Raw genomic sequence first — 46,245 nt, 5'->3', positions numbered from 1 at the left:
GCCCGCGAAGATCACGCCCGCGGCGCGGTAGTCCCGCATGACGCGCAGCCTGCCGAGCTCCGTGTCGGTGCGCCGGTCGACGTTGGAGAGCATGGTGACGTAACCGGCCTTGGTCGCCACGTCGTCCACGCCGCGGGCGATGACCGAGAAGTACGGGTTGACGATGTCGCTCACCAGGACGCCGACGAGACGGCTGTGGGGCGAGACCATCGCGCGCGCCAGGGCGCTCGGCGAGTACTCCAGCCGCTCCGCCGCCGCGAGGACCTTGGCACGCGTCGCGGCCGCCACGGGGTGGGCCGATCCGCTGAGCACGCGCGAAGCGGTGGCCACGGCCACGCCCGCCTCCCGCGCGACGTCCACCAGTGAACTCACGGCCCACCCCCATGGGAAAGGTTTTCCTCAACGTCGCACAGAGCGCCGTGGATTCACAAGGGAAGGACGTAACTTCCTTGCGATTCCAACAACTTGAGGCTTGACCGTTCCGCAGCAGAGGTGGCTAGCCTCCAAGAGAGGAAGACGTTTTCCCATCCGCTGCCCCAGGGGGAGGCCATGCACACCCGGACACGATTACTCACCGCGCTCGCGGCCGTGACCGTCCTGACCACGACCGCCTGTGGCGGCCCCGGCACCCACACCCGCGCCGACGGAACGCTCTCGTTCACCGTCGCGGTCGTCGAACCGGACCTGACGACCGTGCCGATCCTCGCCGCCCTGGACGCCGTCCGCGAGCGGGGCCACGAAGTCGACGTCATCGAGCTGGCCGAACCCGAACTGGCCGTCGAGGGGCTCGCCAAGGGCCAGTACGCGATCTCCGCCGAGGCCACGGGCCCGGCGCTCAGCGCCATCGAGCAGGGCGCTCCCATCAGGATCATCGCCGATGCCGTCGGCAACCAGTGGGCCCTCTACGGCAGGCCGGGCATCTCGTCCTGCGACGACCTCGGCGGGCGCCCGTTCGGGATCTTCAGCGAGGGCGCGGTGGCGACGGCCATCGCCAAGGACTGGGTGGCCACCGAGTGCGGCGGCGAGCGCCCCCGGTATCTGACGATCGGCGGCTCGGACGTACGCGCACAGGCCCTCGCCTCGGGCGAGATCGACGCGACGCCGCTGGAGATCTCCGACGCGGTGTCCCTGGAGTCGTCCGGCGCCGCCGGATTCACCAAGGTCGTCGACTTCGCCGAGAGCCTGCCGGACCTGCATCCCCAGACCGTGTACGCAAATTCCGGCTTCCTTAGTGAACACCGCGACGTGGCGCAGGAGTTCGTCACCGCTCTGGTGCGGGAGCACGCGCGGATCACCGCGGATCCGCGCCACCTCGTGGACCTGGCGCGGACCCATCTGCCGGCGGAGGAGCGGGCGGACGTGGCCCGGGTCGCCCGGCGCTACAGCGACGCGAAGCTCTTCGACGCGGCGGCCCTGACCTCGCGCAACGTCCAGGGCACCATCGACTTCTTCGCCCGTGCCGGAGTGATCGGACGGGGGATGACCGCGAAGGACGCGGCGGACCTCGGCCTCGTCGAGGAGGCGTCGTCATGATGCCCCACCGGCGGTTCCTGCGCGCGGACCTGCCCTATCAGCTTCTGACGTTCGCGCTCTTCGCCACGGTCTGGGAACTGTACGCCCGCGAGCGCGGCGGCCTGCTCCTGCCGACGTGCACGCAGACGGCGCGCGCCACCGTCGCCCTCCTCGGCGAGGCGGAGCTGTGGCGGGCCCTGTACGTCAGCAACCAGGCTCTGCTGCTCGGCTTCGCCCTCGCCCTGGCCCTCGGTGTCCCCGCTGGCATCACCCTCGGCAGGTTCCGGCGGCTGGAGCGGTACGCGGACGTCTACGTCACCATCCTCCTCGTCACGCCGATGGCGGCGATCATTCCGCTCCTGGTGATGTCGATGGGTGTGGGGACCGCCTCGCGCGTCGCCCTCGTCACGCTCTTCTCGGTCGTGATGGTGCTGGTGAACAGCCGCGCGGGCGTACGGCAGGTGGATCCGTCGCTGATCGAGATGGCCCGCTCCTTCGGCGCCGGCGAGCGGCAGATCTGGGCGCGGATCCTGCTGCCCGGCGCGCTGCCCGCGGTCATGACGGGCGTCCGGCTCGGCCTCGGGCGTGCGGTCACCGGCATGGTCGTCGTCGAACTCCTCATGGTGTCCGACGGGCTCGGCGGGCTGCTCCTCAAGTACCGGGGCCTGCTCAAGGCCCCCCTTCTCTACGGCACCATCGTGATCATCCTGGTGGAGGCGCTGCTGCTGATCTCCGTCGCACGGTGGGGCGAGCACAAGCTGACCCGATGGGCACGGACGCATGCGGCAGGGGGCACCCGGTGATCAGGATCCAAGGACTGGCCAAGGGGTTCGTCGGAAGGGACGGCGGCACCGTCGAGGCGCTGCGGGGCGTGGACCTCGACGTGGGCGCCCACGAGTTCCTGACCGTGCTCGGGCCCAGCGGCTGCGGCAAGACCACGCTGCTCAAGGCCGTCGCCGGGCTCGTGCCGTGGGACGACGGCGACATCCTCGTCGACGGCGTTCCGGTGCGGGGTCCCGGCCCCGACCGCAGCGTGGTCTTCCAGAACTTCGCGCTGCTGCCGTGGGCGACCGTCCTCGACAATGTGGCCTTCGGACTGCGGATGCGCGGCGTCGGCCGGGAAGAGCGCGAGGAACGCGCCCGCGCGCTGATCGCCGCCGTGGGCCTCGCCGGATTCGAGACCAAGCTGCCCGGCGAGCTGTCCGGCGGCATGCAGCAGCGGGTCGGCATCGCCCGCGCGCTCGCCGTCCGGCCCCAAGTGCTGCTCATGGACGAGCCGTTCGGTGCGGTCGACGAGCAGACCCGCCGTCTTCTCCAGGAGGAGCTGCTCGCGATCTGGGAGGAGCACCGGCCGACCGTCGTCTTCGTCACCCACAGCATGGAGGAGGCCGTGCTCCTGGGCGACCGCGTGGTCCTGATGAGCGCCCGCCCCGGACGGATCGCCGACATCGTGCCGGTGGACCTGCCCCGGCCGCGCCCCACCGACGTCGGCGCACTCGGCCGGTCGGGCCGGTACACCGAGATCACGGCGTACCTGTGGGACCGGCTGCGCGCCATGCACGCGGAGCACCGCCCGTCGCCCTCCCGGCGGGCCGGGGCGGCGTCATGACGCTCCCCGCCGCACCGCTCGCGCTGGTCCTCGGCGCCGGAGCGTGGGAGCTGACCGGGCGTCTGGCGGACGCGTCGTTCTTCCCGCCGCTCAGCACGGTGATGGCCCGGCTCGGCGAGCTGACGGCCGACGGGGAGCTGCTCGGCAGCCTGGGCGACAGCCTGGTCAACCTGGCCCTCGGGTTCGCCCTCTCCCTGATCGGCGGGCTGCTCACGGGCGTGGCCATGGGCCGCTTCCGCAAGGTCGAGGCCGCCCTCGACGTGTACGTCAACGCCTTGCTCACCGCCCCGACGCTGGTCTTCGCACCGGTGTTCTTCTCGCTGCTCGGCGCGGGACGGGCCTCGGTCATAGCGGTGGTCGTCACGTACGCGATGTTCGTGATCATCGTGAACACGGCCGCGGCCATCAGAGCCGTGCCCGCGCACCTGGTCGAGATGGCGCGCTCCTACGGAGCGGACGAGTGGCAGGTCCTGGTGCGCGTCATGCTCCCGGCGGCCGCTCCCCTGATCATGGCAGGCCTGCGGCTCGGCGTCGGGCGCGCGGTCACCGGAATGGTCAACGGCGAGATGTTCATCGCCGTCGTGGGCCTCGGCCATGTCGTCACCGAGGCGGGCGGGCGCTTCGACAGTGCGAGCGTGCTCGCCGTGCTCGTGGTGGTGATCGCCGTCGCGCTCGGGGCGATCGCGCTCGTCCAGGCCGTCGACCGCAGACTCAACCGCTGGGTGCCCGACACATCGAGGGGAGCACGATGAAGCTCGACGCCTACAGCCACATCCTGCCCGCGCCCTACTTCGCCCGCATGCACGAACTCGCCGTCGACCGGCAGGTGTTCAAGCGGTGGCTGGAGCTTCCCGCGCTGCACGACGTCGACGCCCGGCTGCGCATGATGGACGAGTTCGGCGACGGCTACCAACAGGTGCTCACGCTGTCCTCGCCGCCCGTCGAACTCCTCGCGGGCCCCGCCGAGTCGGCGGGGTTGGCGCGGCTCGCCAACACGTCGATGCGCGAGCTGTGCGACCGCAGGCCCGATCGCTTCCCGGTGTTCGTCGCCGCACTCCCGATGAACGACCCGGACGCGACCATGTCCGAACTCGTCCACGCCATCGACGACTTGGGGGCGCGGGGCGTGCAGGTGTTCACCAACGTCGGCGGACGGCCGCTGGACGATCCGGAGTTCGCACCGGTCTTCGACGAAATGGCCCGCCGCGACCTGCCCGTCTGGATGCATCCGGCCCGCGGCGCCGCCTTCGCCGACTACGCCACCGAGGACACCTCCGCGTACGAGATCTGGTGGGCACTCGGCTGGCCGTACGAGACGAGCGTGGCCATGGCCCGTCTCGTCTTCTCCGGCCTCCTGGAACGGCACCCGGACATCAAGATCATCACCCACCACCTGGGCGCGATGATCCCCTACCTGGAAGGCAGGATCGGCCTCGGCTGGAGCGACCAGCTCGGCAGCCGCACGGCGGGCGAGGAGTACGAACGCCTGCGCCGCGCACGGCTGCCGAAGCGCCCGCTGGAGTACTTCCGCCGCTTCTACGCCGACACCGCCCTGTCGGGCTCCGCCATCGGCACCCGCTGCGGCCTGGACTTCTTCGGCACCGACCACGTCCTGTTCGGCACCGACTGCCCCTTCGACCCCGAGGGCGGACCCTTGTACATCCGCGAGACGATCCGCGTCATCGACGCCCTGGACGTCACCGAAACCGAGCGGGAGCAGATCTACCACCGCACCGTCCGGCGGCTGATGCGGCTGGACTGAACGGGCACGGGAGTGCCCCCGCCGGTCACCGCCGACGGGGGCACTCCCGTGCCGCCACTGGTACGTCGCGCGGGGCAACGGCCACCCCGTATCCGACGACGGCGATCACCCCGGCCACGGCGGCGGTCGCGCCCACCACCCGCAGTCAGGACGCGCCCGCCGCGCGGGTGGACTTGGGGCGCTACTCCGGCCTCTCCCCTCGGCCATGCCGCGCTCGACGCGGGCCGACATCCGCTCCCGGTCGGACCGATGGGCCCGCGTCGCGCAGCTTCGCGCGCAGGGCGTGTCATCGCGCCCGTCGTGACCGTCGCGCCCGTTGTGACCGTCGTCCCTGGCGTGCCGCAGGACCACGCAGGCCCGCTTGCGGAAGGGCAGCGCGCGCAGCACTTCCCGCACGTCGACGACTGCCGGTACGTCGGGGTCCGCGACGCCCTCGTCGCGACCCGACCAGGAGAGCGTGATGCGGCGTCGCTCGCGCACGACGCTGCGACTGCGACTGCGACTGCGACTGCGCGCCATGTTCGCAACGACGCCCCTGGCATACGCGACCGGATGGTCGGCGGCCCGCACCCGATCCCTGCGGTGCCAGAGCGTGCGGAGCGCGTCGGCCGCCAGGCCGTCCGCGCCGTCGGAGTCACCGGTCAACAGGTCTGCGAGGCAGCACAGTTCGGCGTAGCGCCGCTCGAAGAAGGCGTGGCACTCGGCCGCCGCGTCCGTCGCTCCAGCGAACCCCTCCGGCATCGAGGACATCGGTCCGCGTCACCTCCCCGCGGCAACCTTCGCCGCACCGGCGGCAACCGCGTACTCGGTCACGTGGGGCCCTCGGCGGGCGGCGGGCACATCAGCGGAAGGCGCGGAAGAGACAACCTTCGAAGCGCTTCGATGCTCCGCGTTTGATGGCGTTCACATCCGCCAACCGCGCGAGGACGGATGCCCCATCCACATCCTCCACCAGAGCAGACATGCGCAGCCTGATGAGGAGTTGACGCAATGTGGAGCCAGGGGCGACACCGCAGGCACTTGACGATGTACCGTCATGTGCAGGCGTCAACCTCTGCCAATTCCCTTTTACTCAGCGGTAGTTGGGCCACCAGAGGAATGCACTTGACCCTCGGCCGGAGATCGGCCGCACCCCCTCTCGATGCCAAACGGAATCGAGTCCCCGCATACCCCCACACCCGAAAGGACAACGATGCTGCACTTCAGACGGCTGGCCATAGCCATCGCGACCACGGCGGCCGCCCTGACCATGGCACCGGCGGCGAACGCCGTGTCCACCCCGGACACGGTCGCGGCCGAGAGCGCATCCGCCGTGGTGACACTCCGGTACGACGACAGCCAGGCCAGGGGCTGGGAGACGGCGATCGCCGCCGGAGTCGCCTCGTGGAACACCAACGTGGACAACGTCAAGCTGGCCAAGGCCCAGCCCGGCACCCGGGCCGAGATCCAGATCGTGGCCACCACCGGCTGGCCGCAGGCCACCATCGGCCCGGTCCGGCCGGGTGGCCGCGGCCGCGTCGAACTCGGCAGCCAGGCGGTCGACCAGGGGTACGACAAGACCCGCATCGCCGCCCATGAGATCGGCCACAACCTGGGCCTGCCCGACACCAAGCCCGGCCCGTGCTCCCAGCTGATGTCGGGCTCCACCGGCGGCATCAGCTGCAAGAACGCGGTGCCCGACGCGGCCGAACAGGCCCGCGTCGAGCGCTTCTACGCGAACGGCGCCGCGTCACGCACTCCGGCCGACGGCCACCTGGTGGTGGACGCGTCCTAGCCACACGGAAGACCTCTGCACACGGGTGCCCGGCCGCGACATCCGCGACCGGGCACCTCTGCGTGGCCGGACGCCAGGCAACGTTCATCTCTCCAAAGGCCTTGACAGCCTTATTGGTCTGGACCAACTATGCGCACAGCAGCGGTGGCCACCGTCGTTCACTTCCGCTCTTCACCTCTTCCTGGAGGCACCCCGTGGACCGTGTACGTCAGGGCAGACCCGGCTTCCGCCGGAGATTCGGCGCGGTGATCGCCGTCGGTGCGGCAAGCGCACTCGCCGTCACCGCGCTCGCCGCGCCCGCGCAGTCGGCGGACGCCGGAGCGACGAACGTCCAGGCGGACGTCAACGTCGCCAAGAACGCCGGGTTCGAATCGGACCTGAGCAACTGGACCTGTGCCGCGGGCAGCGGCGCCGCCGTCACGTCCCCCGTGCACGGCGGCACGAAGGCGCTGAAGGCCACCCCGTCGGGCCAGGGCACCGCCGAGTGCTCCCAGGTCGTCAAGGTGAAGCCCAACTCGACGTACAAGCTGAGCAGTTGGGTGCAGGGCAGCTACGCCTACCTCGGCGCCCGCGGCACCGGCACCACCGACGTGTCGACCTGGACGCCGGGCAACTCGGCCTGGCAGCAGCTCTCCACCAGCTTCACGACCGGCGCGAACACCACGTCGGTCACCGTGTACACCCACGGCTGGTACGGACAGAGCGCGTACTACGTGGACGACGTGAACGTCTTCGGGCCCGACGGGGGCGGCGGCACCGACCCGGTGGAGATCCCGGCCGTACCGTCCGGCCTCGCGGCGGGCACGACGACCTCCACCTCGGTGGACCTGTCCTGGACACCGGTGTCCACGGCCACCGCCTACACCGTCTACCGCGACGGCACGAAGGTCGCCTCGACCAGCGGCGCCTCCACGACCGTCACCGGCCTCACTCCGGAGACCACGTACAGCTTCCAGGTGAGCGCCTCGAACGCGGCCGGCGAGTCCGCGAAGTCGACGGCGGTGTCCGCGCGGACCGGCAAGGGCGGTGGCGGGGACGGCGGCACCGTGCCCAAGCACGCGCTGACCGGCTACTGGCAGAACTTCAACAACGGCGCGACCGTGCAGAAGCTGCGGGACGTGTCGTCGCAGTACGACATCATCGCCGTCTCCTTCGCCGACGCCACCACCACGCCGGGCCAGATCACCTTCAATCTGGACCCTGCCGTCGGCTACTCCTCCACCGCCGACTTCAAGGCGGACATCGCCGCGAAGCACGCCGCGGGCAAGTCCGTGATCCTCTCGGTCGGCGGCGAGAAGGGCACCATCTCGGTCAACAGTGACGCCTCCGCGACGGCGTTCGCGAACAGCGCCTACGCGCTGATGCAGGAGTACGGCTTCGACGGCGTCGACATCGACCTGGAGAACGGCCTCAACCCCACCTACATGACGAAGGCGCTGCGCCAGCTCGCCGCGAAGGCGGGCTCGAAGCTGGTGCTCACGATGGCGCCGCAGACCATCGACATGCAGTCCACGTCCGGCGGCTACTTCCAGACGGCGCTGAACGTCAAGGACATCCTCACGGTCGTCAACATGCAGTACTACAACAGCGGTTCGATGCTCGGCTGCGACGGAAAGGTCTACAGCCAGGGCAGCGTGGACTTCCTGACCGCGCTCGCCTGCATCCAGCTGGAGGGCGGCCTCGACCCGTCGCAGGTCGGCATCGGCGTCCCGGCGTCCACACGCGGCGCGGGCAGCGGTTACGTGGCCCCGTCGGTCGTGAACAACGCCCTGGACTGCCTGACCCGCGGTACCGGCTGCGGCTCCTTCAAGCCGTCGAAGACGTACCCGGGACTGCGCGGCGCCATGACGTGGTCGACGAACTGGGACGCGACGGCGGGCCACGCGTGGTCGAACGCGGTCGGCCCCAAGGTGCACAGCCTTCCCTAGCGGACGGCTGCGACCGGTGGTCCGGCGGTCACCGTGTCGGGGGCGAGTGCGGGGCAGGCCCCGTGCTCGCCCTCACCGTCAGTTCGGGGGCGATGAGTTCGACCCCGTCCGTGCCGCGCGCCGCCAGCCTGGCGACGATCCGCTCCACCGCCCGGCGCCCCATCTCCCGCGCAGGAACCGAGACCGACGTCAGCCGCACGGACGCCCCGACCGCGACCTGGTCGGGGCAGATCGCCAGCACCGAGACGTCCTCGGGAACCGCACGGCCCTGGCGGCGCAACAGCGCGAGCAGCGGCTCGACGGCCGATTCGTTCTGGACGACGAAGCCCGTGGTGCCGGGCCGTTCGTCGAAGATGCGGGCGAGCGTCATCGCCATCGCGTCATAGCCGCCGTCGCTGGGGCGGTGCAGCAGTCGAAGCCCCAACTCGCCCGCGCGGGACCGGAGTCCGTCCAGGGTGCGCTCGGCGAAACCGGTGTGGCGCTCGTACACGGCGGGCGCCTCGCCGATGAGGACGATCTCGCGGTGTCCGAGCCCGGCCAGGTGCTCCGCGCACAGCGCGCCCGTCGCCGCGAAGTCGAGGTCCACGCAGGCCAGTCCTTCGGTGTCGGCGGGGAGGCCGATCAGGGCGGCGGGCCGGTCGCCCGCGCGCAGCAACGGCAGCCGCTCGTCGTCGAGTTCGACGTCCATGAGGATCATGGCGTCGGCGATGCCGCTGCCGGTGACGCGGCGGACGGCGGCCGGTCCCTCCGCGCCGGTGAGCAGCAGCACGTCGTACCCGTAGGTCCGGGCCGTCGTGGTGACCGCGAGCGCGATCTCCATCATCACCGGCGCGTACATGTCGGTGCGCAGCGGCATCATCAGCGCGATGACGTCGGACTTGGCGCTCGCCAGGGCGCGGGCGCCCGCGTTCGGGTGGTAGCCGAGCTCCTCGATGCAGCGCTCCACGCGGTCGCGGGTGCCGCGGGAGATCGAGCGCTTGCCGCTGAGCACATAGCTGACCGTGCTGGCCGAGACCCCGGCGTGCCTGGCTACCTCGGCTAGGGTCACCATGGAGGGCTCCTCCGACTCTGCGGCTCGGGGGCGAACCGCATCGACGCGGATCGCCCACCGACCCTAAAGGGGTGGGCATGACCTGTCCAGGGACCTGTCGAAGCGCTTCGACACCGCACTTCGGCTCCCCTCGCCCCCGGAGGGTGGGCCGGACGGAGCCCGGCCCACCCCTGTGTGGTTCAGCTGTTCCCGGCGCGCCCTACAGCTTCGGGTGCGCGTTCTTCATGAGCTCCTGGAACTGCGCCGAGAACCAGTGTCCGGAGAGCGGCGCGTCGGGCAGCGCACCGGACCTGCTGTAGTTGTTGCGCACGTTCCCTTCGTAGGTGGGGTCGCACATCCGGTCGAACCCCTTGCCCTCGTCGTTCGGGATCTCCTTGCTCGCGCCGTCGGACTCCCCCGGCGGCTTCATCCAGACGTAGGCGTCGATTCCCGCCGCGGGCGCCGCCTTCGGCCGTTCGCCGAGGCCCGCGCCCGACTGGTTGCACCAGTTGCCGACGTGGACGCGGCGGTCGTAACGGCCGCCGTTGACATAGGAGTCCACGTCCGTCGTCGGGCCGGGCTGGGCGGGGCGGGCGGTGCCTCCCCAGCCGTTGCGGCTCGTGTCGATCAGCATGCCGATGTCGGAGCGGAAACCGGCGGAGACCAGCTGGCCGCGGAAGGCCTGGGCGAAGGAGAGTTCGTCGGTGTAGCGGTTCCAGTCGACCCACTTGGACTCGCGCACCGAACGGCCGTTGACCGTGTTGCCGATCCTGAAGTTCTCCTCCTTCAGCGCGCTGTAGTTGGCCGTGTTGGTGATGAAGCCGTGCACCTTGTCGACCGTGCTGCCCTCGGCGGTCGCCGCCTGGTGGAAGACCTGCGCGGAGGCGGCGAAGTTGTCGTCCCAGCCGATCCAGCCGTGGTGGCCCGCGTCCACGTAGTTGTAGACGTTCGGGACGGCGCCGAGCTTGTTCAGGGCGTAGCCGACGCCCTTCACGTAGTTGCCGTTGGCCTTCATCACATCGCACTCGGGGGTCGCGGTGGGGCGTCCCGAGGTGTTGGTGACGAGGTTGGGCAGCGAGTCGATCTCGACGGTCGTGACGATGCGGAGGTTCGCGTACTTCGCGTCGGCGAGGATCTGCGCGATCGGGTCGATGTACTCCGTCTTGTACCGGTCGATCTCGGTGGGGCCGAGCTCGCCGTTGGAGGCGAGGGCCGCGCAGTCCCGGCCCGGCAGGTTGTAGATGACTAACTGGACGACGCCTGCGCCTTGTCGGAGTGCCGCGTCCAGGTGGTCGCGCAGGCCCATCGTGCTGCCCGCGCCCTCGATCGCGGCGATCCGGTCGAGCCAGACACCGGTCGGCTGTCCGGAGATCCGGCTGCCGCCCGGTTCGGCGTCGGCCCTCGCCTTCCACTCCGGGTTCACGTAGACCTTGGCGCCCGCGTAGGGGTTGTCGACGCGGGCGGCGGCAGCGGCCGCGGGTGTGGCGCTGGTGTCACCGGCGAGCGCCACGGCGGTGCCGCCGCTCACGGCGAGCGCCGTGGCGAGGGCGAGCAGGAGGGTGCGTGATCTGTGGGGTGTGCGGCTCATGATGTGGTCGTTTCCTCTCGGGTGTCGAGGGCTCGGGCGTCGAGGGCGCGCAAGTGGTCGCGCAGCCCGCTGCCGAACGGGGTGGGCGTGCCGTCGTAGGAGCTGATGAGGGCCGGACCCGATGAGCAGTCCCAGGCGTTCCAGGTCCAGCCGAGGTAGGAGAGCCCGCGGTCGTCGAACCACTTCATGACGCGGTCGATGAACCCGTGGGCGCAGGTGTTCTCGCCGATCTCGCCCGCGACGAGCGGGACTTCGGCGGCGACGGGCGCGAGGGTGCGGTCCCAGCACGCCTCGTCGGAGCAGGTGTTGAAGTTGTAGATGTGCCAGGCCGCGGCGAGATTGCCCGCCGGGTCGTGGGGCGCGTACCGCAGCCAGCCGCTGAGGTCGTTCGCGTAGGCGATGCCCGCCGCGAGGACGAGGTTCTTCGCGCCGGTCGCACGCACCGCGTCCAGGAGGTCCTGCATGCCGGCGACCTCGTAGCCGATGCCGGGGCAGGTGCCGCCGTCCCGCCAGCAGGCCCAGGCCTCGGCGGTGGTGGGGGTCGCCCGGTCCGGATAGGGCTCGTTGAAGAGGTCGAGGACGACCTCGGGGTCGTTCTTGTACGCGGTCGCGACCGAGGTCCAGAACGCCGGGGTGTACCGGGCGTTCGGCATCGGCTTCTGGCAGCTCGCGTGGACGTCGGCGCAGCCCGCCGAGTTGCCGGTGTACTGGCCGTGGGACCAGTGGAGTTCGACGATCGGGGTCATGCCGTGCCGTTGGACGCGCTGGACCAGGTCGTCGATCGCGGCCCGGTAGGCGGCGCCGCCGTAGCGGGGGGCGATGTTGTCGGTGCCCAGCCAGCACTCTTCGTTGAGGGGGATGCGTACGGCGTTGGCCTTCCAGTCCGCGATGGCCCGGACGGAGGCGTCGTCGACGGGACCGTCGAAGATGCCCCGGCCCTGGACGCAGGCGAACTCGCCGCCGGAGCGGTTGACTCCGAGGAGACGGCGGGTGGCGCCCCCGGCGTCGACGAGCTTGTTGCCCTCGGCGCGCAGGACCGGTGGGGTGGCGGCCGCGGCGGGCCCGGCCGCGGCAGCCGTGGACACGGCGGACGGGGCGGTGAGACCACCGGCGGTGAGGCCACCGATGGTGAGAAGAACGCCTACCGGCACGGCGAGCATGCGTGACAGGCGTGGGGGATGTCGCATGAGCGACTCCTTCGGGATCAGCGCGAGACCGGCGCACGGCCGATGTCGAGATCAACTGACGGAATCGCTCCCACTGTTGAAGGCGGAAGCTATCAGGGAGTTGCCGCTGGGACCAGATGGATTCACGCACTCTCCGGAGATTCATCCGTCGAATTCATTCGACGGATCCCTCGTCGAATGAATTCGACACTCCGATACGCGCCGACCCTCTTGACATGTTCTTGCAACACCTTGACCTTGGGAGCGCTCCCACTGTCTCCCCGCCCCCAATCCCTGGAGCCGCCATCTTGATCCTCCAACGGCTCAGTCAGGCAGCACCCCTTTTCACCTCCGGGTAGTTTCGGAAATCCACTCCCCAGAACCCGGAGAAGCAATAGACCATGCACAGATCCCCTTTTCGCGGTGCGCCCGGTCTGCGGCCGCGCGCTCTCGTCATCGCGCTGGTTTCAGCCACGATCGCCGCGATCATTCCCTTCCAGGCCCAGGCCTCCGACCGGCCTGAAGAGCCGGGCAGGCAGGCCTATGAAAGGCTCGTCAAGGACGGATCCGACTTCCGGAAGAAGTACGCCGAGGAAACGCCGGAGAAGTCCCGTGCGCTTATCGAGCGCACGAAAGAAAAGGTCCTTTCCGGGAAGATCGCCGTACATCTTCCCGAGGGAGCCGGAATCGACGCGGCCGGCGCCACCGTGCGCGTGTCACGCTCGACCGGCGTCCGCATCGTGTACCTCACCTATGCGGGCACCGCCGCCGCCCCCAGCATGCTCGCCACCGTCTACGACCGTTCCGGTCGCGTCGGCCAGACCATCGAGCACGTCTACCAGAACCTCCCCGACGACTCCGTGCGGGTGCGCGTCTGGATCGACGGCAAGGCCACGCTCGACAGGACGGCGGCCCCGACCGGCGAGGTGAGCGGCACCCCCAAGGACGCCACGGCGACCGCGGAGTCCGTGGCGCCCACCCAGCCTCAGGCGCTCGCCTCCACCTGGTGGGAGCGGTTCAAGGCCTGCATGATCCGGCAGGGCTACACGGCGGCGACCCTGGCGGCGATCGCCGCCACGTGCTCAGCCTGCTTCACGGGCCCGCTGCAGTGCATCCCGTGTGTGATCACCCTGGGCATCACCGACTGGGTCGCGATGTACTGCGCGTACAACGCCTCGTCCTAGACATCGGCGGCGAGGGTTCTCGCGGCACTGCCGCACTCAGCCGACGTACGGGTCCGGCACCGTGCCGGGCCCGGCCAGGAACGCGAAGTCGCACCCCGTGTCGGCCTGGGTGATCTGCTCGCTGTAGAGCGCTCCGTACCCCCGCTCGTAACGGGCGGGGGGCGCCACCCACCCACTTCTGCGACGCGCCAACTCGCTTTCCGGAACGTCGAGTTGCAGGCTCCGAGCCGCCACGTCGAGGGTGATGAGGTCACCGGTGCGGACGAGGGCGAGCGGCCCGCCGACGTACGACTCGGGCGCGACGTGCAGCACACACGTGCCGTACGACGTGCCGCTCATCCGCGCGTCGGAGATCCGCACCATGTCCCGGACCCCCTGCTCGAGCAGGTACGCGGGGATCGGCAGCATCCCGTACTCGGGCATGCCGGGCCCGCCCTTGGGGCCCGCGCCCCGCAGCACGAGGACGTGGTCGGGCGTGATGCCGAGCGCCGGATCGTCGATGGTGCGCTGCAGGGTGCGGTAGTCGTCGAAGACGACGGCGGGGCCGGTGTGCCGGAGCAGCCGCGGCTCGGCGGCGATGTGCTTGATGACGGCGCCGTCGGGGCAGAGGTTGCCGCGCAGGACGGCGACTCCGCCCTCTTCGGCGACCGGGTTGTCGCGGGGCCGGATCACGTCGGCGTGGTGGACACGGGCACCGGCGAGCTGTTCGCGCAGGGTGTCGTGGGCGACGGTGGGGCGGTCCAGGTGCAGCAGGTCCGTGATGCGCGACAGGAAGCCGGGCAGTCCGCCCGCGAAGTGGAAGTCCTCCATCAGGTGGCGCTCGCCGCCCGGCCTGACGTTGGCGAGGACGGGCACGGTGCGGGCGATCCGGTCGAAGTCGTCGAGGGTGAGCCGCACCCCGGCGCGCCCGGCCAGCGCAATCAGGTGGATGACGGCGTTGGTGGAGCCGCCGAGCCCGAGGACGGCGGTGACCGCGTCCGCGAAGGCGTCCGGGGTGAGGATCTGCGACAACGTCCTTCCCTTGCGCACGAGTTCGACGATGCGCAGACCGGAGGCGGCGGCCATCCGCTCGTGCCCCGAGTCGACGGCGGGAATCGACGAGGCACCCGGCACCGTCACACCGAGCGCCTCCGCGGCGGCGGTCAGCGTCGACGCGGTGCCCATGGTCATGCAGTGGCCCGGGGAGCGTGCGAGGCCGCTCTCCAGTTCGGTCAGCTCGCAGTCGCCGATGAGCCCGGCGCGCCGGTCGTCCCAGTACTTCCACATGTCCGTGCCGGAGCCGAGGACCTCGCCCCGCCAGTGCCCCGGCAGCATGGGCCCGGCCGGTACGAACACGGTGGGCAGGTCGACGCTCGCGGCGCCCATGAGCAGCGCGGGCGTCGACTTGTCGCAGCCGCCCAGGAGCACGGCGCCGTCCACGGGGTACGAGCGGAGCAGTTCCTCGGTCTCCATGGCGAGGAGGTTGCGGTAGAGCATGGGCGTCGGCTTCTGGAAGGTCTCGCTCAGTGTCGCCACCGGGAACTCCAGCGGGAACCCGCCCGCCTGCCACACCCCGCGCTTGACGGCCTGGGCGCGCTCGCGCAGGTGGGAGTGGCAGGGGTTGATGTCGGACCAGGTGTTCAGGATCGCGACGACGGGCTTGCCCAGGTGCTCCTCGGGGAGGTAGCCGAGCTGCCGGGTGCGGGCGCGGTGGCTGAAGGAGCGCAGGCCGGACGAGATGGTCTCGCCGTACCACCGCTGACTGCGCAACTCGCCCGCCGGGCGCGTCATACGGCCCACCCCGCGACGATCGCCGCGACCTCGGCCCGCCCCGCTTCCGGCAGGAGGCTGCCGGGGGCTCGGACGTCACGGCGGCACAGGCCGAGCGCGGCGAGGGCCTCCTTGACGACGGTGACGTTGTGGGCGGATCCGTCGGCGGCCCGCAGCTCCTCGAAGCGGCGGATCTCGGCCCACACCTCCATGGCGGCCGGGTAGTCGCCCCGTCGAAGCGCTTCGATCATGCGCAGCGACAGAGCGGGGGCGACGTTCACGAGCCCGGAGGTGAAGCCGGTGGCTCCCGCGGAGAAGTACGAGGGGGCGTACGACTCGGCGAGCCCGGCGACCCACACGAACCGTTCCGGTCCCGCGTCCCGCGCGAACCCGGCGAAGCGCGCCGCGTCCGGCACCGCGTACTTGACGCCGATGACGTTGGGGCAGGCGTCGGCCAGTTCGGCGAGGCGGGCGCCGGGCAGCGCGGCGTCGCGCAGATAGGGGACGACACCGAGACCGGGCACGGCGTCGGCGACGGCCCGGTGGTAGTCGACCCAGCCGCTCTCGGAGACGTACGGGTGCACGGGCTGATGGACCATCACCATGTGGGCGCCGACGGCCTCCGCGTGCCGGGCGGCGTCCACCGCGGTGGGCACGTCGTGGCCGACGCCGACGAGGATCGCCGCCCGCCCCGCCGCCTCCTCCACGGTCGACTCGACGACGGCACGGCGCTCCTGCGGCGCGAGGGCGTAGAACTCCCCCGTGTTGCCGTTCGGCGTGAGGGTGCGCACCCCCGCATCGAGCTGGCGCCGCAGGAGCCCCCGGTGGGCCCCGTGGTCGATCGAGCCGTCCTCGGCGAACGGGGTCACCGGGATCGCCACCACGTCGGCGAGCGCGGCGCGCTGCGCGTCGTGCGTCTGCCGCACCGCACCGTTCACTTGAGGTCCCCTTCCGGGGGAAAGGCGCGCCGCACGAACGACGCGACGTGGCGGTGCAGCGCCTCCGCGGCGCCGTCCGCGTCCCCGGCGAGGGCGAGCCGCAGGATCTCCCGGTGCTCGGTCGCCTCGCGGGCCCACGAGGGATCGGCCGCCCAGGCGACGGCGGAGACGAGCGCGGCCTGGTCCCGCACCTCGTCGAGAAGGCGGCCGAGGAGCGGGTTGCCACAGGCGGAGTACAGAGTGCGGTGGAACTCCCGGTTGGCCAGCGACCGTTCGGCCGCGTCCTCGGCAGCGTCGGCCCGCTCCAGCGCCTCGCGCGCGGCGTCGAGCGGCGCGCCGCGGTGGACGGTGCGGCGCAGTGCCTCGGGCTCCAGGAGCAGCCGCACGTCGTACACCTCGCGCGCCATGGCCGCGTCCACGGTGCGCACCGCGGCCCCCTTGTACTGGCTCATCGCGACGAGGCCGGTGCCCGCGAGGGTCTTGAGGGCCTCGCGCACGGGCGTCTTGGAGACCCCGAACCCGGCGGCGAGCTCCGTCTCGATCAGGGGCTGTCCCGGCCTCAGGTCGCCACTGAGGATGCGGTGTCTGATCGCTTCGAGCACGAACTGCGTGCGCGAGGGGATCGGGGTCGGCACGGACGTCATGGGCACCCTCGGATCTCACGGATCGCGTATCACGTCTCATATATGACGTACGAAGTACGACGCGTAGAAGCTAAGAGGGGGCACGGACTTCGTCAACGCTTCTGACAAAAGACGGGCTGTCCGAACAGTGCCTGGTGGCCTACTTGTTGGCCGTGCCGTCGGCCGGGAGTCGGCGCGGCGACGCGGCGGACGGCAGCGGGAGGTCGTCGGGGTCGACGATGTGCCGGGCCACCGCGGTGGGCGGCGAGGAAGCCCTTGGCCTGAAGGAGACCGCGCTTCCTCCCGGGCCCAGCGCATGCGCGCACCGCACCGCCCACACGCGGCGCTCCATCAATGGGTCCTCCGCGCCGAAGGGCGAACCGGCCCCGGCAGACAGCCACGTTCCGCGCTCGGAAGATTACCTCCCGCCACCTCCGGGGACTTGGCCGTCGCGAGAAGTCCGATCGGCGGCGCCGGACCGCTCCGAGCTGGGTACCGTGCGACATCGGAGGCCCGGACGAGGAGGATGCGTGGCGATCGTGGATCAACTGCCCGCCCTGATCGGCGTCGTGGTCGGCACGCTCGGCTCGTACGCCGTGCAGAGCCTGACCGAGCGCCGACGGTGGACACGGCAGCGGGAGGAGCGTTGGGACGAGAAGCGCTTCGAGACGTACGGCCGATACGGCAACGCCCTCAAGTCCCAGCTCCGCATCGCCCAACGCATAGGCGCAGCAGTCGGGTTCACCGATGTTGCCGACCCGCTGCAGCCGGCGGACGGCCTGCCCCTCCTCGCCGAGGCCGAGTCCCTCCGGGCGACGGAGTGGGAGTCCGTCCTGCTCGTCGGGGACGCACGGACCATCGCGGCGGCGCGCAGCTGGCACGAGACGATCTGGACCATCGAGCTGCTCGTCCGGGAGGGGCCGGTCGACGCGGAGATGTGGACCCGGGCCCACCGTCTTGCGAGTGCGGCGCGGGACGCCTTCTACGAGAGCGCGCGGGGCGATCTCGGCATCGCGGGAGCACCTCCGCCGCCGGGAGAGTGGCCCCGGGCCTGGCGGGCCGAGCTCTCCGGGGAGGTACACCCGCCGGGGTCCGGACGCGCTCAGTAGGACCCGGTGCGCCCCTTGTAGTAGTAGACCGACGTGTCGTAGTCACCCCAGGCGTACGAGGTCACGCCGGAGTCGCCGACCATCTTGGTGTAGCAGGACGACTTCCCCTTCGGCACCCGGCAGGTGTACTTCTTGCCGTCACTGTTCCGGATGACCTTCGCGTCTCCGCCCTTGGCGTTGGCCGCGTCGAAGGACGCCGACGACAGGCGCGCCCACGCCGCTTCGCACGAGGGCGAGTAGCGCAGCTGCAGGATCGCGTTCGCGCCACCGGCCGGGCCCAGGCGCAGGCTCTTGACCGTTCGGGCGTCGCCTTCGCAGTAGGCGGCGGGGCTCTTGCCCGTACAGCCGTTGTTCCAGCAGCCGCCCTTGGGGGCGGCGGTGGCCGTGGGAGCGGCATGTGCCCCGGGCGCCATGAGGGCGAGGGTTCCCGCCGCCAGCACACCGGCACCGATTGCCGCAGAGAAGCGCTGCACATTCAGCTGCACATTCATACGTACTCCTTGATGACTCGCGATGAGCGTTTCAAGGAGGCTTCCCACGGAATGTCCCTTTTCCCTCCTGGGAGAGTCACAGGACGGTCCTGACGGACCAGGCCCTCAGTCCAGGTCGTCGAAGGTCGGCGGCAGGTCCTCGTCGCGGACGATGTGGACCGCCGCCTCCTCCGCACCCGCCGCGCCGCCGTCGATGCCCTCGTCCCGGGCGACCGCCTGCTGGTCGACGTGGGAGTGGGCACCCTCGTCCGGGGCGACCAGACGGCCCGCACGATCCCGCCCCGCCTCCGGGTCGACGGGCTCGCCCTCACCGCCCGGCAGGTCACCGATGCCGTCGTCGCCGGGGCGCTCCGCGTCCGGGACCTCCACGTCGGGGACTTCCTGCCGCAGCCTCTCGTCGAGGGTCTCCCCCGCGCGCTGCTCCGCCGCCGTCGTGCCGCTCTTGGTGACTCCGAGCGGCTTCTCCGGCGGCGAGTAGCCCTCGTCGAGCATGTCGTCGTACGTACGCTCGTCCAGCGCGTCCTGCAGGTCCAGCGGCGTCGCGTCCTGCTGCTCCTCGTTGCCACCGGTGGGCTGGTAGGCGTCGTCCGCCCTGGTCTGGTCGTTCATGACCACCTCGCACTCGGGGAGGACCCACCCTAGGCGGTGTGCATGATCTGGATCAGGTTGCCGCAGGTGTCGTCCAGGACCGCGACGGTGACGTCGTCCATCTTCAACGGCTCCTGGGTGAAGTACACGCCGAGACCGCGCAGCCGCTCGTACTCCGCGGCGACGTCGTCCACGGCGAAGGCGGCAGCCGGGATGCCGTCCTCGACCAGCGCCGCCTTGTACGGCTTCACCGCGGGGTGCCCGTCGGGCTCCAGAAGCAGCTCGGTCCCTTCGGGGTCCTCCGGCGAGACCACGGTCAGCCACCAGTCCTCGCCGACCGCGACCTTGTGCTTCTCCACGAATCCCAGGACGTCGGTGTAGAAGGCGAAGGCCTTCATCTGGTCATCGACGAAGACGCTCGTCAGGTTGATCCTCATGGGTGCTCTCCGTTGCGTCGGGCTTGAGCCATCTGGTCATGATGCGCTCGAGGGGGGCGGTGTCGAGATCGTGGTACTTGTATCGGCCCTGGCGCCGCGTGTGGACCAGACCCGCCGATTCGAGCACGGCCAGGTGCTGACTGATCGCCTGCCGGGACAGCCCCAGCCCGTGCCTGGTCAGCAGCCGTGAGCAGATCTCGAACAGGGTCTGGCCGTCCCTTTCCACGAGCCCGTCAAGGATGCGCCGACGGGTGGGGTCGGCCAGCGCCTTGAAGACATCCTCTTCCATGAGCGGATGATATGCAAGCAGCGACTTGCCTATCAAGGCGGAAGCCGACCGCCCGGACCCGGCCGGGAGCACGCGCCCCGCTCAGCCCCTGCGCCCGACCACGAGCCATCTCGACGGCAGCTCGATGCGCGTGCCGTCGGACGTGTACTCGGTGCTGGTCAGGGGCATTTCGCCCGCGGCGAGGACCGCGAGCCCGGCGGCTTCGACGTACGAGCCCACCGACGCGTCGTCGACATCGGCGGGCGCCAGGCCGTGCGCGAAGATCGGCGCCAGCTTGGGCGGCGGCCCGGCGGGACCCTGCACCAGCCCCATCAGGACGGAGCGCGCCGCCTCCGAGGGTTCCACGACGAAGGCGCGGCCGCGGTCGCCGAGCAGCGTGGCGACGCTGTCGAGCAGCGGCTGCCGGTCGTCGGGGTCGCACTGGTGGAGGACGCCCCGCATGTAGACGTTCGCGTCGCCGATCTCCGCGTGCAGCTGCTCCGCCTCGCTCTTCTCGACCGCGTCGAGCTCCCGGAAGTCGACCTGGTCCGCCGGGTCGGCGCGCCGGGCGTGGTCCAGGGCGGCGGCCGACAGGTCCACGCCGATGACGCGTGGGAAGCGGTCGGCCAGGAACCGCGTCTGGGTGCCGTTGCCGCAGCCCAGGTCGACGAGGGGCAGACCGACGGCGGTCATGTGCGGTTCGAAGAGTGCGAGGTGGAGGCCCGCGGTGAGGACGGGCTCGGCGTCCCAGAAGACCGCCCCCTGCTCGTCGGAGGCCTCCTGCCAGAACCCTTCCCACGCCTCCCTGTACCGACTCGTGACGCTCATGTCCGTGCTCCCCGGGGTGCGATGGAAGCCGCCGAAGCCGACGACAAGATCGGTCTACCGCGCCCGGGGCCCACGGACAAGCGCCCGCGCATTCCTTCACCGCGCATTCGGCATGTCGCCCTAGCGGCGCGGCAGCGCCAGTTCGCACCACACCGTCTTGCCCCGGCGCGTGCGGCTGGTGCCCCACTCCTTCGCGAGCGCGCTGACGACGCGCAGCCCGCGCCCGGACTCGTCACCGGGCCCCGCGCTGAGCAGCGTCGGCAGTGTCTGGTCGTCGTCCTCGACCTCGCAGGCCAGAACCCCTGAGCGGACCATGCGCAGGTCGATCCTGCTGCTGCGCGAGTGGCGCACGACGTTGGTGACGAGCTCGCTGACGACCAGCTCGGCGATGTCGCTCAGCCCCTCCAGGGACCAGCCCCGCAGCTGGGCGCGGACCATCTCGCGGGCCCTGCCCACCTCCGCGGGGTCGACGGCGAGCCGCCAGTGCGCGACGTTCTCGGTCGCGATTCCGTTGAGCCTGGCCATCAGGAGCGCCACGTCGTCCTTGCGGCCGCCGCGGGTGTTGAGCGCGCGGATGATGGTGTCGCAGGCGTCGTCCATGGAGGCGGCGGGGTGCGCGGCGGACTCGGTCAGCGTGGCGAGGCCGACGCCGATGTCCTCCCCGCGGACCTCGACCAGGCCGTCGGTGCACATCAGCAGCCGGTCGCCGGGCGCCACCCGCATCCGAACCGACTCGAAGGGCACGCCGCCGACGCCGATGGGCGCTCCGGTGGGCAGGTCGAGGAGCTCGCTGCGGCCGTCCGAGGCGCGCACCAGGACGGGCGGGATGTGTCCGGCGTTGGCGAGGTGCAGCTCACCGGCGATCGGGTCGTAGACCGCGTACAGACACGTCGCCAGATAGTGCTCGCCGAGGCGCTGCGCGAGGTCGTCGAGGTTGCGCAGGAGTTGCTCGGGCGGCAGGTCGAGGGCGGCCATGGTCTGCACGGCCGTGCGCAGCTGCCCCATCATCGCCGCCGAGTTGAGGCCGTGGCCCATCACGTCGCCGACGACGAGGGCGGTCCTGGAGCCGGGCAGCTTCACGGAGTCGAACCAGTCGCCGCCCACCCGGCCCAGGAGCGTGCCGGGCAGATAGCGGGTGGCGATGTCGCAGCCGGACATCCGGGGCTGGATGTGCGGCAGCATGCTGTCCTGGAGGGTGTCGGCGACGCTCTCCTGGTACGTGTACATGCGCGCGTTGTCGAGCACGAGGCCCGCGCGGGCGGCCAGTTCGGCGCCGGTGACGCGGTCCATGTCGTTGAAGACCGGCCGCTCCCGGTGGCGCAGCAGGATCATGAAGCCGAGCACCACATTGCGCGCCTTGAGCGGTACGACGAGCATCGAGCGGTGGTTGATCAGCGGGCGGATGTCGCGCTTCTCGAACTGGGAGGCGATGGCGTTGCCCATCTCCTCGGTGATGCGCGGGACGAGCACCGGGTCGCCTGAGGTCATGCACTGGAAGAACGGCGTATGGGCGGGGAACGGCATGGACTCGCCGACCGGCACCACGTCGTCCCAGCGGCCGGGCTCGTCGGTGTGCTCCACCGCGACGCGGTGCCACATCGTGGTCTCGTCCGGCGGGCCCTCGGGGAAACCCTCGCCCGCGACGACCTGCTCGCGCAGATAGGTGCCCGCGACGTCCGTGAAGCGCGGCACGACCGCGCGGCTCACCTCCAGGATCGTCCGTGAGAGGTCGAGCGAGGAGCCGATGCGCCCGCTGACCTCGTTGAGGAATTCGAGGTGCTCGCGCACCGCGGCGTACTCGAGGTCCTCGCCCTCGTCGTCCATCGCTCCGGGGTCCACCGGGAGCCCGCTGGCGGCTGCCTGCGCGGCGCGCTGTCTGCGCTCCTTGCGCTCGGCCCGGCGGGCGACGCCCCAGTCCGGAGTGACGGGCACCCGGTCATGGCGGCTGAATTCGAGCACGGGATAGCCCAGTTCGAGCACTTGGGCGACGATGCGGGCGCTCTCGCCCACGCTCATGCTCGGCAGGATCTCGGGCAGCCGGGCCGCGAGCTCGTCCGCGCCGGGGAAGTCCGTGTGCAGGGCGAAACCCGGCGCGATGCGCTCGACCTGGACGTCACGCTCGCCCCGCCGGGCGCCGTCGTCCGCGGGCTCTTCGGCCGCGGCCAGCCGCGCGGCGTCCGCGGCGAGCACGAGGAGCCGTTCTGGGCCGGGGCCGACCAGTGGATACGCCCACCACAGCACGTCCAGGCGGCCTTCGCCGCCGCCCTGCCCGCTCTCCGGTCCGCCCCGTCCGCCCTCCGGTCCGCTTCGGCCGCCCACCGGTCCGGTCAGCCGCGCACGCCCGGCGGCCGGGTAGGAGATGCGCCGGTCGAGGGAGGTCTCCAGGTCGGGACCGAGTCCGTCGAACGCGCCGTAGGGCTCGCGGTCCTCGGGGATCGCGCCGTGCACCGGGAGCAGGTCGCCCACCGGACGGCCGACGGCCTCGTCCTTGTCGCAGCCGAAGAGGCGCCGCGCGCCGACGCTCCAGTGCGAGACGAGTCCGGTTCCGTCGACGACGACCACGGCCAGTGGGATGCGGCCGGACGCGGCACTCTGCGTCATCGGCTCGCCCGGAGTGCCCTGTTCCATGGCCCATGCTCCTTCCCGTGGCGGCGCAAGATCTGAGCCGCCACCAACCACCGTACGACCGGCGCAGGTTGCCGTGCGGGGCAATGCGGGAATTGGCCCGGCACCGCCGGGGCACCGGCGCACGCCCCCACGGCGGCGCCCCGTCCGCGCCGGTCGCCGGAAGCCCTCAGTCCTCGTGGCCGAGCTGCAGGTCCCGCTCCGTGCGGCCGCCGCCCGCGACCTGGAGGACCGTGGCGACCGGCGGGTAACCCGCCGCGATCACGGTGTACTCGCCGGACGACAGATCGACGAAGCGGAAAGTGCCGTCCGCCGCGGTGGTCAGGGTGTCGACGACGTTCCCCGCGGCGTCGAGCAGGGTCACGCGCGCGTCCTCGACGGGCCGCCCGCCACCGGCCCGCACGGTGCCCCGCAGCACGGCACCGCCCGCGAGCTCGACGTCCTGCCGGGTCTCGCGCGAGGCCTGCACGGTGACGGGGAGCGCGGCGGGGCGGAACGCGGGGGCGCTGGCGGCCAGGGTGTACTCACCGGCCACCAACTCCGTGATGACATAGCTTCCTTCGCGTCCGCTGCGGGTGGTGGCGACGACCTCGCCGCGGACGTCGGTGAGGGTGACGGCGGCGTCCCTGACGGGCGTCCCGTCGGCGGTCACCACGGTCCCGGCGAGGCGGCCCGCCCCGCCGAGGACCACGTCGAGCTCGACCGGCCGCTCGCCGACGGTCACGGTGACGGCCTGCGGCTGGTGCCCACCGGCGGCCGCGATCAGCACGAACGATCCGCTGCCGGGGGTCGCCAGGGCGTACCGCCCGTCCTCGCCGCTCGCCCCGCGACCGATCTGCTGTCCGGCCACATCGATGAGGGTGAGGGCCGCGCGGGGCACCACGGTGCCGTCGGGGTGCTGCACGGTGCCGCAGACCGGGACCCCGGCGGCGTACGTCGTCGTGCGGGCCTGCGGAACGGTCCCGACCGTCCCGGCTTCGGCGGCGGGTGCGTTGGGGGAGGTGGCGCTGGACAACAGGGGGGTCTCCTTGAGGAAGAAGGCGAGCAGCATGCCGAGGACGAGCACCGGCACCAGGTAGAGGAAGATCCGCGGCATCGCGTCCGCGTAGGCCTGGATGTAGCCCTCGCGCAGCGGTGCGGGCAGCGCGTGGACGAGCTGCGGGGTGATGGACTCGGCATCGGGCATGGCCTGGCCCGAACCGGCGGGCAGCCGGTCCCTGAGCGCGTCGGCGAGCCGGTCCGCGAAGAGCGTGCCGAAGATCGCGGCTCCTACGCTGCCGCCGATCTGCCGGAAGTAGTTGTTGGCGCTGGTGGCGGTGCCCAGGTCGGCGGGGCGGACCGCGTTCTGCACGGCGAGCACCAGGACCGGCATCACCAGGCCGATCCCCGCGCCGAGCACCGCCATCCAGATGCTGTACTGCAGCCGGGAGGTGTCCACTTCGAGGCGCGAGAGCAGCCACATGCCGACGACGGAGAGGATGCCGCCGATGATCGGGTAGATCTTGTATCGCCCGGTGTGGCTGATGAGTTGACCGGAGATGATCGACGCTCCGACGATGCCGCCCATCATCGGCAGCATGAGGAGGCCGGACTCGGTGGCGCTCGCGCCGTCGACCATCTGCAGGAAGGTCGGCAGATAACTGGCCGCTCCGAAGAGGGCGATTCCGACGACCATGCCCACGAGACCGGTGATGTTGAAGACCGGATCACGGAACAGGCGCAGCGGAATGATCGGTTCTGCCGCGAACTTCTCGGCGACGAGGAAGAGCACGGCGGCCACGACCGCACCGGCTCCGAGCCCGAGGATCACGCGGTCGCCCCAGGCGTACTCGGTGCCGCCCCAACTCGTCAGGAGGACCAGGCAGGTGGAGGCGGCGGCGAGCAGCAGCGCGCCGAGCACGTCGAGCCGGGCCCTGGCGGTGGGCTTGGGCAGCTTCAGGACGAGCGAGACGACCAGGAGGGTGACCAGACCGAAGGGCACGTTGAAGTAGAAGCACCAGCGCCAGGAGGCGTGGTCGGTGAAGAAGCCGCCGAGCAGGGGGCCCGCGACCGAGGCGAGGCCGAACGCGGCGCCGATCAGGCCCATGTAGCGCCCGCGCTGCCGGGGCGGCACGATGTCCGCGATGATCGCCTGGACGCCGATCATCAGGCCGCCCGCGCCGACGCCCTGGATCGCGCGGAAGGCGATCAACTGGTCCATCGTCCGCGACCAGCCGGCCAGCGCCGAACCGATGACGAAGATGACGATCGCGAACTGGAAGACGCCCTTGCGCCCCAAGAGGTCGCCGAGCTTGCCGTAGATCGGCAGGCCGATGGTGGAGGTGAGCAGATAGGCGGTGATCGCCCAGGACATCTTGTCGAGGCCGTGCAACTCACCGACGATCTTCGGGAGCGCGGTGGCGACGATCATCTGCTCCAGCGCCGCGAGCAGCAGCGCGAGCATCAGCCCGACGAACACCATCCGGACGCGGCTGGGGCTGAGGCCGTGGGCCGTCGGGGCGAGCGGTGCCGGTGGCGGCTGGCCCGCCCCCTGATCGTCCGGCCGGTCGCCGCCCGGCTCCGGAGGCGCGTCGGCCGCCTCGCGCCGCTGCTCGTCCTGCTCGGCGACCTGCACCAGCGTCGTCCCGCCCACGTACTGCTCCCCTCGTCGCGCCTGCGCCGCCCATTTCTCGCATTACGCGACAACTACGAGCAAGCGCGACGAGTTGGCGTCGCACGGGGCCCGGCGGACGTATGTGCCGGTCGGAGCCCTACGGCGTACAACGGGACCGAGCAGAAAACCACTCGAAACGGTGAGCGTGCCGGCAACCCTGATGGGCTACGCGGGAGTTGGCTACTTCTCGACCTCGGCGGCGAGGTTGGCGAGCACGGCGTCGTAGATCCGCCCGAGGCCCTTGGGCGCGAAGGTCTTCTCGAAGAAGCCGCCGATGCCGCCCGCGCCGTTCCACACGGTGGTGACGACGACGCGGGACTTGCCCTCGCCCGCCGGGGTCACCGTCCACGTCGTGACCATGGAGGAGTTGCGGTCCTTCTCGACCAGTTCGCCGTCGGTGGGCTCGCCGACCTCCAGGAGGCAGTCACGGATCCGCTTGCTGGTGGCCTGCAGCTTCCAGTGGACGAGGGTGCCCTCCCCGTCGCCGCCCTCGCGCACCTCGTACTCACTGAAGTGCTCCGAAAGGAGCTTCTCCCGCGTGCCGTTGTAGTCGGCCAGCGCGTCGAAGACATCGTCCGGCTGTGCCGTGATGATCCGCTCGGTGACCGCCTCGACCTGCGCCATTGCACTTCCTCCAGCAGTTGTTCTCGGGGGCTTCACGGAAAGCCAACCACCCGGCACACCGGCCTCCCAAATCGGGTCCCCGGCACGGGGCGTGCTCAGCCCGGCAGAAGCCGGAGCGAGATCCACAGCGCGAGGGTCGACAGGACCAGGGCGGCGGGGGTGGTGAGGAGCCCGAGGCGAGTGAACCGCCCGAGGCTGACGTCGTGTTCGTGCTGGTGGGCGATGCGACGCCACAGGAGCGTGGCGAGCGATCCGGCGTAGGTGAGATTGGGCCCGATGTTCACGCCGATGAGCACGGCGAGCACGGCTCCGGGCCCGGCGGGCGCGGCCAGCGGCACCAGCGCGAGGACGGCCGGCAGGTTGTTGATCAGGTTGGCGAGCAGCGCGGCGACGGCGGCCGTGCCGAGCAGCGCGGGCAGGGCGGTGCCGTCCGGCAGGACCCGCCCCAGGGCGTCGCCGAGGCCGTTGTCCACGACGGCCCTGACGACGATGCCGAGGGCGAGGACGAAGGCCAGGAACGGCAGTGAGGCCGAGCGCAGGATCGCCACCGGTGTCGTACGCCTGCGCAGCAGGGCCCGCACCGCGAGGACGGCCGCACCGGCCGCAGCGGACCAGGCGGGTTCGATGCCGAGGGCGGAGGCGACGGCGAACCCGGCGAGCGTGGCCGCGACGGTCACCAGGGCGAACCGTGGCATCCGCGGCGGTTCCGTGGGCTCCGTGCCGTCGGCGGGGGCGTCGAGGTCGGCGGCGAAGAACCGGCGGAAGACCGCGTACTCGACCGCGATGGCGACCAGCCAGGGCAGCGTCATGAGCAGCGCGAAGCGGGTGAAGCTCAGGCCGGTCGCGGTGAAGGCGAGGAGGTTCGTCAGGTTCGAGACGGGCAGCAGGAGCGAGGCCGTGTTCGACAGGTGGGCGCTCGCGTAGACGTGCGGCGCGGGCCGGGCGCCCATGCGGGCGGCGGTGGCGAAGACGACCGGGGTCAGGAGGACCACGGTGGCGTCCAGGCTCAGGGTCGCGGTGATCACCGAGGCCAGGCTGAAGACGGCACCGAGCAGCTTGCGGGGGCGACCCGCGGACCGGCGGGCCATCCAGCCGCCGCAGGCGCGGAAGAGCCCTTCGTCTGCGCAGAGCTTGGCGAGCACGAGGACGCCCGCGAGGAAGCCGATCACGGGCCCGAGCCGGGCGGCCTCGTCCCGCACGTCGTCGAGCGGGATCGCCCCGGCCAGGATCACGACACCGGCGGCGGGCACGGCGAAGGCGGCCTCGGGCCAGCGGAAGGGGCGGATGACGGCGCAGACGAGGACCACGGCCAGGGCTGCGACGGACAGGGACTCGACGAGCATGCTCCCGATCATCCACCGCGCGGCGGGCCGGTCCGCAGCCGGTCCGGCCGGCACGGGCCCGACGGCGACGGTGCGCGCCGCCGCCGGGCCCGGGGTGTGCTACTTCCGGGACGGGGTCTCCCCCGGCGCGCCCGTGCGGTACCGGGCCGTCGTACCGTCACTGCTCCAGCGGTGCATGCCCGCCTTCTCCAGGACACGGACGGAAGCCGGGTTGCCGATTTCCACCCCGGCGTGGACCACGGTGACGTCGTGCGCGGTCAGGGCGTGGGCCACCAGGGCCCGCACGGCTTCCGTCGCGTAGCCGAGGCCGCGGCGCGAGGGCACGACTCCGTAGCCGATCTCCACCGAGCCCTCGCTCGGCGGCCACAGCAGGCTGATGGAGCCGACGACGGCGCCGCCCTCCCGTTCGACGATCAGCCGGTGGCCGTACGCCCCAGGGGCTGCGGGCCCCTCGGCGATCTGCTCGGCGATGACGCCCGCGATGACTCGGTCCCCGTCGGCGGGGAAGTCCTGCGCCCAGTGCGCCGGACGCCGGTCGGCGAGCCCGTCGGCAATCTCGACGGCATCGGAGACCTCGGCGACGGTCCAGGCCCGCAGGGTGAGGCGTTCGGTCGACAGGTCGGCGGTGATGGTGAAAAGAGAAGACACGCGACTCTCCAGGTCGTTCTTCGACGACCGGGCCGCTTTCGGTGGCCTGATTCCTTCAGGCTCGCGCAACCCGGACAAGGGCATGCTGATGAGGCGTACGGCGGGCCATATTCATCAACCTCCCTCGTCACAGCGGTGTCGCGCAGGTCGCGCTTGACGGAACGCTATCAAGCGGCGGAGGGTCGCACGATCAAGGGAACGTATGTTCTATTCTGTGGTCAGTGCTACCGAGGAGGCGTCATGCGCTGGGAGAACCTTTCCGACGGGCCGCGCCGGGGCACCGCGGATGCCGCGCTCTTCGGCGCGGACGCGGTGACGACGAGGGTCTTCGACACTCCTGAGTTCAGCGGGATCACCTTCCACGAGATACGGGCCAGGTCGATCGTGAACCGCGTGCCGGGCGCGTCCCGCATGCCGTTCGAATGGACGGTCAACCCCTACCGGGGATGCACGCACGCGTGCGTCTACTGCTTCGCGCGCAAGACGCACAGCTATCTGGACCTGGACACCGGCCTCGGCTTCGACAGCCAGATCGTCGTCAAGGTCAACGCCGCCGAACTGCTGCGGCGCCAGCTCGCCTCGCCGCGCTGGCACGGCGACCACATCGCCATGGGCACCAACGTGGACTGCTACCAGCGCGCGGAGGGCCGCTACCGGCTGATGCCGGGGATCATCGCGGCGCTGCGCGACCGCGGGAACCCCTTCTCCATCCTGACCAAGGGCACGCTGATCCTGCGCGACCTCGACCTGCTGCGGCAGGCCGCCGCGGTGACGGACGTCGGGATCTCCGTGTCCGTGGGCTTCATCGACGAGGAGCTGTGGCGCACGGTCGAGCCGGGCACCCCGGCCCCGGAGCGCCGCCTCGACGTCGTGCGCACCCTCACCGAGCACGGCATCGCCTGCGGCGTCCTGATGGCGCCGGTCATCCCCTTCCTGGGCGACCACCCCGACCAGCTGCGCGCCACGGTGCGGGCCGTCGCCGCGTCGGGCGCGACCTCGGTGACGCCGCTGGTGCTGCATCTTCGGCCGGGTGCGCGGGAGTGGTTCATGGCGTGGCTCGGCCGGCACCACCCGCACCTGGTGCGACGGTACGAACGGCTGTACGCGGAAGGTGCCTACGCCCCGAAGTGGTACCAGCGCCGCATCACCCGCCATGTGCACGAACTGGCCGAGGAGTTCGGCATCGGCCCCACGCGCGCGGGCGCCGCCCGGCGGCTCCGGGTCCCCCAGCAGGCCGAGCCCGCCACGGGGCCCACTCAGCTCACCCTGTTGTGACCGGCTTGCCCCTTTCGGGTTGTTCCCGGCCGTGACGGCGCTCTTCAGGAGGGGCATTCCGAGAAGATGCGCCAGAGATCGCGGCCCCCCAGGGCCCCGAACCCACCGCTCTGGGAGGCCGGATGAACAAGCGCGTCGCCGTACTCTGCTCGGTCGCCGCCGCGGCGGCCACGATGGCCACGGCGGTGCCGCCCGCCTCGGGGGCCCCGGCAGGCCCGGGCACCACGCCCCCGGCGCAGGCCCGGCACACCCCGCTCACGTGGAAGAAGTGCGCCACCAAGGACTACCCGACGCTCCAGTGCGCGTCACTGAAGGTGCCGCTCGACCACCACGAGCCGCACGGGCGGCAGATCACCCTCGCCCTGTCCCGCGTCCCGCACACCGCCAAGACCTTCCAGGGGCCGCTCCTGGTGAACCCCGGCGGGCCGGGCGGCAGCGGGCTGTCCATGGCGGGGTTCGTCGCCAAGTCGCTGCCGAAGAAGACGGCCGCGCAGTACGACGTCATCGGCTTCGACCCGCGTGGGGTGGGCAAGAGCAGGCCCGCGCTGAACTGCCGCCCGGGACACTTCGACCCCGTGCGCCCCGCCACCGTGCCGACCACGCCCGCCCTGGAGCGCGCCAACCTCGACAGGGCACGGGCGTTCGCGAAGGCCTGCGGCAAGAAGTACGGCGACGTCCTGCCGTTCATCGACTCGGTGAGCGTGGTCCAGGACATGGACGCCATGCGCGCGGCCCTCGGCGCCAAGCGCATCAACTTCTTCGGCTACTCGTACGGCACCTACCTCGGCGCCCTCTACGGAAGGCTCTATCCGCAGCGGGTGCGGCGCATGGCGCTCGACTCCCTCGTCGACCCGACGGGCGTCTGGTACGACGACAACCTCCGGCAGGACCACGCCTTCGACGACCGCCACAAGGCGCTCATGGCCTGGATCGCCCGCCACGACTCGGCGTACGGCCTCGGCAAGGACCCCGACAAGGTCGAGGCCGAGTGGTACGCGATGCGCAAGGCCCTGGCCGAGAAGCCCGCGGGCAAGAAGGTGGGCGCCGCCGAGCTGGAGGACACCTTCATCCCGGGCGGCTACTACAACGGCTACTGGCCCCACCTGGCCAAAGCGTTCGCGGCGTACGTGAACGACAGGAACAGCAAACCGCTGGTCGCGGTGTACGAGAGCCTCGGAGCGGTCGACGCAGCAGGCGAGAACAGCTACAGCGTCTACACGGCCGTGCAGTGCCGGGACGTGCAGTGGCCGCGCGACTGGCGGACGTGGCGGGACGACAACGACCGGATCCACGAGAAGGCCCCCTTCTCGACCTGGAACAACGCCTGGTACAACGCGCCGTGCGCGTTCTGGCCGACGCACCACCTGAGCCAGCCGGACGTCGCCAACTCCGAGCTGCCGCCCGTCCTGCTGTTCCAGGCCACCGACGACCCGGCCACCCCGTACGACGGGGCCGTCAACCTGCACCGGAAGCTGCGGGGCTCCCGCCTGGTGGTCGAGCAGGGCGGCGGCAACCACGGCATCACGCTGAGCGGCAGCAAGTGCCTCGACCGGCACCTGACGGTGTATCTGACGACCGGCAAGGTGCCCGCGGGCGGCGGTGAGGCCGACGCGGTGTGCGAGGCACTGCCCGACCCGAAGCCGCTGAAGGCGGCGAAGAGCACGAAGGCCGCCACGAGCGCGAAGGTCGCGAAGACCGGCCCCGGCACCGGCCCCAGGGCGTTGTCACACCCGTGGTCCACCATGGGGGCATGAGCCGACTGACCCACATCAGCGCCCCCGAGGGCGTCGCCCCCGCCTCCGCGTACACGCACGTCGTCATGGGATCGGGCCGCTTCGTCGCGATCTCGGGGCAGTTGGCCCTGGACGAGGACGGCAAGCCCGTCGGCGAGGGCGACGCGGCGGCGCAGGCCCGGCAGGTGTTCGAGAACCTGCGGCGGTGCCTCGCGTCGGCGGGCGCCACGTTCGACGACGTCGTGAAGTTGACGTATTTCGTGACGGACATGGCGCACATGCCCGCGGTGCGCTCCGCCCGGGACGCCTTCCTCGACCCCGAGCGGCTCCCCGCGGCCTCGGCGGTGCAGGTGGTGTCGCTGGTGCGCCCCGAATTCCTGATGGAGATAGAGGCGTTCGCGGTGGTGCCGGAGTAGCGGTCGCCGCGGGCAGCCGTCAGTTGCCGCCCGCGCGGCCGTCCCCCTGGGGAAGCCGCGCCAGCGCCGCCGATGCCGCGGCCGCCAGCCGAGGGTGACCGCGCGCGGCCGTCAGCACCGGCCTGGCCCGCGCGTCACCCAGTGCCCCGAGACCCTCCACACACGCGAGCGCGATCTTGCCGAAGGGGTCGTGCGGCGCCAGTCTGCGCTGCAGCGTGGTGATCAGCGCGGGCGCCGACTCCGGCGCGCGCAGCTCCGTCAGCAGGCGCACGGGGTACAGGGCGTAGGCGATCCGGAGCTCGTTCGTGGCCAGGGCGGCCGCCGCGCGGGCCGTGCGCGGGTCGCCGAGGCGCGCCAGGGCGTGGGCCGCGGCCGCGCACCGGGGCGGATCCCGGTGGTTGAGGAGGAGGACGAGCGACTCGAAGGCCCTGCGGTCACCGGCGACGCCGAGCCTGACCGCGGCCAGCTCCCGGGCCCACAACGGGCGCCCGGGCGACACGAGCACTTCGGCGAGCTCATCGGGATCGTCGGCGGCGACGAGCCTCTCGTACTCCTGTGATCCGCTCGCCTCGGCCCGTAAGCGTTCCGTCACCGTCCGCAACTCCTCATCCATGGTCGCGAGCCTAAGCCTTACCGGCGGTCGCGATGTAGATCACAGACACCGGAAAACGATGCGGGCTGGCGCGCTCGTTACTCGCCGGTTAGTCTCATGTGAGCGGGGCACACTCCCCGTAGCAGTTCCTTTTCTCGCGGTGGCCTGGTGACGCAGCCACCGTGAGTGTCTGGTCGGTTCGGTACTTCAGGTACCTCAGTACGACGTGGCTCCGGGACAGAGCCGGTCGACTCCCCCTCACCGGGCGTGCCCTGCGCGCCGCCCGGACACGACACGCACCACTTCCCGCTCGCCGTGCGGCACTCGCCGTACCCGCGCGCGCCCCTCAGTCGTCACTCTCTTCCTGGAGTCCACGCATGGACGCTCCCTTGAACACCGTCGCCGTCATCGGTCTGGGCACGATGGGCACCGGCATCACCGAGGTCCTGGCCCGGGCGGGCCGCGAGGTCATCGGCATCGACGTCTGCCAGACGGCGGCCACCCGCGCCGTCGAGGCCCTGGAGGCCTCGACCGCCCGCGCCGTGCGCCGTGAACGCCTCACCGAGGAGGAGCGCCGCGGCATCCTCACCCGCTTCCGCACCTTCACCGACCTGCGCGCCGCGGCCGACGCCGACCTGGTCATCGAGGTCGTCCCGGAGTCGTACGAGATCAAGCAGCAGGTCGTCCGCGAGCTCGACGGCGTCGTGCGCCCCGAGACGATCATCGCGACCGGCACGAACGCGCTGTCCGTGACCCGGCTGGCCGCCGAATCCGCGCGCCCTGAGCGGGTGTTGGGCCTCCACTTCTTCAACCCGGCACCCGCGATGAAGCTGGTCGAGATCGTCTCGTCCGTGCTGACCGCACCCGCCGCCGTCGCCGCGGTCACCGACCTGGCGTACGCCCTGGGCAAGGAGCCCGTCGCGGTCGGCGACCGGCCCGGTTTCGTCGCCGACGGGCTGCTCTTCGGCTACCTCAACCAGGCCGCCGCGATGTACGAGGCGAAGTACGCCTCGCGCGAGGACATCGACGCGGCGATGCGGCTGGGCTGTGGCCTGCCGATGGGCCCGCTCGCGCTGCTCGACATGATCGGCGTGGACACCGCCCGCACGGTCCTGGACGCGATGTACGCCGAGTCGCAGGACCGCCTGCACGCTCCCGCGCCCATTCTCAAGCAGCTCAGCGAGGCGGGGCTGACCGGACGCAAGGCGGGCCGCGGCTTCTACACGTACGCGGAGCCGGGCAGCGCGGAGGTGGTGCGCGACGCGCTGACCCCCGTGGCGGACGAGGAGCGCGCGCGGGGACGCGAGGTCCGCTCGGTGGGCGTCGCGGGCTCGGGGACGATGGCCTCCGGCATCGCGGAGGTCTTCGCCAAGGCCGGCTTCCACGTGGTGCTCGCCGCCCGCAGCGAGGAGAAGGCCGAGGCCGCCAAGTCCCGCATCGGCAAGTCCCTTTCCCGCTCCGTCGACAAGGGCAGGATGACCGCGGAGGCCGCGGCGCAGACCCTGGAGCGGATCACGCCCGCGGGGTCGTACGAGGCGTTCGCCGACGTCGATCTGGCCCTGGAGGCCGTCGCCGAGGACCTGGAGATCAAGCGGCAGCTCTTCGCGACGCTGGACAAGGTCTGCAAGCCGGGCGCGATCCTGGCCACCACGACGTCCTCGCTGCCGGTCGTCGCCTGCGCCCGCGCCACCTCCCGGCCGCGTGACGTGATCGGCATGCACTTCTTCAACCCGGCCCCGGCGATGAAGCTGGTCGAGGTGGTCCGCACGGTGGTGACCGCGGACGACGTGCAGGCGACGGTCCGCGAGGTCTGCACCCGGATCCGCAAGCACCCGGTGGACTGCGGCGACCGCGCCGGTTTCATCGTGAACGCGCTGCTGTTCCCGTACCTCAACAACGCGATCAAGATGGTCGAGGAGCACTACGCGTCGCTGGACGACATCGACGCCGCGATGAAGCTCGGCGGCGGCTACCCCATGGGCCCCTTCGAGCTCCTGGACGTCGTCGGCCTGGACGTGTCGCTGGCCATCGAGAAGGTCCTGCACCACGAGTTCCGCGACCCGGGCCTGGCCCCGGCGCCGCTGCTCGAACACCTGGTGGCCGCGGGCTGCCTCGGCCGCAAGACGGGCCGTGGCTTCCGCGAATATGCGCGGCGCTGAGCAGGCCGAGGAGCGACCGGGGGAACGGACGGACTGGGGCGGGCTGCTCGAACCCTCGGGCAGCCCTGTCCCTCAGGAGCACCGTGGCGCGCATATGCAGTACGTTCGTGGCATGTCCAAGGCCGCCAAGTCCTCACGCAACGCAACCCCCGACGCTCCGGAGAGTGCCGCGGGCAGCCGTGCCGCCGCCCAACGGCTCAAGATGCGCAGGGAGCTGGCGGCCGCGGCCATGGAGCTCTTCGCGTCTAAGGGGTACGAGGCGACGACGGTCGACGAGATCGCCGCCGCCGCGGGGGTCGCCCGCCGGACCTTCTTCCGGCACTTCCGCTCCAAGGAAGAGGCGATCTTCCCGGACCACGACGACACCTTGATCCGCGCCGAGGCGGTCCTCAACGCGGCCCCGCCGCACGAGCACCCGCTGGACACGGTGTGCCGGGGCATCAAGGAAGTCATGAAGATGTACGCGGCGTCGCCCGCGGTCTCCGTGGAGCGCTACCGCCTCACCCGCGAGGTACCCACGCTCCGCGAGCGCGAGATCGCCTCGGTGGCCCGCTACGAACGGCTGTTCACGCGCTATCTGCTGGGCCACTTCGACGAGCAGGCGCACCACGACGGCAACGACGACCCGCTGCTCGCCGAGGTCGCCGCCTCCGCGGTGGTCACCGCCCACAACCACGTCCTGCGGCGGTGGCTGCGGGCCGGCGGCCAGGGCGACGTGGAGACCCAGTTGGACCACGCGTTCGCGATCGTCCGCCGCACCTTCGGCACGGGGATCGGCGCGGGCCGCGACACGCTGCCGGCCGCCGCCCCGGCGACGGTGTCCGAACAGGGCGAGGTGCTGGTCGCCGTGGCGCGTACGGACGCACCGCTGGACGAGGTCATGCGGACCATCGAGAAGGCGCTCAGGGAGCGTTCCTAGGCAGGTTTTGATCCGCCTTCATGCGTGACTTAGAAGGGGGCGCTACCGTTCGGTAGCGCCCCCTTCGTCATGCTCGCACCCCCTCTGGCCTGCGGTGATCGATCATCGGTCAAAAATTAATGGCACCCAGTGTCTTGCCCGTTGGCACGCGGTGCCATACGTTGATGTTGTCCGGGCGGCCGGCGTACAGAGATCTCGCGTACGCCGGCTGTCCCCACAAGCCACGGCTTGCGCGCCCGGACGCCTGCGTCACAGGCACCTCCCGCGCCTCACCAAGGCGTTGCCGAGCACCACCCTTCGCCGAACCGACGGCACACCCCTCCAGAGCATCGCAACAAGCCCGACGTATCCCCCTCGAAGAGCGCCCCCTCAGCGCTTACGCCGGAGGCACACCGTGAAGGAAATCCTGGACGCGATTCAGGCACAGACCGCGACCACCAGTGGCTCGGCCACGGTCACATCCGCAGATTTCGCCGCTCTCCCCCTGCCCGACTCGTACCGCGCGATCACCGTGCACAAGGACGACACGGAGATGTTCGCGGGCCTCGAGACCCGCGACAAGGACCCCCGCAAGTCGCTCCACCTGGACGACGTGCCGATCCCCGAACTCGGCCCCGGAGAGGCCCTGGTGGCCGTCATGGCCTCCTCGGTGAACTACAACTCCGTGTGGACCTCGATCTTCGAGCCGATGGCCACCTTCGGCTTCCTGGAGCGGTACGGCAGGCTCAGCGAGCTCACCAAGCGCCACGACCTGCCGTACCACATCATCGGATCCGACCTGGCGGGCGTCGTCCTGCGCACCGGGCCCGGCGTGAACGCCTGGAACCCGGGCGACGAGGTCGTCGCGCACTGCCTGAGCGTCGAGCTCGAGTCCTCCGACGGCCACAACGACACGATGCTCGACCCCGAGCAGCGCATCTGGGGCTTCGAGACCAACTTCGGCGGCCTCGCCGAGATCGCCCTGGTCAAGTCCAACCAGCTGATGCCCAAGCCGGGCCACCTCAGCTGGGAGGAGGCGGCCTCCCCCGGCCTGGTGAACTCCACCGCCTACCGGCAGCTGGTGTCCGGCAACGGCGCGGGCATGAAGCAGGGCGACAACGTCCTGATCTGGGGCGCGAGCGGCGGACTCGGCAGTTACGCCACGCAGTTCGCGCTCGCGGGCGGCGCCAACCCCATCTGCGTGGTGAGCAGCCCGCAGAAGGCGGAGATCTGCCGCGCCATGGGCGCCGACGCGATCATCGACCGCAACGCCGAGGGCTACAAGTTCTGGAAGGACGAGCGCACCCAGGACCCGAAGGAGTGGAAGCGCTTCGGCAAGCGCATCCGCGAGCTCACCGGCGGCGAGGACATCGACATCGTCTTCGAGCACCCCGGCCGCGAGACCTTCGGCGCCAGCGTCTACGTCACGCGCAAGGGCGGCACCATCACCACCTGCGCCTCCACCTCGGGCTACATGCACGAGTACGACAACCGCTACCTGTGGATGTCCCTCAAGCGCATCATCGGCTCGCACTTCGCGAACTACCGCGAGGCCTGGGAGGCCAACCGCCTGATCGCCAAGGGCAAGATCCACCCGACGCTCTCCAAGGTCTACTCCCTGGAAGAGACCGGCCAGGCCGCCTACGACGTCCACCGCAACCTGCACCAGGGCAAGGTCGGCGTCCTCGCCCTCGCGCCCGAGGAGGGTCTGGGAGTGCGCGACCCGGAGATGCGCGCCGAGCACATCGACGCGATCAACCGCTTCCGCAACGTCTGAACGCACTGAGGAGCAGCGCAAGATGACAGAGCGTCAGAAGGACCGGCCGTGGCTCATGCGGACGTACGCCGGTCACTCCACGGCGGAGGCGTCCAACGAGTTGTACCGGCGCAACCTCGCCAAGGGGCAGACGGGCCTTTCGGTCGCGTTCGACCTGCCCACGCAGACCGGCTACGACCCGGACCACATCCTCGCCCGCGGTGAGGTCGGCCGGGTCGGTGTGCCCGTCTCGCACCTCGGTGACATGCGACGGCTGTTCCAGGACATCCCCCTGGACCAGATGAACACCTCGATGACGATCAATGCCACCGCCATGTGGCTCCTGGCGCTCTACCAGGTGGTCGCGGAGGAGCAGGGTGTGGACATCACCCAGCTCCAGGGGACGACACAGAACGACATCGTCAAGGAGTACCTCTCGCGCGGGACGCACGTCTTCCCGCCGGGCCCCTCCTTGCGCCTGACCACCGACATGATCACGTACACGGTGGCGCGCATCCCCAAGTGGAACCCGATCAACATCTGCAGCTACCACCTCCAGGAGGCGGGGGCCACACCGGTCCAGGAGATCGCGTACGCGATGTCCACCGCCGTCGCGGTTCTCGATGCCGTACGCGACTCAGGGCAGGTCCCCGAGGAGAAGTTCGGGGACGTCGTGGCCCGCATCTCCTTCTTCGTGAACGCGGGCGTCCGCTTCATCGAGGAGATGTGCAAGATGCGGGCGTTCGGGCGGATCTGGGATCAGGTCACGCGCGAGCGGTACGGCATCGAGAACCCGAAACAGCGCCGGTTCCGCTACGGCGTGCAGGTCAACTCCCTGGGCCTGACCGAGGCCCAGCCGGAGAACAACGTCCAGCGCATCGTGCTCGAGATGCTGGCCGTCACCCTCTCGAAGGACGCACGCGCGCGTGCCGTGCAGCTCCCCGCCTGGAACGAGGCGCTGGGCCTCCCCCGGCCCTGGGACCAGCAGTGGTCGCTGCGCATCCAGCAGGTCCTCGCGCACGAGAGCGACCTGCTGGAGTACGAGGACATCTTCGCGGGCTCGCACGTCATCGAGGCCAAGGTGGAGTCGCTCGTCGAGGAGTCCTTCGCCGAGATGGACCGCATCGAGAAGATGGGCGGCGCGATGGCCGCCGTCGAGTCCGGCTACCTCAAGTCGCAGCTCGTCTCCTCGCACGCGGAGCGCCGGGCCCGCATCGAGTCGGGCCAGGAGAAGATCGTCGGCGTGAACTCCTACGAGTCCACCGAGCCGAGCCCGCTCACCTCGGACCTGGACGCGGCGATCATGACGGTCGACCCCGCGGTCGAGGCGCGTGTCGTGAAGGCCCTCGGGCAGTGGCGCGACACCCGCTACCAGCCGCCGTTCAACCACCCCCGCCCCTGCAAGGCCCTGGAGCGGCTCAAGGAGGTGGCGGCCGGTACGGGCAACCTCATGGAGGCCACCCTGGAGTGCGCACGCGCCGGTGTGACGACCGGGGAGTGGGCCGGGGCCCTGCGGGAGGTCTTCGGGGAGTTCCGGGCTCCTACGGGCGTCTCCAGCGCTCCTGTGGCCGTCACGGCGGAGGAGGGCACCCCGCTCGCCATCGTCCGCGAGAAGGTCGCGCGGACGGCCGAGGACCTCGGTGGCGGCAGGCTCCGCTTCCTGGTGGGCAAGCCCGGCCTCGACGGGCACTCCAACGGCGCCGAGCAGATCGCGGTGCGCGCGCGGGACGCCGGCTTCGAAGTGGTCTACCAGGGCATCCGCCTCACGCCCGAGCAGATCGTCGACGCGGCGCTCGCCGAGGACGTGCACGCGGTCGGCCTGTCGATCCTCTCCGGCTCGCACGCGGAGCTCGTGCCGGACGTCCTCGTGCGGCTCCGCGAGGCCGGCGCCCCCGACATTCCCGTCATCGCCGGCGGCATCATCCCCAACAGCGACGCCGAGGATCTGAAGGCGGCGGGTGTGGCCGCCGTCTTCACCCCGAAGGACTTCGGCATCACCGAGATCATCGGCCGTATCGTCGACGAGATCCGGAAAGCGAACAACCTCGACCCCCTGGAGGTCCCCGCATGACTGCGCCCATCAACCGCCTTCGTCCGCGCCGCTCCTGTCTCGCGGTACCGGGTTCGAACCCGCGCTTCCTGGAGAAGGCCCAGGGCCTCCCCGCCGACCAGGTCTTCCTCGACCTGGAGGACGCCTGCGCGCCGCTCGCCAAGCCCGAGGCGCGGCACACCATCGTCAAGTTCCTCAACGAGGGCGACTGGACGGGCAAGACGCGGGTCGTGCGGGTCAACGACTGGACGACCGAGTGGACGTACCGCGACGTCGTGACCGTCGTCGAGGGGGCGGGCCAGAACCTCGACTGCATCATGCTGCCGAAGGTGCAGACGGCCGAGCAGGTCGTCGCGCTCGACCTGCTCCTCACCCAGATCGAGAAGACGATGGGCTTCGAGGTCGGCAAGATCGGCATCGAGGCGCAGATCGAGAACGCGCAGGGCCTCAACAACGTCAACGCGATCGCCGAGGCCTCCCCGCGCGTCGAGACGATCATCTTCGGCCCGGCCGACTTCATGGCGTCCATCAACATGAAGTCCCTGGTCGTCGGCGAGCAGCCGCCCGGCTACCCGGCGGACGCCTACCACTTCATCCTGATGAAGATCCTGATGGCCGCCCGCGCCAACAACCTCCAGGCGATCGACGGCCCCTACCTGCAGATCAAGAACGTCGACGGCTACCGCGAGGTCGCGAACCGCGCCGCCGCGCTCGGCTTCGACGGCAAGTGGGTCCTGCACCCCGGCCAGGTCGAGGCGGCCAACGAGGTCTTCTCGCCCTCCCAGGAGGACTTCGACCACGCCGAGCTGATCCTGGACGCGTACGAGTACTGCACCTCCGAGGCGGGCGGCAAGAAGGGCTCGGCGATGCTCGGCGACGAGATGATCGACGAGGCCAGCCGGAAGATGGCGCTGGTCATCTCCGGGAAGGGCCGTGCGGCCGGGATGACCCGCACGTCCAAGTTCGAGGCCCCGGAGGCGTAAGACACATGCAGTTCGGCCGCACCTACGAAGAGTTCGAAGTCGGCGCCGTGTACAAGCACTGGCCCGGAAAAACGGTCACCGAGTACGACGACCACCTCTTCTGTCTGCTCACCATGAACCACCACCCCCTCCACATGGACACGAACTATGCGGAGAAGACGACGGACTTCGGGAAGAACGTCGTCGTGGGCAACTACATCTACTCGCTGCTCCTCGGCATGTCCGTCCCCGACGTCTCCGGCAAGGCCATCGCCAACCTGGAGGTCGAGTCGCTCAAGCACGTGGCGCCGACCTTCCACGGCGACACGATCTACGGCGAGACGACGGTCCTCGACAAGACGCCCTCCAGGTCCAAGTCGGACCGCGGCATCGTCTACGTGGAGACCAAGGGCTACAAGCAGGACGGCACGCTGGTCTGCGTGTTCCGCCGCAAGGTGATGGTGCCCACCGAGACGTACATCAAGGAGCGCGGCGGCGAACAGCCCGGCCGCCCGGAGCTGAACGCCCCTTCGAAGAGCACGGAGAAGTAGCCATGAGCCGACTCGCACAGACCGCCGGTCTCACCGACATCCAGCGGGAGATCCTGTCCACCGTCCGGGATTTCGTCGACAAGGAGATCATTCCTGTCGCGACCGAACTCGAGCACCGTGACGAGTATCCGCAGCAGATCGTCGACGGCCTCAAGGAGTTGGGGCTCTTCGGGCTGATGATCCCGGAGGAGTACGGCGGCCTGGGCGAGTCGCTGCTCACGTACGCGCTGTGCGTGGAGGAGATCGCGCGTGGCTGGATGTCGGTCTCCGGCATCATCAACACCCACTTCATCGTCGCTTACATGCTCAAGCAGCACGGCACACAGGAGCAGAAGGACACCTTCCTGCCGCGCATGGCGGCGGGCGAGGTGCGCGGCGCGTTCTCGATGTCGGAGCCGGGACTCGGCTCCGATGTGTCGGCCATCACGTCCAAGGGCGTGCGGGACGGCGACGAGTACGTTCTCAACGGTCAGAAGATGTGGCTCACCAACGGTGGCACGTCGACCCTCGTGGCCGTTCTGTGCCGAAGTGACGAAGGACACCCGGAGGGCACGGCTCCGCACAAGTCGATGACGACTTTCCTAGTGGAGAAGGAGCCCGGTTTCGGAGAGGTCCGACCCGGCCTCACCATCCCCGGCAAGATCGACAAGATGGGTTACAAGGGCGTCGACACGACCGAACTCATCATGGACGGACTGCGAATTCCGGCCAATCGCGTGCTCGGCGGGGCCACCGCCCGAGGGTTTTACCAAATGATGGACGGCGTCGAGGTCGGCCGCGTCAATGTTGCAGCTCGTGGCTGTGGCGTCGCTCAGCGTGCCTTCGAACTGGGTGTCTCGTATGCCCAGCAACGTCACACTTTCGGCAAGGCGATCGCTCAGCACCAGGCCATTCAGTTCAAGCTGGCCGAGATGGCTACCAAGGTCGAGGCCGCCCATGCGATGATGGTGAACGCAGCACGCAAAAAGGACTCGGGGGAACGAAACGACCTGGAAGCGGGGATGGCGAAGTACCTCGCCTCCGAGTACTGCAAGGAAGTCGTGGAGGATGCGTTCCGGATCCATGGTGGATACGGCTTCTCGAAGGAGTATGAGATCGAGCGTCTCTACCGGGAGGCGCCCATGCTCCTGATCGGTGAAGGTACCGCCGAGATCCAGAAAATGATCATTGGCCGACGGCTACTCGAAGAGTATCGATTCCAGGGCTAGATGCCCGGTTTGGGCCACTTTCACCGAGAAGAAGATCACACCCTGTCAACACTCTTCGGCCGCGGACTCGGCTTCCTGGCTTGCCCAGTTGTGGCTCGCAACCGATAACATCCGGAAAAAGCCGCCGTCCCCCATTCCCTGCGCGGCCTCATCCGCTACGAAGGTCATCCATGCCCCACAGCCAAACCTCTGCACCACGCGACGGCATTCTCCAGGGACGCCTTGCCCGCGGAGCATCGCCGTGGCTCCTGCCTACCGTCGCCACCGCGGCACTCAGCCTCGCCCGCGCGCGCCGCTCCAAGGGCGCCGCGGCCGTCGCCGTACCCGCCACCGCCCTGGCGGCCGGCATGCTGTGGTTCTTCCGCGACCCCGAGCGCGAGATCGCTCAGGGCCGGGTCATCTCTCCGGCCGACGGCGTGGTGCAGAGCATCATGCCGTGGAAGGACGGGCGCACCCGCGTCGCCATCTTCATGAGCCCGTTGAACGTCCACGTCAACCGCGCGCCCCTCGCGGGCACGGTGACCTCCGTGGAGCACATCCCCGGCGGGTTCGTCCCGGCGTTCAACAAGGAGAGCGAGAACAACGAGCGCGTTGTCTGGCACTTCGACACCGAGCTCGGCGACATCGAGATGATTCAGATCGCGGGCGCGGTCGCGCGGCGCATCGTGCCGTACGTGCCGCAGGGCTCGAAGGTGGAGCAGGGTGAGCGGATCGGCCTGATCCGTTTCGGCTCGCGCGTCGACATCTACCTCCCCGAGGGTGTCGAGGTGGACGTCGAGGTCGGTCAGAAGACCGTGGCTGGGGTGACTCGCATTGACCGTGGTTGATCCTGAGACACAAGCGGGCTGGGTGCCCGAGGCGGCCGAGGACGAGGCCGATGAGGAGATGCCTCTCTCACTGCGCCTCTCGATAGCGGACACCCTCACGCTCGGTAACGCCACGTGCGGGTTCATGGCGGTGTACTTCACCACCACGGGCATCCTCATCCCGCACCTCTCGGGCGGCGACGAGTCGGGCATGGCCCGCAACAGCGCCGCCACCGCGGTGATCCTCATGCTGTGCGCGGCGGTCTTCGACCTCTTCGACGGCCTGGTGGCCCGCAAGCTGCGGTCCTCGCCGATGGGCGCGGAGCTGGACAACCTCTCCGACCTCATCAGCTTCGGCCTGGCGCCCGCGTACTTCGTGCTGGTGTACGGCATGGTCGCGCGGGACGCGCACGAGCGGGTGGCGGCGGTCGGTGCGATCGTCGTGCTGTTGGCGGTGGTGCTGCGGCTTGCGCGGTTCTCGTGCGTGACCGTGAAGGACGGCACCTTCCAGGGCATGCCATCGCCCTTCGGGGCGCTGACGGTCGTCTCGATCGTGCTCCTGGAGCTGCCCTTCGTGGCGACGCTCCTCGCGATCATCGGCACGGCGTGGCTCATGGTCAGCCGGGTCGAGTACCCGAAGCCGCGCGGTCCCCTCGCGGTGGCCATGCTCTCCTGGATCGTCGCGGCCATGGGGCTGCTCGCGGCCTGGGCGTTCGACGCCCCCGGCGGCCAGCTGCTCCTGCAGACCGGCTGCGCGCTCCAGCTCGTCCTCGGCGCGGTGATCCCCCTCTTCGCCACGGCCCGACGGGTGAACAACTTCCGCGGCAACCGCCGCGAGGCGCGGGCGGCACAGCTGCCGTAGCGGCGCTTGAGCGGTTTTAAGGGGGGCCTGAACCAAGTGGTTCAGGCCCCCCTTCGCATGCCGTCCATCGCCCTTCGGGCTCGTCCTCAAACGCCGGACGGGCTGAAACACCTGCCCCGCGCCGACGGGCTCAGGTGACTCAGCCGCCCGCGGTGTATGCCTTCGCCGCGTCCGCCGCGCTCGGCTGTCGTACGACCTTCATGCCGCCCGTCGCCTTCTTGTCCGGCTGGAGGATCACGCTCTCCCTGGAGGAGGGCGCCTTCGGGTCGGTGAAGTCCTGGGGGACGCCGAAGCCCGCGTCGAAGTCGTCGATGGTCAGGAGGGCCTTGCCCACGCCCTCGCGCGTGAGGTCCTTGTCCTCGCACGCCTTCTTCAGGGCCTCTCCGAAGACGGACGCCGCCGTCCAGCCCGCCACGACGCCGTTGTCGAGGGAGTCCTCGGGGTGGGCCTTCTTGTAGTCGGCGACGAGCTTCTTCGCCGCCGCGGTGTCCGCGCCGATGGGCAGGGTGGGCGAGGCCACGTAGTAGTTCTTCATGAGGGCCGGGCCCGACTGGGTGGCGAGGAGCTGCGGGGCGAACGCCGAGTTGTTGCCGATGACCGGGACGTCGAAGCTCCCCGCCGCCGCGACGCCGACCAGGGAGGCCGCCTGGCGGGGGCCCGCACTGATCACGACCGCCTTGACCCCGGCCTTCTTGAGGGCGGAGACCTGGGCGGTCATGTCGTTGTCCGTCGGTTTGATCTTCTGCTCGACGACCGTGAGCCCGGCCTCCTCGGCCATGTGCTCGGAGCCCTTGAGCGCGTTCTCTCCGTAGTCGCCCTCGAAGTAGACGTGGCCGAGCTTGTCGCCCTTCTTGAGGCCCTTCTCCTTCATGAGGAAGTCGATCGCGTTGATCGTCTCCAGGTCGTACGTGGAGCCGACCACGCGCACGTACGGGCTGCCGAGCAGGTTCGCCGACCACGCCTGCGGCAGCACCAGGCCCTTGTTGCCGTCGACGCGCTGCTCGACGGCGGCGACGAACGGGGAGCCGATGAACTGGGCGAAGCCGAGCACCTTCGGCTCCAGCTCGGTGTAGGCGGCGACGGCCTTCTGCGGGTCGTAGCCGTGGTCGCGGACGGTGAGCTTCAGCTTGCGGCCGCAGATGCCGCCGCCCGCGTTGGTCTGGTCGACGTAGAGCTGCTGGGCCTGGGTGACGCTCTTGCCGAGGGTGGCATAGACGCCGGTCATGTCGGTGAGCACGCCGAGGTCGATGGTCTCCGCCGTCACGCCGTCGCCGGTCTTCACCCCTCCCGCGCCCGTGTCGCCCTCGGCACCCTCGTCGTTGTTCTCGGCCTTTGAGCTGCACGCGGTGAGCGCGAGCAGCGCGGTGAGCGCCGTGGCGGCCGCCGTGGCTCTGGTCAGTGCTTTCATGCTTCCTCCCCTGGAGTGCCTGGTCTGGGCCTGCTGCGCCGGGCGGCGATCCTCACCAGGCCGCCGGGCAGGAAGAGCACCACCGCCACGACGGCGGCGCCGTACAGATACCGGGACGCCTCACCCGGGGTGATTCCGCCGGTGCCGGGCGCCGAGACGAGGGGCAGCGCGTCGCTGTACCGGGTGAGCAGCTGGGGCAGCAGGGAGACCAGGGCGGCACCCGCGACGGCTCCGGCGACCGAGCCGAGCCCGCCGATCACGATCATGGCGAGGTATTCCAGGGAGAGCGTCATGCCGAAGTAGTCGGGGACGGTGCGCTGGAATACCAGGGCGAGCAGCACCCCGGCGAGGCCCGCGTACATGGACGACAGGACGAAGACACCGGCGCGGTAGCGGGCCACCGGGACCCCCATCACGCCCGCGGCGACGCGGTGGTCGCGGATCGCGTTCATGGCGCGTCCGGGGCGGCCGCGCAGCACCCCGCGGGCGAAGAGCCCGCAGCCCAGGAGCAGCACGAGTCCCACGTACCAGAGCTTCTCGACGGAGCCGAAGGGTACGGCCGCGATCACGACCTCGCGCTCGTCGAAGGCCGTGCCGAAGAGGTTCAGGGGCGGCACGTCGCGTCCGTTGGAGCCGCCGGTGAGGTCGTGGGCGTTGAAGAGCACGTGCTGCCCGATGAAGATCAGCGCGAGGGTCGCGATGCCGAGGTAGGCGCCGCTCAGGCGTCCCGCGATGGGGCTGAAGAGGCCGCCCGCGAGCCCGGCGAGTGCCACCGCGAGGGCCGCGGCGAGCCAGGTCGGCAGGCCGAGCCCGGTCAGCCCGTCGTCCCCGTCGCCGGCGAGGACGCAGTATCCGTACGCCCCGATGGCGAGGAAGAAGGCGTGCCCCATGGAGAGCTGGCCGGTGGCGCCGGTGAGGAGGTTGATGCCGATCGCGCCGATGGCGGCGGCCATCGCGAAGAGGCCCGCCTGGAGCCAGAAGCGGTCCAGGTAGAACGGCAGGGCGAGCAGGACGGCGGCGCCTGCGGTGCCTGCGGTCCACGCGTAGGCGCGGGGGCGGCCGGGCGGTGTGCGGCCGACGGGGCGGGCGGCG

At 70.6% G+C, this 46,245-nt stretch carries 43 protein-coding genes; 21 read left to right on the top strand and 22 right to left on the bottom strand.

Annotated features, from left to right (window positions below; all coding sequences use genetic code 11):
- The coding region (locus tag AOK03_RS01945; protein WP_157868835.1) for a LacI family DNA-binding transcriptional regulator at nt 1-372 on the bottom strand (372 nt) is incomplete at its 3' end.
- A gap of 177 nt (nt 373-549) precedes the next feature.
- On the opposite strand from AOK03_RS01945, the gene AOK03_RS01940 reads away from it, so the two are divergent.
- The 5 genes from AOK03_RS01940 to AOK03_RS01920 are packed head-to-tail and all read left to right on the top strand — an operon-like array spanning nt 550 to nt 4,883.
- Nucleotides 550-1,533 (top strand): ABC transporter substrate-binding protein, encoded by a 984-nt coding sequence (locus AOK03_RS01940; protein ID WP_055563345.1) that lies wholly within the window; start codon nt 550-552, stop codon nt 1,531-1,533.
- The gene (locus AOK03_RS01935) at nt 1,530-2,315 is read left to right on the top strand and encodes an ABC transporter permease (RefSeq protein WP_055563344.1); all 786 of its coding nucleotides are present in this window, start codon (nt 1,530-1,532) and stop codon (nt 2,313-2,315) included. The genes AOK03_RS01940 and AOK03_RS01935 overlap by 4 nt, the downstream gene beginning before the upstream one ends.
- Nucleotides 2,312-3,121: an ABC transporter ATP-binding protein gene (locus AOK03_RS01930; RefSeq protein ID WP_079074405.1), complete on the top strand. Its 810-nt coding sequence runs from the start codon at nt 2,312-2,314 to the stop codon at nt 3,119-3,121. Before AOK03_RS01935 ends, AOK03_RS01930 begins: the two co-directional genes overlap by 4 nt.
- Entirely contained in the window at nt 3,118-3,873 is a 756-nt protein-coding gene (locus tag AOK03_RS01925) for an ABC transporter permease (protein WP_079074406.1), read from the top strand. The genes AOK03_RS01930 and AOK03_RS01925 overlap by 4 nt, the downstream gene beginning before the upstream one ends.
- The gene (locus AOK03_RS01920; protein ID WP_055563341.1) at nt 3,870-4,883 is read left to right on the top strand and encodes an amidohydrolase family protein; all 1,014 of its coding nucleotides are present in this window, start codon (nt 3,870-3,872) and stop codon (nt 4,881-4,883) included. The genes AOK03_RS01925 and AOK03_RS01920 overlap by 4 nt, the downstream gene beginning before the upstream one ends.
- Nucleotides 4,884-4,988: 105 nt before the next feature.
- Here the strand turns inward: AOK03_RS01920 and AOK03_RS01915 are convergent, their stop codons facing one another.
- Nucleotides 4,989-5,633, bottom strand: a complete 645-nt coding sequence (locus tag AOK03_RS01915; protein ID WP_425264348.1) for a SigE family RNA polymerase sigma factor — start codon at nt 5,631-5,633, stop codon at nt 4,989-4,991.
- Nucleotides 5,634-6,075: 442 nt separating this feature from the next.
- Here AOK03_RS01915 and AOK03_RS01910 point away from each other — a divergent pair, with 442 nt between their 5' ends.
- Together AOK03_RS01910 and AOK03_RS01905 are read left to right on the top strand one after the other, a co-directional pair.
- Entirely contained in the window at nt 6,076-6,657 is a 582-nt protein-coding gene (locus tag AOK03_RS01910; RefSeq protein WP_055563340.1) for a snapalysin family zinc-dependent metalloprotease, read from the top strand.
- A 194-nt stretch (nt 6,658-6,851) separates the two neighbouring features.
- Nucleotides 6,852-8,585: a glycosyl hydrolase family 18 protein gene (locus AOK03_RS01905; RefSeq protein ID WP_055563339.1), complete on the top strand. Its 1,734-nt coding sequence runs from the start codon at nt 6,852-6,854 to the stop codon at nt 8,583-8,585.
- A 28-nt stretch (nt 8,586-8,613) separates the two neighbouring features.
- Here AOK03_RS01905 and AOK03_RS01900 read toward each other — a convergent pair whose 3' ends face one another.
- The 3 genes from AOK03_RS01900 to AOK03_RS01890 form a co-directional block, all read right to left on the bottom strand.
- Nucleotides 8,614-9,636, bottom strand: a complete 1,023-nt coding sequence (locus tag AOK03_RS01900; protein ID WP_055563338.1) for a LacI family DNA-binding transcriptional regulator — start codon at nt 9,634-9,636, stop codon at nt 8,614-8,616.
- Between the two features lie 199 nt (nt 9,637-9,835).
- The gene (locus AOK03_RS01895) at nt 9,836-11,203 is read right to left on the bottom strand and encodes a glycoside hydrolase family 6 protein (RefSeq protein WP_079074401.1); all 1,368 of its coding nucleotides are present in this window, start codon (nt 11,201-11,203) and stop codon (nt 9,836-9,838) included.
- Nucleotides 11,200-12,390 carry a glycoside hydrolase family 5 protein gene (locus tag AOK03_RS01890; protein WP_244177453.1) on the bottom strand — a complete coding sequence of 397 codons (1,191 nt, stop codon included), beginning with the start codon at nt 12,388-12,390 and terminating at the stop codon, nt 11,200-11,202. Before AOK03_RS01890 ends, AOK03_RS01895 begins: the two co-directional genes overlap by 4 nt.
- Nucleotides 12,391-12,770: 380 nt before the next feature.
- Between AOK03_RS01890 and AOK03_RS01885 the strand changes: the two genes are divergently transcribed.
- Nucleotides 12,771-13,553, top strand: coding sequence for a hypothetical protein (locus tag AOK03_RS01885; protein WP_055563336.1), 783 nt, complete (start codon nt 12,771-12,773; stop codon nt 13,551-13,553).
- A gap of 36 nt (nt 13,554-13,589) precedes the next feature.
- Here AOK03_RS01885 and araD read toward each other — a convergent pair whose 3' ends face one another.
- The 4 genes from araD to AOK03_RS01865 form a co-directional block, all read right to left on the bottom strand.
- On the bottom strand, nt 13,590-15,323 hold the full coding sequence (gene araD, locus AOK03_RS01880) for an L-arabinonate dehydratase (protein ID WP_055563335.1): 1,734 nt from the start codon (nt 15,321-15,323) through the stop codon (nt 13,590-13,592).
- Nucleotides 15,320-16,240 (bottom strand): dihydrodipicolinate synthase family protein, encoded by a 921-nt coding sequence (locus tag AOK03_RS01875; protein ID WP_425264347.1) that lies wholly within the window; start codon nt 16,238-16,240, stop codon nt 15,320-15,322. The genes araD and AOK03_RS01875 overlap by 4 nt, the downstream gene beginning before the upstream one ends.
- Nucleotides 16,237-16,884 carry a GntR family transcriptional regulator gene (locus tag AOK03_RS01870; RefSeq protein ID WP_055563334.1) on the bottom strand — a complete coding sequence of 216 codons (648 nt, stop codon included), beginning with the start codon at nt 16,882-16,884 and terminating at the stop codon, nt 16,237-16,239. The genes AOK03_RS01875 and AOK03_RS01870 overlap by 4 nt, the downstream gene beginning before the upstream one ends.
- Before the next feature lie 139 nt (nt 16,885-17,023).
- Entirely contained in the window at nt 17,024-17,215 is a 192-nt protein-coding gene (locus AOK03_RS01865) for a hypothetical protein (RefSeq protein ID WP_055563333.1), read from the bottom strand.
- A 178-nt stretch (nt 17,216-17,393) separates the two neighbouring features.
- On the opposite strand from AOK03_RS01865, the gene AOK03_RS01860 reads away from it, so the two are divergent.
- Nucleotides 17,394-17,972, top strand: a complete 579-nt coding sequence (locus AOK03_RS01860) for a hypothetical protein (protein ID WP_244177452.1) — start codon at nt 17,394-17,396, stop codon at nt 17,970-17,972.
- Here the strand turns inward: AOK03_RS01860 and AOK03_RS01855 are convergent.
- The 10 genes from AOK03_RS01855 to AOK03_RS01810 all read right to left on the bottom strand — a co-directional run bounded on the left by AOK03_RS01855 (nt 17,966) and on the right by AOK03_RS01810 (nt 28,477).
- Entirely contained in the window at nt 17,966-18,463 is a 498-nt protein-coding gene (locus tag AOK03_RS01855; RefSeq protein ID WP_055563332.1) for a DUF2690 domain-containing protein, read from the bottom strand. The two genes, AOK03_RS01860 and AOK03_RS01855, sit on opposite strands and share 7 nt — an antisense overlap.
- 105 nt (nt 18,464-18,568) lie before the next feature.
- Nucleotides 18,569-19,072, bottom strand: a complete 504-nt coding sequence (locus AOK03_RS01850; protein ID WP_055563347.1) for a DUF5709 domain-containing protein — start codon at nt 19,070-19,072, stop codon at nt 18,569-18,571.
- 29 nt (nt 19,073-19,101) lie between these two features.
- Nucleotides 19,102-19,488 (bottom strand): glyoxalase/bleomycin resistance/extradiol dioxygenase family protein, encoded by a 387-nt coding sequence (locus AOK03_RS01845; protein ID WP_055563331.1) that lies wholly within the window; start codon nt 19,486-19,488, stop codon nt 19,102-19,104.
- Complete coding sequence (locus AOK03_RS01840) at nt 19,454-19,777, bottom strand: ArsR/SmtB family transcription factor (protein ID WP_055563346.1); 324 nt, start codon at nt 19,775-19,777, stop codon at nt 19,454-19,456. The genes AOK03_RS01845 and AOK03_RS01840 overlap by 35 nt, the downstream gene beginning before the upstream one ends.
- 81 nt (nt 19,778-19,858) lie before the next feature.
- Nucleotides 19,859-20,584, bottom strand: coding sequence for a class I SAM-dependent methyltransferase (locus AOK03_RS01835; RefSeq protein ID WP_055563330.1), 726 nt, complete (start codon nt 20,582-20,584; stop codon nt 19,859-19,861).
- Nucleotides 20,585-20,704: 120 nt separating this feature from the next.
- Nucleotides 20,705-23,212 carry a SpoIIE family protein phosphatase gene (locus tag AOK03_RS01830; protein WP_055563329.1) on the bottom strand — a complete coding sequence of 836 codons (2,508 nt, stop codon included), beginning with the start codon at nt 23,210-23,212 and terminating at the stop codon, nt 20,705-20,707.
- A gap of 166 nt (nt 23,213-23,378) precedes the next feature.
- Complete coding sequence (locus AOK03_RS01825; RefSeq protein ID WP_055563328.1) at nt 23,379-25,841, bottom strand: MFS transporter; 2,463 nt, start codon at nt 25,839-25,841, stop codon at nt 23,379-23,381.
- A 201-nt stretch (nt 25,842-26,042) separates the two neighbouring features.
- Nucleotides 26,043-26,486, bottom strand: coding sequence for an SRPBCC family protein (locus tag AOK03_RS01820; protein ID WP_055563327.1), 444 nt, complete (start codon nt 26,484-26,486; stop codon nt 26,043-26,045).
- A gap of 95 nt (nt 26,487-26,581) precedes the next feature.
- Nucleotides 26,582-27,829, bottom strand: a complete 1,248-nt coding sequence (locus AOK03_RS01815) for an arsenic transporter (RefSeq protein ID WP_055563326.1) — start codon at nt 27,827-27,829, stop codon at nt 26,582-26,584.
- Between the two features lie 99 nt (nt 27,830-27,928).
- A complete protein-coding gene (locus AOK03_RS01810) occupies nt 27,929-28,477 on the bottom strand; it encodes a GNAT family N-acetyltransferase (protein WP_055563325.1) in 549 nt (182 codons plus the stop codon).
- Nucleotides 28,478-28,717: 240 nt separating this feature from the next.
- Between AOK03_RS01810 and AOK03_RS01805 the strand changes: the two genes are divergently transcribed.
- The 3 genes from AOK03_RS01805 (at nt 28,718) to AOK03_RS01795 (ending at nt 31,901) form a co-directional block, all read left to right on the top strand.
- Complete coding sequence (locus tag AOK03_RS01805; protein ID WP_055563324.1) at nt 28,718-29,752, top strand: Rv2578c family radical SAM protein; 1,035 nt, start codon at nt 28,718-28,720, stop codon at nt 29,750-29,752.
- Nucleotides 29,753-29,874: 122 nt separating this feature from the next.
- A complete protein-coding gene (locus tag AOK03_RS01800) occupies nt 29,875-31,506 on the top strand; it encodes an alpha/beta hydrolase (protein WP_055563323.1) in 1,632 nt (543 codons plus the stop codon).
- Nucleotides 31,503-31,901 carry a RidA family protein gene (locus AOK03_RS01795; RefSeq protein ID WP_055563322.1) on the top strand — a complete coding sequence of 133 codons (399 nt, stop codon included), beginning with the start codon at nt 31,503-31,505 and terminating at the stop codon, nt 31,899-31,901. The genes AOK03_RS01800 and AOK03_RS01795 overlap by 4 nt, the downstream gene beginning before the upstream one ends.
- 19 nt (nt 31,902-31,920) lie before the next feature.
- Here AOK03_RS01795 and AOK03_RS01790 read toward each other — a convergent pair whose 3' ends face one another.
- Nucleotides 31,921-32,514, bottom strand: a complete 594-nt coding sequence (locus tag AOK03_RS01790) for an adenylosuccinate lyase (protein ID WP_055563321.1) — start codon at nt 32,512-32,514, stop codon at nt 31,921-31,923.
- 356 nt (nt 32,515-32,870) lie between these two features.
- Between AOK03_RS01790 and AOK03_RS01785 the strand changes: the two genes are divergently transcribed.
- The 9 genes from AOK03_RS01785 (at nt 32,871) to pssA (ending at nt 43,745) form a co-directional block, all read left to right on the top strand.
- Nucleotides 32,871-34,652: a 3-hydroxyacyl-CoA dehydrogenase family protein gene (locus AOK03_RS01785; RefSeq protein ID WP_055563320.1), complete on the top strand. Its 1,782-nt coding sequence runs from the start codon at nt 32,871-32,873 to the stop codon at nt 34,650-34,652.
- Nucleotides 34,653-34,764: 112 nt separating this feature from the next.
- Nucleotides 34,765-35,571 (top strand): TetR family transcriptional regulator, encoded by an 807-nt coding sequence (locus AOK03_RS01780; protein WP_055563319.1) that lies wholly within the window; start codon nt 34,765-34,767, stop codon nt 35,569-35,571.
- Nucleotides 35,572-35,965: 394 nt separating this feature from the next.
- The gene (gene ccrA, locus AOK03_RS01775) at nt 35,966-37,327 is read left to right on the top strand and encodes a crotonyl-CoA carboxylase/reductase (protein ID WP_055563318.1); all 1,362 of its coding nucleotides are present in this window, start codon (nt 35,966-35,968) and stop codon (nt 37,325-37,327) included.
- A gap of 22 nt (nt 37,328-37,349) precedes the next feature.
- A complete protein-coding gene (locus tag AOK03_RS01770) occupies nt 37,350-39,377 on the top strand; it encodes a protein meaA (protein ID WP_055563317.1) in 2,028 nt (675 codons plus the stop codon).
- A complete protein-coding gene (locus AOK03_RS01765) occupies nt 39,374-40,339 on the top strand; it encodes an HpcH/HpaI aldolase/citrate lyase family protein (protein WP_055563316.1) in 966 nt (321 codons plus the stop codon). Before AOK03_RS01770 ends, AOK03_RS01765 begins: the two co-directional genes overlap by 4 nt.
- A 5-nt stretch (nt 40,340-40,344) precedes the next feature.
- On the top strand, nt 40,345-40,869 hold the full coding sequence (locus AOK03_RS01760; RefSeq protein ID WP_055563315.1) for a MaoC family dehydratase: 525 nt from the start codon (nt 40,345-40,347) through the stop codon (nt 40,867-40,869).
- Between the two features lie 2 nt (nt 40,870-40,871).
- A complete protein-coding gene (locus tag AOK03_RS01755; RefSeq protein WP_055563314.1) occupies nt 40,872-42,077 on the top strand; it encodes an acyl-CoA dehydrogenase family protein in 1,206 nt (401 codons plus the stop codon).
- Nucleotides 42,078-42,247: 170 nt separating this feature from the next.
- On the top strand, nt 42,248-42,904 hold the full coding sequence (locus AOK03_RS01750) for a phosphatidylserine decarboxylase (RefSeq protein ID WP_055555195.1): 657 nt from the start codon (nt 42,248-42,250) through the stop codon (nt 42,902-42,904).
- Nucleotides 42,891-43,745, top strand: coding sequence for a CDP-diacylglycerol--serine O-phosphatidyltransferase (gene pssA, locus AOK03_RS01745; protein ID WP_079074397.1), 855 nt, complete (start codon nt 42,891-42,893; stop codon nt 43,743-43,745). The genes AOK03_RS01750 and pssA overlap by 14 nt, the downstream gene beginning before the upstream one ends.
- Nucleotides 43,746-43,884: 139 nt before the next feature.
- Here the strand turns inward: pssA and AOK03_RS01740 are convergent, their stop codons facing one another.
- Together AOK03_RS01740 and AOK03_RS01735 are read right to left on the bottom strand one after the other, a co-directional pair.
- Nucleotides 43,885-45,153: an ABC transporter substrate-binding protein gene (locus AOK03_RS01740; protein ID WP_055563312.1), complete on the bottom strand. Its 1,269-nt coding sequence runs from the start codon at nt 45,151-45,153 to the stop codon at nt 43,885-43,887.
- Nucleotides 45,150-46,245 (bottom strand): branched-chain amino acid ABC transporter permease (locus AOK03_RS01735; protein WP_055563311.1); only part of this gene is annotated, 1,096 nt, incomplete at its 5' end. The genes AOK03_RS01735 and AOK03_RS01740, both read right to left, overlap by 4 nt.

This window comes from Streptomyces atriruber, assembly GCF_001418325.1.
GTDB classification, from domain to species: domain Bacteria; phylum Actinomycetota; class Actinomycetes; order Streptomycetales; family Streptomycetaceae; genus Streptomyces; species Streptomyces atriruber.
The sequence above is the reverse complement of the archived record's forward strand: the minus strand, read 5'-3'. Positions and strand labels throughout refer to the sequence as shown.

Excerpts from the sequence above, each read along its gene's own strand:
- AOK03_RS01805 (WP_055563324.1), top strand. The coding sequence starts at position 28,718 with ATGCGCTGGGAGAACCTTTCCGACGGGCCGCGCCGGGGCACCGCGGAT.
- araD (WP_055563335.1), bottom strand. The coding sequence starts at position 15,323 with ATGACGCGCCCGGCGGGCGAGTTGCGCAGTCAGCGGTGGTACGGCGAG.
- AOK03_RS01910 (WP_055563340.1), top strand. The coding sequence starts at position 6,076 with ATGCTGCACTTCAGACGGCTGGCCATAGCCATCGCGACCACGGCGGCC.
- AOK03_RS01780 (WP_055563319.1), top strand. The coding sequence starts at position 34,765 with ATGTCCAAGGCCGCCAAGTCCTCACGCAACGCAACCCCCGACGCTCCG.
- AOK03_RS01920 (WP_055563341.1), top strand. The coding sequence starts at position 3,870 with ATGAAGCTCGACGCCTACAGCCACATCCTGCCCGCGCCCTACTTCGCC.
- AOK03_RS01845 (WP_055563331.1), bottom strand. The coding sequence starts at position 19,488 with ATGAGGATCAACCTGACGAGCGTCTTCGTCGATGACCAGATGAAGGCC.
- AOK03_RS01755 (WP_055563314.1), top strand. The coding sequence starts at position 40,872 with ATGAGCCGACTCGCACAGACCGCCGGTCTCACCGACATCCAGCGGGAG.
- AOK03_RS01840 (WP_055563346.1), bottom strand. The coding sequence starts at position 19,777 with ATGGAAGAGGATGTCTTCAAGGCGCTGGCCGACCCCACCCGTCGGCGC.
- AOK03_RS01925 (WP_079074406.1), top strand. The coding sequence starts at position 3,118 with ATGACGCTCCCCGCCGCACCGCTCGCGCTGGTCCTCGGCGCCGGAGCG.
- AOK03_RS01890 (WP_244177453.1), bottom strand. The coding sequence starts at position 12,390 with ATGCGACATCCCCCACGCCTGTCACGCATGCTCGCCGTGCCGGTAGGC.
- AOK03_RS01765 (WP_055563316.1), top strand. The coding sequence starts at position 39,374 with ATGACTGCGCCCATCAACCGCCTTCGTCCGCGCCGCTCCTGTCTCGCG.
- AOK03_RS01820 (WP_055563327.1), bottom strand. The coding sequence starts at position 26,486 with ATGGCGCAGGTCGAGGCGGTCACCGAGCGGATCATCACGGCACAGCCG.
- AOK03_RS01935 (WP_055563344.1), top strand. The coding sequence starts at position 1,530 with ATGATGCCCCACCGGCGGTTCCTGCGCGCGGACCTGCCCTATCAGCTT.
- AOK03_RS01740 (WP_055563312.1), bottom strand. The coding sequence starts at position 45,153 with ATGAAAGCACTGACCAGAGCCACGGCGGCCGCCACGGCGCTCACCGCG.
- AOK03_RS01790 (WP_055563321.1), bottom strand. The coding sequence starts at position 32,514 with ATGGATGAGGAGTTGCGGACGGTGACGGAACGCTTACGGGCCGAGGCG.
- AOK03_RS01750 (WP_055555195.1), top strand. The coding sequence starts at position 42,248 with ATGCCCCACAGCCAAACCTCTGCACCACGCGACGGCATTCTCCAGGGA.
- AOK03_RS01795 (WP_055563322.1), top strand. The coding sequence starts at position 31,503 with ATGAGCCGACTGACCCACATCAGCGCCCCCGAGGGCGTCGCCCCCGCC.
- AOK03_RS01885 (WP_055563336.1), top strand. The coding sequence starts at position 12,771 with ATGCACAGATCCCCTTTTCGCGGTGCGCCCGGTCTGCGGCCGCGCGCT.
- AOK03_RS01835 (WP_055563330.1), bottom strand. The coding sequence starts at position 20,584 with ATGAGCGTCACGAGTCGGTACAGGGAGGCGTGGGAAGGGTTCTGGCAG.
- AOK03_RS01870 (WP_055563334.1), bottom strand. The coding sequence starts at position 16,884 with ATGACGTCCGTGCCGACCCCGATCCCCTCGCGCACGCAGTTCGTGCTC.
- AOK03_RS01940 (WP_055563345.1), top strand. The coding sequence starts at position 550 with ATGCACACCCGGACACGATTACTCACCGCGCTCGCGGCCGTGACCGTC.
- AOK03_RS01895 (WP_079074401.1), bottom strand. The coding sequence starts at position 11,203 with ATGAGCCGCACACCCCACAGATCACGCACCCTCCTGCTCGCCCTCGCC.
- AOK03_RS01865 (WP_055563333.1), bottom strand. The coding sequence starts at position 17,215 with ATGGAGCGCCGCGTGTGGGCGGTGCGGTGCGCGCATGCGCTGGGCCCG.
- AOK03_RS01855 (WP_055563332.1), bottom strand. The coding sequence starts at position 18,463 with ATGAATGTGCAGCTGAATGTGCAGCGCTTCTCTGCGGCAATCGGTGCC.
- AOK03_RS01850 (WP_055563347.1), bottom strand. The coding sequence starts at position 19,072 with ATGAACGACCAGACCAGGGCGGACGACGCCTACCAGCCCACCGGTGGC.
- AOK03_RS01800 (WP_055563323.1), top strand. The coding sequence starts at position 29,875 with ATGAACAAGCGCGTCGCCGTACTCTGCTCGGTCGCCGCCGCGGCGGCC.
- AOK03_RS01785 (WP_055563320.1), top strand. The coding sequence starts at position 32,871 with ATGGACGCTCCCTTGAACACCGTCGCCGTCATCGGTCTGGGCACGATG.
- AOK03_RS01770 (WP_055563317.1), top strand. The coding sequence starts at position 37,350 with ATGACAGAGCGTCAGAAGGACCGGCCGTGGCTCATGCGGACGTACGCC.
- AOK03_RS01830 (WP_055563329.1), bottom strand. The coding sequence starts at position 23,212 with ATGGAACAGGGCACTCCGGGCGAGCCGATGACGCAGAGTGCCGCGTCC.
- AOK03_RS01915 (WP_425264348.1), bottom strand. The coding sequence starts at position 5,633 with ATGTCCTCGATGCCGGAGGGGTTCGCTGGAGCGACGGACGCGGCGGCC.
- AOK03_RS01900 (WP_055563338.1), bottom strand. The coding sequence starts at position 9,636 with ATGGTGACCCTAGCCGAGGTAGCCAGGCACGCCGGGGTCTCGGCCAGC.
- AOK03_RS01815 (WP_055563326.1), bottom strand. The coding sequence starts at position 27,829 with ATGCTCGTCGAGTCCCTGTCCGTCGCAGCCCTGGCCGTGGTCCTCGTC.
- AOK03_RS01760 (WP_055563315.1), top strand. The coding sequence starts at position 40,345 with ATGCAGTTCGGCCGCACCTACGAAGAGTTCGAAGTCGGCGCCGTGTAC.